Here is a 57,223-nt window from a genome sequence, read left to right as displayed (position 1 = left end):
GCGACGATCGTCCTCGACACGTCCGACTTCAACGTGCACGGCCTCGCGACGGCCATCACGGAGCTCTTCTCGGAGAAGGGCCCGGTGACGGTCCGGCTGAACGTCATGAGCTTCGGCTTCAAGTACGGGCTCCCGGCCGACGCCAACTTCGTCGCCGACGTGCGCTTCCTCCCCAACCCGCACTGGGTGCCCCAGCTGCGCCCGCACACCGGCCTCGACCCGGACGTGCGGGACTACGTGCTCGTGGCCAACGGGGCGCAGGAGTTCGTCGAGCGGTACGTGAACGCCCTCGAGCCCGTGCTGGCGGGCTACCGCCGCGAGAACAAGCACTATGCCACGATCGCCATCGGCTGCACCGGCGGCAAGCACCGCTCGGTGGCGGTCGCCGAGGAGATCTCCAAGCGCCTCGCGCAGCAGCCCCGGGTCACAGTCACCACGGCGCACCGGGACCTCGGCCGCGAGTGAGCACGCTCTTCACGGGGCCGCTGCCCCTCATCCGCCCCGGCGCGGGCACCGACGGCGGCAAGCCCAAGGGCCCCTCCGTCGTCGCCCTCGGGGGCGGCCACGGCCTCGCCGCCTCGCTGTCCGCCCTGCGCCTGCTCACCACGGAGCTCACCGCCGTCGTCACCGTCGCGGACGACGGCGGGTCCTCCGGCCGCCTCCGGGCCGACTTCGGCGTCCTCCCCCCGGGCGACCTCCGGATGGCGCTGGCCGCCCTGTGCGACGACACCGACTGGGGGAGGACCTGGCGGGACGTCATGCAGCACCGGTTCCGTTCCCCGGCGGGCACGAGCGGCCTCGACAACCACGCCATGGGCAATCTGCTCATCGTCACCCTGTGGGAGCTGCTGGGGGACGTCGTCGACGGCCTGCGCTGGGCCGGGGCCCTGCTCGGTGCCCGGGGCCAGGTGCTGCCGATGTCCCGGGTGCCCCTGACCATCGAGGGCGACGTCGTCGTCACCGGCGGGGGCGCCCATGGCGGCCCGGCGCGGGTGGAGACCATCCGCGGGCAGGCGGCCTGCGCGGTGGCCGGGCGCCTCGAGGACGTGCGGCTCGAGCCGGACGACGCCCCGGCCTGCCCCGAGACCCTCAGCGCGATCGAGCTCGCCGACTGGGTCGTGCTCGGCCCGGGCTCCTGGTACACCTCGGTCCTGCCGCACCTGCTCCTGCCGCAGCTGCGCCAGGCCCTCGTCGACACCCCGGCCCGCCGCTGCCTGACCATGAACCTCGCGGTCGACACCAAGGAGACCTCGGGCATGAGCGCGGCCGACCACCTCCGCGCCCTCCAGCGGGTCGCCCCCGGGTTCCGGGTCGACGCCGTGATCGCGGACCATGCCTCCGTGTCGGACCGCGCCGAGTTCGAGCGGGTCGCCGCCGAGCTCGGAGCGCAGGTCCTCTTCGATAGAGTGAGGTCTTCCGGCCGACGGCCGGTGCACGACGCGCTCCGGCTGGCCGGTGCGTACCATGAGGTCTTCACCGCGGGCGGGACCCCCGCGGCGGGACGTTGAGCGTGGGTCCGGTGCGGGCGCCGCGGGAGCAGGAAGGACAGCCATGGCATTGACCCAGAGCGTCAAGGACGAGCTGTCGCGGCTGACGGTCAAGAAGTCCTCCGAGCGCAAGGCGGAGGTCTCGGCCATGCTGCGCTTCGCCGGCGGCCTCCACATCATCTCGGGGCGGATCGTCATCGAGGCCGAGGTGGACCTCGCCGCCACGGCGCGCCGGCTCCGGGCCGCCATCGCCGAGGTCTACGGGCACCCCAGCGAGATCATCGTCGTCTCCGGAGGCGGGCTCCGGCGCGGGAGCCGGTATGTGGTGCGGGTGGTGCGCGACGGCGAGGCCCTCGCCCGCCAGACCGGGCTCCTCGACAACCGCGGCCGCCCGGTCCGCGGCCTGCCGTCCACGGTCGTCAACGGCTCCGCCGCGGACGCGGAGGCAGTCTGGCGCGGGGCCTTCCTCGCCCACGGATCGCTCACCGAGCCCGGCCGCTCGAGCTCCCTCGAGGTCACCTGCCCGGGCCCCGAAGCCGCGCTCGCCCTCGTGGGTGCCGCCCGCAGGCTGGGGATCGCGGCGAAGGCGCGCGAGGTGCGCGGGGTGGACCGCGTCGTCGTGCGCGACGGCGACGCGATCGCCGCGCTGCTGACGCGCATGGGCGCCCACGACGCGCTCATGGCCTGGGAGGAGCGGCGCATGCGCAAGGAGGTGCGGGCGACGGCGAACCGGCTGGCCAACTTCGACGACGCCAACCTGCGCCGGTCGGCCCAGGCCGCCGTGGCGGCCGGCGCCCGCGTGGAGCGGGCCCTGGAGATCCTCGGTACCGACGTCCCGGAGCATCTCCGCTACGCCGGCGAGCTGCGTGTGGCCCACAAGCAGGCGAGCCTCGACGAGCTGGGCCGGCTCGCGGACCCGCCCATGACGAAGGACGCCATCGCGGGCCGGATCCGCCGCCTCCTGGCCATGGCGGACAAGAAGGCCGCCGAGGAGGGCGTCCCCGGGACCGAGGCCAATGTGACGCCGGAGATGCTCGACGGTTGACCGTCCCCGGTCGCGGGTACCGCAATGATCGGTATCCCATCCGGCGCATCTGCTTAGGATGGAGCCGTCACCAGCCCGCGTGCCGCGACCAGCGCGCGCGGGGAGCCAACCGATGGAGGATGTTGTGACCTACGTACTGCCCGAGCTCCCGTACGACTACGCCGCCCTCGAGCCGCACATCTCGGCCCGGATCATGGAGCTCCACCACGACAAGCACCACGCGGCCTACGTCGCCGGTGCCAACACGGCCCTCGAGAAGATGGCCGAGGCGCGGTCGAACGGCGACGGCGCGGCCGCTGCCAAGCTCTCGAAGGACCTCCAGTTCAACCTCGGCGGCCACCTCAACCACTCGATCTTCTGGAACAACCTCTCCCCGGACGGCGGCGACAAGCCCGAGGGCGAGCTGGCCTCCGCGGTCGACGAGTTCTTCGGCTCGTTCGACGCCTTCCGCAGCCACTTCACGGCGGCCGCCACGACCATCCAGGGCTCGGGCTGGGCCATCCTCGCCTACGAGCCCATCGGCGGGAACCTGGTCATCGAGCAGATGTACGACCAGCAGAACGGCGTTCCGGTCGCGACGACCCCGCTCCTCCAGCTCGACATGTGGGAGCACGCGTTCTACCTCGACTACCAGAACGTCAAGGCGGACTACGTCAAGGCCTTCTGGAACATCGTCAACTGGGCCGACGTGGCCCGCCGCTTCGAGGCCGCCCGCGCCGGCGCCAAGGGCCTCATCACCTTCTCCTGACTGGAGACCTGCGTCACATTTTGTGACTTTCAGTGCGAAAGGGTCCGTCTGTTCCCGGACGGGCCCTTTCGCCGTAGGATGGGGAGCGGAAAGGCCCGCGCGGCCTTTCAGCCATGACAATGGAGACTCGGGCTGTCGGCCTTTCCCTGTGCAAATCTCTGCCCAACGACGTGCGGTGACCGTCTAACAGTTCGAGCAGTCTTCGCGGATGCTCGACTGAGCATCAAGGAGATCGACCAGAGTGACCACTCGAATTGGCATCAACGGCTTCGGCCGCATCGGGCGCAACTTCTTCCGCGCAGCTCTCTCCCAGGGCGCAGACCTCGAGATCGTGGCCGTCAACGACCTGACGAGCCCCGAGACCCTCGCCCACCTGCTCAAGTACGACTCGATCACCGGCCGCCTCTCCGAGTCCGTGGAGGTCCGCGAGGGGATCATCGTCGTCGGCGGCAAGGAGATCAAGGTGCTGGCCGAGCGCGACCCGGCCAACCTGCCGTGGGGCGAGCTCGGCGTGGACATCGTCATCGAGTCCACCGGCTTCTTCACGAAGGCCGAGGGCGCCAAGAAGCACCTCGCCGCGGGCGCGAAGAAGGTCATCATCTCGGCCCCCGCCACGGACGAGGACGTCACGATCGTCATGGGCGTCAACGACGCGATCTACGATCCGGCCAACCACAACATCATCTCCAACGCGTCCTGCACCACGAACTGCCTCGGCCCGCTGGCCAAGGCCATCAACGACGCGTTCGGGATCGAGCGGGGCCTCATGACCACGGTCCACGCCTACACCGCGGACCAGAACCTCCAGGACGGCCCGCACCGCGACCTCCGCCGTGCCCGCGCCGCCGCGATCAACATGGTCCCCACCTCGACCGGCGCGGCGAAGGCCATCGGCCTGGTCCTGCCCGAGCTCAAGGGCAAGCTCGACGGCTACGCCATCCGCGTGCCCGTCCCCACCGGCTCCGCCACCGACCTGACCGTCACGGTCTCCCGCGAGGTCACCAAGGACGAGGTCAACGCAGCGGTCAAGGCCGCGTCCGAGTCCGGCCCGCTCGCGGGCTTCCTCACCTATACGGAGGACCCGATCGTGTCCTCCGACATCGTCGGGGACCCGGCGTCGTCGATCTTCGACTCCGGCCTCACCAAGGTGATCGGCAACCAGGTCAAGGTCGTCTCGTGGTACGACAACGAGTGGGGCTACTCGAACCGCCTCGTGGACCTGACCGAGCTCGTCGCGTCCAAGCTCTGACCCGCGCCGTAACGCACGGAGAACTCGGATAGCCTGAGTCCATGACTGCACGCACTCTCGACGACCTGCTCGCCGATGGTGTCCGTGGGCGGCACGTTCTGGTCCGTTCGGATCTGAACGTGCCGCTCGACGGTTCCACCGTCACCGACGACGGACGCGTCCGCGCCTCCCTGCCCGTGATCCAGAAGCTTGCCGAAGCCGGGGCCCGCGTCCTGGTGATGGCCCATCTGGGCCGGCCCAAGGGCGCCCCGGACCCCAAGTACACGATCAAGCCCGCCGCCGACCGCCTGGCGGAGCTCGCCGCGGCCGCCGGCGTCACCGTGCTGCGCGCCGAGGACACGGTGGGGGACAGCGCCAAGGCGCTCGCCGGCTCGCTCGAGGACGGACAGGTGCTCGTCCTCGAGAACGTCCGCTTCGATCCCCGTGAGACGAGCAAGGACGACGCCGAGCGCGCCGCCTTCGCCCGCGAGCTCGCCTCCCTCACCGGAGACAACGGTGCCTACGTGGACGACGCCTTCGGCGCCGTGCACCGCAAGCACGCCTCTGTGTACGACATCGCGGGCGTCCTGCCCGCCTACCTCGGCGAGCTCGTCCGGACCGAGGTCGAGGTGCTCCGCCGCCTCACCGACGGCGCCGAGCGGCCCTACGTCGTGGTCCTGGGCGGCTCCAAGGTCTCCGACAAGCTCGCCGTCATCGCCAACCTCATCGGCAAGGCGGACAAGCTCCTGGTCGGCGGCGGCATGCTCTTCACCTTCCTCGCGGCCCAGGGGCACAAGGTCGGTGCGAGCCTGCTCGAGCAGGACCAGATCGCCACGGTGCAGGACTACCTCTCGCGCGCCGCGGCCGCCGGCACCGAGTTCGTGCTTCCGACGGACGTGGTGGTGGCCTCGAAGTTCGGAGCCGACGCCGACCACGAGGTCGCCGCGGCCGACGCGATCGAGGACACGTCCTTCGGCGCCGCCGGCATCGGCCTCGACATCGGGCCCGACACCGCCGCGGCGTTCGCCCAGGAGATCGCCGCGGCGAAGACCGTGTTCTGGAACGGCCCGATGGGCGTGTTCGAGTTCCCGGCCTTCGCGGCGGGCACCAAGGCCGTCGCCCAGGGCCTCGTCGACGCAACGGCGGCCGGCGCCCTGACCGTCGTCGGCGGCGGCGACTCCGCGGCGGCCGTCCGCACGCTCGGCTTCGACGATGCCCAGTTCGGGCACATCTCGACCGGCGGCGGCGCGAGCCTCGAGTACCTCGAGGGCAAGGAGCTCCCCGGCCTGACCGCCCTCGGAGCCTGAGCCCCCGGCCCCGCCGCCGCCCGGCGGCGGGGCCTCCCTGTGCCCACCCCACCACCTCGTCAGGAGCCACCCGTGACCACCTCCGCGAACGGCACGTTCGAGCGCACCCCCCTCATCGCCGGCAACTGGAAGATGAACATGGACCACGTCCAGGCCATCACCCTCCTCCAGAAGCTCGCCTGGACCCTGGACGACGCGAAGCACGACTACGCGCGGGTCGAGGTCGCGGTGTTCCCGCCGTTCACCGACCTCCGCGGCGTCCAGACCCTCGTGGCCGGCGACGACCTCGCCATCGCCTACGGCGGCCAGGACCTCTCCCAGTTCGACTCGGGCGCCTACACCGGCGACATCAGCGGCGCCTTCCTGGCCAAGCTCGGATGCCGCTACGTCCTCGTGGGCCACTCCGAGCGGCGCACCGTGCATGGCGAGTCGGACGAGGTCCTGGGCGCGAAGGTCAAGGCGGCGTACAGGCACGGGCTCGTCCCGATCCTGTGCGTCGGCGAGGGGCTCGAGGTGCGCCAGGCGGGCACACACGTCGAGCACACCCTGGCCCAGCTCCGGGCCGACGTCGAGGGCCTCACGGCCGAGCAGGCCGCCCAGCTGGTCGTCGCCTACGAGCCGGTGTGGGCCATCGGCACCGGCGAGGTCGCCGGCCCCGGCGACGCGCAGGAGATGTGCGCGGCCCTGCGCGCCGAGCTCGCCGTGCTGTTCGGCGACGAGGCGGCGCGCGCCACGCGCCTCCTGTACGGGGGATCGGTCAAGGCGGCCAACGCCGCGGCCATCCTCGCCGAGCAGGACGTCGACGGCGTGCTCGTGGGCGGTGCGAGCCTGGACGTCGCCGAATTTGCTAGCATTGTCAGGTTCGAGAGCCACGCGGGCGCCTAGCAGCGTCGGCATCGCCGCGACCACGTACGAGAGCTGACGGAAGGCCACGAGGCAAACCTGTGGAAGTACTCCAGATCATCCTGCAGATCATCCTGGGCATCACGAGCCTCCTGCTCACCATGCTGATCCTCATGCACAAGGGCCGCGGCGGCGGCCTGTCGGACATGTTCGGTGGCGGCATGTCCTCCGGCCTGGCGTCCTCCGGCGTCGCCGAGAGGAACCTCAACCGCTTCACGATCATCCTGGGGATCACCTGGGGCGTGGTGATCATCGCCCTCGGGCTCATCATGCGCTTCTCCAGCACCGGGGCGTCCTGACTCGGGCAGCGCGCCTTCCCAGCACGACGAGGCCGGGACCAGCATCCGCTGGTCCCGGCCTCGTCGTATCAGGTCACCGGGCCGCCCGGCCGCGCGCAGCTACGCCGACGCCGGCTCCTTGCGGACCAGTTCCTGGGGCACCTTCGCGGCGGCCGCGGCGTCGATGAGCCAGAGCGTGCGCGTCCGGCCCCTCGCTCCCGCGGCCGGCACGTGCACGGCGCCCGCCCCGGCCAGGGCAAGGCCCACGGCGCCGGCCTTGTCCTCGCCGGCCACGAGCATCCACACCTCGTCCGCGGACTTGATCGCCGGCAGCGTCAGCGAGATGCGGGACGGCGGCGGCTTGGGCGCGTTCTCGACGCCGACCACCGTGCGCTCGGTCTCCCGGATCCCCGCCATCTCGGGGAAGAGGGAGGCCACGTGTGCGTCGGGCCCCACCCCGAGGAGCAGCACGTCGAAGCGGGGCACCCCGCGGACGCCGCCCGGCAGCTCGGACTCGTGCTCGGCGGACGCGGCCTCGGCCAGCCTGCGGGCGTAGTCCGCCGCGGCGTCGTCGGCCGTCGCGAAGTCTCCCGCCGCGCCGGGGCGGTGCACGCGCGCGGGGTCCAGCGCCAGCCGCCCCAGGAGCGCCTCGTCGGCCTGGACGGTGTTGCGGTCCGGGGAGTCGGCCTCGACGAAGCGCTCGTCGCCCCACCACACGTTGACCTTCGACCAGTCGACGGCGCGGCATGCCGGCGAATCGGCGACGGCGCGCAGGGTGCCGATGCCCATCGTCCCGCCGGTGAGCACGATCGTCGCCTCGCCGTACCGGTCCTGGGTGTCCACGAGCTTCGTGATCAGCCGGGCCGCGATGGCGGCCAGCAGCACGGAGGAGTCGGGATGGATGCTCACACGGGGATCAGCGCTCACTCGGCTGCACACTCCTCAGGTTCGTGCGCGGCAGGCCGGAGGTGAGGACTTCGCCGAAGACCTCGTCCGGGTCGAGCCTGCGCAGCTCTTCGGTGAGGCAGTCTTGCAGACTGCGCCGTGGCAGGGCAATGCGCTGCGTGGGCTGGTCGGGCTGGGTGAGCTCCGCGACCGTGAACCCCGGGCGGTGCAGCTGGATGTCCCCGGTGGAGCGCCGGAGGCGGACCCGCCGGATGCCGGTGCCCGCCGGATCGGCCACGATCGTCACGGGGCTGTCGAGGGTGAGCCCGAGCCACGCGGCGAGCAGCACGGTGCTGGGCGAGTCCGAGGCACCCTCGACCGTGACGGCGGTGACCGGCTCGGGGTCGACCTGGTCCAGCGCGGCGGCCAGCTGGATGCGCCAGTTCGTCAGGCGCGTCCAGGCGAGGTCCGTGTCCCCGGGACGGTACGTCTGGCGCAGGTGGAAGAGCGCCGCGGTGGGGTCGGGCTCGTTGCCCGAGTCCGTGATGCGGCGGTGGGCGATGCAGCCGATCGAGGTGGCGCTCGCGTTGTCCGGGGCGCCGTGCGGCCACCAGGCGACGATCGGCGCGTCCGGCAGGAGCAGCGCCGCGACGAGCGACTCGCTCTCCTCTGCGAGCCGGCCGTAGCCGCGCAGCACGATCACCTCCGAGGCGCCGGCGTCCCCGCCGACCCGGATCTGCCCGTCGATGCGGTCCGCCGCGTCCTGGCCCGAGTCGACGAGCACGATGATGCGGCAGGGGTGCTCCCGGCTGGCCTGGTTGGCGGCCTCGATCGCCTCCTCCTCGAACCCGTGCTTGGTGATGACCACGAGCGTGAGGACGCGCCCGAGGGCGACGACGCCGCCCCGGTGGCGCAGGTTGGTGATCTCCTTGGAGATCCTCGAGGTCGTGGTGTTCGGCAGGTCGATGATCATGGTCGCCTCCAGGTGCGTCCGTCGCGGGCGAGGAGCTCGTCGGCGCTGCGGGGGCCCCAGCTGCCCGGCTCGTACGGTTCGGGCTGCTCGCCCGTGCTGGCCCAGTGCTCCTCGTACGGGTCGAGGATCTTCCAGGACAGCTCCACCTCCTGGTGCCGGGGGAACAGCGGGGGCTCGCCGAGGAGGACATCGAGGATCAGGCGCTCGTAGGCCTCGGGGGAGGACTCGGTGAAGGAGTGCCCGTAGCCGAAGTCCATGCTCACGTCGCGGACCTCCATCTGCGTGCCCGGGACCTTGGAGCCGAACCGGATCGTCGCGCCCTCGTCGGGCTGGACCCGGATCACCACGGCGTTCTGCCCGAACTCGGCCTCCTCCTGGTCCTGGAACAGCAGGTTGGGGGCGCGCTTGAACACGACGGCGATCTCGGTCACGCGGCGGCCGAGCCGCTTGCCCGCGCGCAGGTAGAACGGGACGCCCGCCCAGCGGCGGGTGTGGATGTCCACGCGGATCGCGGCGTAGGTCTCCGTGGTTGAGTCGGCGGGGATGCCGTCCTCCTCGAGGTAGCCCTTGACGAGCTCGCCGCCCTGCCACCCGCCCAGGTACTGGCCCCGGGCCGAATGGGTCGAGAGGTCCTCGGGCAGCCGCACCGCGGCGAGGACCTTCTCCTTCTCGGCGCGCAGGTCGTCCGCGTTGAAGGAGATCGGCTCCTCCATGGCGGTCAGCGCAAGGAGCTGGAGGAGGTGGTTCTGGATGACGTCGCGGGCCGCGCCGACGCCGTCGTAGTAGCCCGCGCGGCCGCCGGTGCCGATGTCCTCGGCCATGGTGATCTGCACGTGGTCCACGTAGTTGGCGTTCCAGATGGGCTCGAACAGCATGTTCGCGAACCGCAGCGCGAGGATGTTCTGGACCGTCTCCTTGCCGAGGTAGTGGTCGATGCGGAAGACGGCATCCGGCGGGAAGACGGACTCCACGATGTCGTTCAGGGCGCGGGCCGAGGCCAGGTCATGCCCGAACGGCTTCTCGATGACGACCCTGCGCCACTTCCCCTCCTCGGGCTGGGCGAGGCCGTGGTCGGAGAGCTGCCGGCACACCTGCTCGAACGCCTTGGGGGGAATCGAGAGGTAGAACGCATGATTGCCCCGGGTGCCCCGCTTCGCGTCGAGCTCCTCGAGGGTGGTCTTGAGGTTCTCGAACGCCTCGTCGTCGTCGAACGAGCCCTGGACGAAACGGACGCCCTCATTCAGCTGTGCCCAGACGGTCTCGTCGAACGGAGTGCGGGCGTACTGCTTGACGGACGCCTTGACCTCCTCCGCGAAGTCCTCGTGCTCCCACTCGCGGCGGGCGAAGCCCACGAGGGCGAAGCTCGGGGGCAGGAGGCCGCGGTTGGCGAGGTCGTACACCGCGGGCATGAGCTTCTTGCGCGCGAGGTCGCCGGTCACCCCGAAGAGCACGAGGGACGAGGGCCCTGCGATGCGGTTCAGGCGCCGGTCGCGCGGGTCGCGCAGCGGATTCGAGCGCCGCTTCGTCCCGGTCGCGCCGTTGTCGTTCTCTGGCATGATGCCTTTCTAGTCCATCGGAGGCGGTCCGCGCAGCGGACACGAGCGGCCGACCCGGTGCGTCCGGGCCGGCCGCTCGTGGGCGTCAGCGCGCGAGCGCCGAGATGAGACCGGTCAGCTGCGCGACGCCTGCCGCGCGGTCGGTGAGGTGGAGCTGCAGCACGGGCCGCCCGTGGTCGCGCAGCACCTGCGCGTCGCCGGCGGCCTGCGCGGCGATGAGCCGCCCGAAGGTGAAGGGGCGCTCGGGGATCTCGACGTCGTGCTCGGCGTCGGCGGTGATCTGGAGGAAGACGCCGACGGCGGGCCCACCCTTGTGGAACTGCCCCGTCGAGTGCAGGAAGCGCGGGCCCCAGCCGAACGTCGTCGGGCGTCCGGCGGCCGCGGCGAGCTCATCGCGGACCGACTCGAGCTTCGGGTAGGCGAGCCGGTCGAGGTAGGCCTGCACGCTCAGGTAGCCCGCGGGGCCGAGCTGGGACAGCAGCACTTTGAGCGCCTCCTCGACGGTCGAGGCACCCTCGAGCCAGTCGCCGCCGCGCACCTCGATCGCGCCCTCGGTGAAGAGCGCGGGCGTGGGCTCCGGCTGGGCGTCCAGGAGTCCCCGTGCCGCGGCCTTGGCCGCCTCGACGTCGGGCTGGTCGAACGGGTTGATGCCGAGCAGGCGCCCGGCCACGGCGGTCGCGAACTCCCAGACGAGCATCTGCGTCGCGAGCGAGCCGCCGACCGCCGCCTCGTTGGCCCCGAGCGAGGGCTCCCCGTCGGCGGAGACCAGCCGGACGACGAGCACGTCCTCCGCTCCCGAGGTGACCTCGGGCGCGTCCGCGCCGGCGACCACTGGGAGGACGCCGCGGCCGATCTTGCCGGTCGACTCGGCGATGAGCTGCTCCGCCCAGTCCGCGAAGCCGGCGATGCCGGAGCCGTCCTCGACGATCACGATCTTGTCCCGCAGGGGAGCCGTGCCGCCGAGGGCCGCGCCGAGCTGCAGGCCGATGTTGTCCTCCGAGTCGTCCCGCAGGAGCTCCGCCGCTTCCTCGGCCTCGTCGAGGAGGGCCTGGAGGTCGACGCCTGCGAGCCCCGCCGGGACCAGGCCGAAGGCGGTCAGTGCCGAGTAGCGGCCGCCGACGGTCGGGTCGGCCTTGAACACGGCCCGGTACCCGGCCTCGCGGGAGGCGCTCTCGAGCGGCGAGCCGGGATCGGTCACGACCACGATGCGGGAGGCCGCGTCGATGCCGGCCGCCGTGAACGCCGCCTCGAAGGCCCGGCGCTGCGAGTCGGTCTCGACCGTGGAGCCGGACTTGGACGAGACGACGATGGCGGTGTTCTCGAGGCGCTCGGCGAGAGCCGCGGCGACCTGCTCGGGATCGGTCGAGTCGAGGACCACGAGGGGGACCCCCGCCGTGCCCGCGATCACCTCGGGCGCCAGGGAGGAGCCGCCCATGCCGCACAGGACGATCCGGTCCACGCCCTCGGAGCGAAACGCGTCGCGCAGCGCGGTGATCTCGGCGACGAGGGGCTGGGAGACCGTGGCGGCCTCCGTCCACCCCAGGCGCTTGCCCGACTCCTCTTCCGCATCCGGGCCCCACAGGGTGGCGTCCTTGGCGAAGATGCGGCTGGCCACGGCGTCGGCCGCCAGCCGGGGGACGTGCGCGTCGACGGCCGTCCGGGCAGCGCCCGTCGCCTCGAAGGTCAGCGCGCTCATGCGCGGGCTCCGTGCGCCGTCTCGGAGAGGGTGCGCTCGACGTCGGCGAGGAGGTCGTTCCAGGAGGCGACGAACTTGTCCAGGCCCTCGGACTCGAGGACGGCGACGACGTCGTTGTAGTCGATGCCGAGCTCGGCGAGGGCATCGAGGTGGGCGTTGGCCTCGGCGTAGGTGCCGGTCACGGTGTCCCCGGTGACCTCGGCGTGGTCGAAGGTCGCCTCGAGGGTCTTCTCGGGCATCGTGTTGACCACGCCCGGGGCGACGAGGCCCGTGACGTACAGGGTGTCGGGCAGGGCCGGGTCCTTGACCCCGGTCGAGGCCCACAGCGGGCGCTGCGGGAGGGCACCGGCGTCGGCGAGGAGCTTCCACCGCTCGGTGGTGAACTCCTCCTCGTAGATCTGGTACGCGAGGCGGGCGTTGGCGAGCCCGGCCTTGCCCTTGAGGGCGGTGGCCTGCTCGGTGCCGACCTTCTCGAGGCGCTTGTCGATCTCGGTGTCCACGCGGGAGACGAAGAACGAGGCGACCGAGTGGATCTGGGACAGGTCGTGCCCCGCAGCCTTGGCCTTCTCGAGGCCGGTCATGAACGCGTTGATGACGGCGCGGTAGCGGGTGAGGGAGAAGATCAGGGTCACGTTGACGCTGATGCCCTCGGCGAGCGTGGCGGAGATGGCCTCGAGGCCCTCGAGCGTCGCCGGGATCTTGATGTGCACGTTCGGCTCGGCGACCTTGGCGTGCAGACGCTTGGCCTCGGCGATCGTGGCGGCGGTGTCCCACGCCAGACGCGGGTCGACCTCGATGGAGACCCGGCCGTCGACGCCGCGGGTGGCCTCGGCGACGGGGGCGAAGAGCCGGCAGGCGTCCGAGACGTCGGCCGTGGTGATCTCGAAGACGGTCTTCTCGGCGTCGGCACCCTCCGCGACGAGCTCGCGCAGCTGGGCGTCGTAGCCGTGGCCCTTGGTGATCGCGGCCTGGAAGATCGTCGGGTTGGTGGTCACGCCCACCACGTTCTTCTCGGAGATGAGCGCTGCCAGCGAGCCGTCCTGGAGGCGGAGCCGGGAGAGGTCATCGAGCCAGATGGACACGCCCGCGTCGGAGAGGGCCTGGGTAGGGGTAGTCATGTGAGGTGCTCCTCGGGGGATCAGGCCGCGGCGGCGATGGAGTCCTTGGCGGCGGCGGTGACCGCTTCGGCGGTGATGCCGAACTCGGTGAAGAGGGTCTTGTAGTCGGCGGAGGCACCGTAGTGCTCGAGGCTGACCGAGCGGCCGGCGTCGCCGACGAAGCGGTGCCAGGTCAGGGCCAGGCCGGCCTCGACCGAGACGCGCGCCCGGACGGCGGCGGGCAGCACGGACTCGCGGTACTGGGCGTCCTGGGCGTCGAACCACTCCACGCACGGCATCGAGACCACCCGGGCCGCAATGCCCTCGGCGGCCAGCGCCTCGCGGGCGGCGACGGCGAGCTGGACCTCGGAGCCGGTCGCGATGAGGATGACGTCCGGGGCGACGTCGGCACCGTCGCGCTGGGCCTCGGCGAGGACGTAGCCGCCCTTGGAGACGTTCGCGGCCGAGGCGAAGCCGCCCTGGCCCGATCCGTTCTCGCCGCGCTCCCACGTGGGGAGGTTCTGGCGGGTCAGCACGATCCCGGCCGGGCGGTCGGTGTGCTCGAGGATGGCCTTCCAGGCCTGGGCGGTCTCGTTCGCGTCGGCGGGGCGGACCACATCCAGGCCCGGGATGGCGCGCAGGGAGGCGAGCTGCTCGACCGGCTGGTGGGTGGGGCCGTCCTCGCCCAGGCCGATCGAGTCGTGCGTCCACACGTAGGTGGACGGGATCCCCATGAGCGCCGAGAGGCGGATCGCCGGGCGCTGGTAGTCCGAGAAGATCAGGAACGTCCCGGAGAACGCCCGGGTCCTGCCGCCGAGGGTGATGCCGTTGACGATCGCGGCGGCCGCGTGCTCGCGGATGCCGAAGTGGAGCACGCGCCCGTACGGGTTGCCCTCCCAGGCGTGGGTCGAGCGGGAGGCCGGGATGAACGAGGGCGAGCCCTCGATCGTGGTGTTGTTCGACTCGGCCAGGTCGGCGGACCCGCCCCACAGCTCGGGGAGGACGGGGCCGATCGCGTTGAGGACCTTGCCCGAGGCGGCGCGGGTGGAGACGTCCTTGCCGGCCGGGAACTCCGGCAGCGACTCGTCCCAGCCCTCGGGCAGGCGCCGCGCCTGGATCCGCTCGTGCAGCTTCGCGGCGTCGGGGTTGGCGGCCTTCCACGCGTCGAAGGACTCCTGCCAGGCGGCCTTGGCCTGCTCGCCGCGCTCGACGGCCCTGCGGGTGTGCTCGAGGACCTCGGGGTCGACGTCGAAGGACTTCTCCGGGTCGAAGCCGAGGATCTCCTTCAGGGCCGCGACCTCCTCGGCGCCCAGGGCCGAGCCGTGGACCTTGCCGGTGTTCTGCTTGGTCGGGGCAGGCCAGCCGATGACGGTGCGCAGCGAGATGATCGAGGGCCGGCCGGTCTCGGCCTTGGCCGCGACGAGGGCGTCGTAGAGGGCGGGGACGTCCTCCTTGTACTCGCCCGTCGCGGTCCAGTCGACGCGCTGGGTGTGCCATCCGTAGGCCTCGTACCGCTTGAGGACGTCCTCGGTGAAGGCGACGTCGGTGTCGTCCTCGATGGAGATGTGGTTCTCGTCGTAGATCACCACGAGGTTGCCCAGCTCCTGGTGGCCGGCCAGCGAGGACGCCTCGGAGGTCACGCCCTCCTGCATGTCGCCGTCGGAGGCGATGACCCACACCGTGTGGTCGAACGGGGACTCGCCGGTGGGCGCCTGCGGGTCGTAGAGGCCCCGCTCGCGGCGGCCGGAGTAGGCGAACCCGACCGAGGAGGCCAGGCCCTGCCCGAGCGGGCCAGTGGTGATCTCCACGCCCTTGGTGTGCCCGTACTCCGGGTGGCCGGGGGTCAGCGAGCCCCACGTGCGCAGCGACTCGAGGTCCTTCAGCTCGAGGCCGTAGCCGGCCAGGTACAGCTGGATGTACAGCGTCAGGGAGGAGTGCCCGGGGGAGAGGATGAACCGGTCGCGGCCGATCCACGTCGGATCCGCCGGATCGTGGCGCATGAGCTTCTGGAACAGCAGGTATGCGGCCGGTGCCAGGCTCATCGCCGTGCCGGGGTGGCCGTTGCCCACCTTCTGCACCGCGTCCGCCGCGAGCACGCGGATCGTGTCGACGGCCTTGCGGTCCAGGTCGGTCCACGTCAGTTCTTGCACATCCACAGCAGGCACGTACACGGCCCCTCTCCATTGCTGGCGGCAGGGAGCCTACGGGGCACGCGAATGGTGGGCCCTGCAATGCATCCTGCCAGCCGTTCACCATCGAAACGTTTGTCGGTGTCTGCCTACTGCCCTCATGCGCCTTTCCCTACACATATCCGGCCACCGGTCTGGCTGGCATATCGTCACGGGGCGCGTCCCAGCAGCAGGGCATCCAGCATTCATACTATCCACGGGTCGTGGCCGGGGGAGAGGTGTTTCAGGAAATTGCCACCGATATTCCACTGTGTGAACGCTCCGCGCCCACGCGGGGCCGCACGCCCGGGGGAGCACGGAGCCAGCCGGGGCGCGCACGGGCGGCGGGTATCATGGAGGCGGTCCCCGAGCACCCCTTGCGGGGGCCGACGATCCCGAGTAGAAGAGTCGCGCATCCGTGAGCACAGCAGACGCACCCGCCACCGCACCGTCCAGGCCAGCGAAGCTCGGCCTGCGCCGCAAGATCAAGGCGTACGTCGCCCTCACCAAACCCCGCGTCATCGAGCTGCTGCTCGTGAGCACGCTGCCGACCATGATCTACGCCGAACGCGGCTTCCCCTCGCTCGGGCTCATCATCGCCACCCTGGTGGGAGGGGCGTTCGCCGCGGGCAGCGCCGGCGCCTTCAACTGCTACATCGACCGGGACATCGACCGCCTCATGCGGCGGACTGAGAACCGCCCGCTCGTGACCGGAGAGGTGACGCCGCGGGAGGCGCTCGTCTTCTCCTGGGTCCTCGGCATCGCCTCGCTCGCGATCCTGTGGTTCGGCGCCAACCCGCTCTCGGCGGTCCTCGGCGCCGGCGCGATCTTCTTCTACGTGGTGGTCTACACGCTGGTCCTCAAGCGCAGGACCGCCCAGAACATCGTCTGGGGCGGGGCCGCGGGCTGCTTCCCCGTGCTCATCGCATGGTCCGCCGTCACCGACACCATCGAGTGGCCGGCCGTCATCCTCTTCCTCGTGATCTTCCTGTGGACCCCTCCGCACTACTGGCCGCTGTCCATGCGGTACGGCGAGGACTACCGCAACGCGCAGGTGCCCATGCTGGGCGCCGTCGCGGGTGCCAAGATCGTCGCCGTGCAGGTGGTCCTGTACGCCTGGGCCATGGTGATGGCCTCGCTGCTGCTCGTCCCGCTCGGCCACGCCGGCTGGGTCTACACCCTTACCGCCGTCGCCTCCGGTGCGTGGTTCCTGTACGAGTCGCACGCCCTCTACGCCCGCGCCCAGCGCGAGGAGATCCAGGACAAGAAGGCCATGAAGGTCTTCCACGGCTCCATCAGCTACCTCACGCTGCTCTTCCTCGCGCTCGCCGTCGACCCGTTCGTGGGAGGCCCGCTCCTCGGCTGAGCCAGCCGGCGCCTTCGGACACCGCCGAGCACGTTCAGAACACGGAAGAGGCCCGCAGCACGGATGCTGCGGGCCTCTTCCGTGTCGCCGCTGCGCCCGCCTACGCCTTGGGGCTGTACCGCGCGACGTCGGCGGCGTTGACCGCGGCCGCCATGAGGAGCGCCGAGACGAGCATGTGCGCTGCGACGAGGAGGGCAGGGATGCCCGTGTAGTACTGGGTGATCCCGAGCGCCGCCTGCAGGACCGTCAGGCCGAGGAGCGCGAGCGCCCCGTTGCGGAAGGTGCCGCGGATCCGCCGGGAGAGGGCGACGACGACGGCGAAGAGGGCGCCGAACAGGACGAGGTAGGCGGGAACGGCGTGGATGTGGGAGAAGAGGTCCCAGTCGAGCCCGTTGCGCGGCGCGTTGGCGTCACCGGCGTGCGGGCCGGCACCGGTGACGGTCACGCCCAGGACCACGGCCGCGGCGGCGGCCACGGTCGTGGCGAGCATGGCCGGCGCCACGGAGCCGGGCAGCGCGGGGTGCACCCGGTCCATGAAGCGGCCGGTGCGCCCGTAGGCCCGGTTCACGAGGAGCATCGACAGCACCACGAGGGCCATCGAGACGAGGAAGTGCAGCCCCACCACCCACGGATTCAGATGCGTGAGCACCGTGATCCCTCCGATGACCGCCTGCGCGGGGACGCTCGCGAGGAGCCCGAGGGCGAGCCAGAACAGGTCCCTGCGCTCCTTGCGCAGGTTCCACAGCATCACGAGCATGACGACGGCGACCGCGATGAGCGCGAAGGTCAGCAGGCGGTTGCCGAACTCGATGATCCCGTGCATCCCCATCTCCGGGGTGGTGGTGATCGACTGGGCGGTGCAGCGGGGCCACGTGGGGCAGCCGAGCCCGGAGGAGGTGAGCCGCACCGCGCCGCCGGTGAGGATGAGCACGATCTGACCGACGAGGGAGGCGATCGCCATGGCGCGGATGCGGCCGTCCACCTCCCGGGGCAGCCTGGCGGTGAGGCGGGTGAGTGCGGTGTCTGTCATGGTTTTCAGCTCCATCGGAACCAGCGGGTGGCGGCGGCGCCGGCGAGCACGGCCCACGCGAGGAGCACGGCGGCGGCAGGGACATTCAGGGAGCCTTCGAGGAAGGCCGAGCGCACGGCGTCGCCGAGCGCTCCGGAGGGGAGGAAGCCGACCACGGGGGCCAGCGCGGCGGGCACCCGCTGGACGGGCAGGACGATCCCGCCCAGGACGCCGAGGAGGATCCAGACGAGGTTCGTGACCGCGAGGGTTGCCTCCGGCCGGGCCGTGCCCGCGATGAGCAGGCCGAGCGCGGTGAAGGCGGCCGCGCCGAGGGCCAGGAGCGGCAGCCCGAGGAGGAGTCCGAGGGCTCCCGGCCGCCAGCCGAGGGCGAGCGCGACGCCGCCGATGACGACGACCTGGACGGCGAGGACCACGAGGACTGCGAGGACCTTGCCGGCAATGAGGCCGCCGCGGCCCAGCGGCGTGGTCGAGAGGAAACGGAGCACGCCGTAGCGGCGGTCGAATCCGGTCGCGATGCCCTGGCCGGTGAACCCGACGCTCATGGTGCACAGGGCAAGCACGCCGGGCGCGGCGACCGCGATCCGGCTCGGCCCCAGCCCGTCGAGCACCGGGGTGACCGTGAGGCCCACGAGCGCGAGCAGCGGGAGGACGATCATGAGCGTCAGCTGCTCGCCGTTGCGCAGCATCGCACCCGTCTCGTACCGGCCCTGCTGCCACACGCGGCGCGCGAGCCCCGCTGCGGCGCTCACGCGGCCCTCCCGTCGGGCCGGGCGCCCTCGTCCTCGGCGGCCGACTCGGCGGCGATCGAGAGGAAGACGTCCTGGAGGTTGGCGGTGCCGAGCTCGAGCGACTGCGGCATGATGTCCCGCGCGTGCAGCCACTGCGCGACGGCGAGGAGGTCCGCGGGGGTGAGCTCGCCGTCGACCGTATAGTGGCCGGCCGAGGCCTCGGCGACCGCGACGTCGGTACCCCGGCCCGTGCGGCCGGCGAACGCCTCCGCGAGGTCGAGCCCGGGCCGTGCCCTCAGCGTGAGCCGCGAGCGCGTGCCCTCGCGGCCGGCCAGGATCTCGCCGACGGTCCCGCTCGTGACCACCCGGCCGCGGTCGAGGATGTGGACCACGTCGGCGAGCCGCTCGGCGTCGTCCAGGAGATGCGTCGTGAGGATGACGCCGAGCCCGTCCCGGCGCAGCTCGTCGATGAGGTCCACCACGAGCTGGCGCGACTGCGGGTCGAGGCCGGCGCTGGGCTCGTCGAGGAAGACGACCTCCGGCCGTCCGATGAGCGCGGCGGCGAGGGCGACCCGCTGCTTCTGCCCGCCGGAGAGCCGCCGGACCGTGGTGGAGGCGAACTCGTGGATCCCGAGCCGCTCCGCGAGTTCGTCGACGGGGCGGGGGTCCGTGTACATGCCGGCGACGTGCGCGAGCAGGGCCAGGGGCCGCGCGGCGGGGGGCAGGCCCCCTTCCTGCAGCATGATGCCCACGCGGGCGCGCAGCTCCGCGCCGGCCCTCTCGGGGTCCTCGCCGAGGAGGCGGACGACGCCGGCGGTGCGCCGTTGGAGGCCCTGCGCGCACTCGAGGGTGGTGGTCTTCCCGGCGCCGTTGACGCCGAGGATCACGGTGATCTCACCGGCGTTCGCCGTGAGGTCGACCCCTGCCAGCACCCTCTTCATGCGTCCTTCGAGAGAGGGGAGCGGGCCGACGTCCTTCACCAGGCCTTCTATCTCGAGGCAGGGAGTACCGGTCTGTAGCACCCGGCCATTCTACGCAAGGTAGTAGTGCGTTCCCTGTGGACGGCGGCGGCCCCCGCCGTGAGCGCACTTTCCGCCGAGGGCGTGATAAGCATCTCCTTACTGGAGACCCGGGGCATATTAGGCAATGATTGTCTTGTGTATTCCGTGACCTCCCCGAAGCCCGATGCCCGGGCCGACGCTGAGGACCGCACGCGGGACCGCGTCCTGAGCGCGGTCCTCGAGCACGGGCCCGTCAGCGCCGCTGAGCTGGGCGAGATGCTCAACGTGACGCCCGCAGCGGTCCGCCGCCACCTCGACGCCCTCACCGGGGCCGGCGTCGTGGAGGTCAAGCGGGTGGTGACGTCCGGCGCCGGCGCGGGGCGGCCCGCCCGGCGGTACGTGCTGACCTCCAGGGGCCAGTCCACCATCGGCGACGACTACTTGGCGATCGCGCGCAAGGCGCTCGAGCGGCTGGGCGAGCTCGGTGGCCCCGGCGCCGTCGAGGACTTCGCGCATGAGCGCTTCGCCGCCATGGAGCGGCGCTACCAGCCGCTCGTGGACGCGGCGGGCGAGGACATCGCGGCGAGGGCCAGGGCCCTCGCCGAGGCGCTCACGGCGGACGGCTTCGTGGCCTCCTCTGCCTCGGTCCAGGGCAAGGCGCCGCTGCCGGTCCACTTGGGCAGCGTCCAGCTGTGCCAGGGGCACTGCCCCGTGCAGCAGCTCGCCGCGGAGTTCCCCGTCTTCTGCGACAGCGAGACGGCGGCGTTCTCACGCCTCCTCGGCGTGGACGTCCGCAGGCTCTCCACCCTCGCGCAGGGCGGGCACGTGTGCACGACCCACATACCTACCGGGCGGGGCCAGCTGAAGCTGCCCGGCGCGGAGACCGCAACCAACCAGCAAGAGAGGCCGTGATGACGGATCAATTAGCTGAGAACCGCGCCGCGACGGCCGGGGGCCAGGCCGGCGCCGGGTCAACGGTGATCGCGGAGATCCTGGAGAAGAACCCCGAGCTCCACGGGATCGGCACGTACGAGTACGGGTGGGCCGACAAGGACGACGCCGGCGCGAACGCGCGCCGCGGCCTCAACGAGGACGTGGTCCGGGACATCTCCGCCAAGAAGGGCGAGCCCGAGTGGATGCTCGAGACGCGCCTGAAGGGCCTGAAGTACTTCGACCGCAAGCCGATGCCGCTGTGGGGCGCCGACCTCTCCGGGATCGACTTCGACAACATCAAGTACTTCGTCCGCTCCACCGAGAAGCAGGCGCAGTCCTGGGAGGATCTCCCCGAGGACATCCGCAACACCTACGAGAAGCTCGGCATCCCCGAGGCCGAGCGGTCCCGCCTCGTGGCCGGCGTCGCGGCCCAGTACGAGTCCGAGGTCGTCTACCACCAGATCCGCGAGGACCTCGAGGCCCAGGGCGTGGTCTTCCTCGACACGGACACCGCCCTCAAGGAGCACCCCGAGTTCTTCCAGGAGTACTTCGGCACCGTGATCCCGGTGGGCGACAACAAGTTCGCCTCCCTCAACACGGCCGTGTGGTCCGGCGGCTCGTTCGTGTATGTCCCCAAGGGCGTCCACGTCGAGATCCCGCTGCAGGCCTACTTCCGCATCAACACGGAGAACATGGGCCAGTTCGAGCGGACGCTCATCATCGCGGACGAGGACTCCTACGTCCACTACATCGAGGGCTGCACCGCCCCGATCTACACCTCCGACTCGCTGCACTCGGCCGTCGTCGAGATCGTCGTGAAGAAGGGCGCCCGCGTGCGCTACACGACCATCCAGAACTGGTCGAACAACGTCTACAACCTCGTCACCAAGCGCGCCATCTGCCATGAGGGCGCGACGATGGAGTGGATCGACGGCAACATCGGCTCGAAGGTCACCATGAAGTACCCGGCGGTGTACCTCGTGGGCGAGCACGCGAAGGGCGAGACGCTCTCGATCGCGTTCGCGGGCGAGGGCCAGCACCAGGACACGGGCTCAAAGATGGTGCACATCGCGCCCAACACGAAGTCCTCGATCGTGTCCAAGTCCGTGGCCCGCGGCGGCGGCCGTGCGGCGTACCGCGGCCTCGTCCAGGTCCGCGAGGGGGCGAAGCACTCCGCCAACACGGTCCGCTGCGACGCCCTGCTCGTCGACACGGTCTCCCGCTCGGACACGTACCCGTACATCGACATCCGCGAGGACGACGTCGTGCTCGGCCACGAGGCGACCGTCTCGCGGGTGTCCGAGGAGCAGCTCTTCTACCTCATGTCCCGCGGCCTGCCCGAGGACGAGGCGATGGCGATGATCGTGCGCGGCTTCATCGAGCCGATCGCCCGCGAGCTCCCCATGGAGTACGCCCTCGAGCTGAACCGCCTGATCGAACTGCAGATGGAAGGGTCCGTCGGCTGATGACTGAGATGACCGAAGAGAAGACCGCAGAGAAGGCCCGCATCGGCACCCCGTCGATCCCCGGCCTCACGGAGGAGGGCGAGAGCCTGAGCCCGGTCGAGGCCGTCGCCTCCCCGCTGGGCGGCGCAGCGTCGAAGGCCCACTCGCACGGCGGGGGCTACGGCATCCCCGACAGCTCGCGTGCCGGGCGCCTGACGTCCTACCGGCTCGAGGACTTCCCCGCGCTGAAGGGCACCGAGGAGGAGTGGCGCTTCACGCCCCTCAAGCGGCTCGGCGGGCTGCACAGCGCGGCGCTCGACGGCGCCGCCCCGGCCGTCGCCGTCGAGGGACCCGATCAGGTCCGCGTCGAGACGGTGGGCCGCGACGACGCCCGCATCGGCTCGGCCGGCATCCCCGAGGACCGCGTCTCCGCCAACGCGTGGGCGCACTTCACCGAGGCCACGGTCGTCACGGTGCCCGCGGGCGCCGAGCTGGCCGAGCGGGTCCTCGTGACCCTGACCGGAGCGGGCTCCGCCCCCGCCGCCCAGCACCTCGTCGTGGTCGCCGAGCAGGGCTCCCGCGCCGTCGTCGTGCTCAACCACGTCGGCGAGGCTGTCGTGTCCGAGAACGTCGAGGTCGTCCTCGAGGACGGCGCCGACCTGACGCTCGTGACCCTGCAGGAGTGGGCCGACACCTCGGTCCACGCCTCGAGCCAGCAGGTCAAGGTGGGCCGCGACGCGCACCTGAAGCACATCGTCGTCAGCCTGGGCGGCTCGCTCGTCCGCATGACCCCGACGGCCCGGTTCGCGGCCCCCGGCGGCGAGGTCGAGCTCTACGGCCTCTACTTCGCCGACGCCGGCCAGCACCTCGAGCACCGCACCTACGTGGACCACGCCCAGCCCAACTGCGTCTCCAACGTCCTGTACAAGGGCGCCCTCCAGGGCAAGGACGCGCGCGCGGTGTGGGTCGGCGACGTGCTGATCCAGAAGCAGGCCGAGGGCACCGACAGCTACGAGAAGAACCAGAACCTGGTCCTCACCGACGGCTGCCGCGCGGACTCCGTGCCGAACCTCGAGATCGAGACCGGCCTCATCGAGGGCGCCGGCCACGCGAGCGCGACCGGCCGCTTCGACGACGAGCACCTGTTCTACCTCATGGCGCGCGGCATCCCCGAGGATGTGGCCCGCCGGCTCGTGGTGCGCGGCTTCCTGAACGAGATCATCCAGAAGATCGGCGTCCAGGGCATCGAGGACCACCTGACCGAAGCCGTCGAGCGCGAGCTCGAAGCCGGCGAGAACTGACAACGACCTTTAGGCCAGCCCGGCCCGCCGGGCAGTAGGAGAACACACATGTCCACACTGGAGATCAAGGACCTGCACGTCTCGATCGAGACCGAGCAGGGCGTCAAGGAGATCCTCAAGGGTGTCACCCTCACCGTCAAGACGGGGGAGACGCACGCCATCATGGGCCCGAACGGCTCCGGCAAGTCCACCCTCGCCTCGACGATCGCGGGCCACCCGCGCTACACCGTCACCTCGGGCTCGATCACGCTCGACGGCGAGGACGTCCTCGCGATGAGCGTGGACGAGCGCGCCCGCGCGGGCCTCTTCCTCGCGATGCAGTACCCGGTGGAGATCCCGGGCGTCACCATGACGAACTTCCTGCGCACCGCGAAGACCGCGATCGACGGCGAGACCCCGGCCATCCGCCACTGGACCAAGGACGTCAAGGCGGCCATGGAGCAGCTGCGCATCGACGCGGACTTCGCCCAGCGCAACGTCAACGAGGGCTTCTCCGGCGGCGAGAAGAAGCGCGTCGAGATCCTCCAGCTCGAGCTGTTCAAGCCGAAGTTCGCGATCCTCGACGAGACCGACTCCGGCCTCGACGTCGACGCCCTCAAGGTCGTCTCGGAGGGCGTCAACCGCGCCCACGCCGAGGGCAACATGGGCACCCTCCTCATCACCCACTACACGCGGATCCTGCGCTACATCAAGCCGCAGTTCGTGCACGTGTTCGTGGACGGCCGCATCGCGGAGCAGGGCGGCCCCGAGCTCGCCGACCGCCTCGAGGACGAGGGCTACGACCGCTTCCTCACGGGCGCCGGCTCCGCGACGGCCACGGCCTGACCCGGGCCGCCGCCACCACTTCGACACTGGGAAGGCAGTGATGACAGAGATCCAGCCCGCACCGACATCGCTCGAGGACGTCGAGGAGCGTCTCAAGGACGTGATCGACCCCGAGCTCGGCGTCAACGTCGTGGACCTGGGGCTCGTCTATGGGCTCGAGTACGGCGAGGACGGGGCGCTGCTGATCAGCATGACGCTCACGACCGCCGCATGCCCGCTCACGGACATCCTCGAAGAACAGGTCGGCAAGGTCCTCGACGGCGTTGTCGACGAGTGGCGCCTCAACTGGGTGTGGATGCCGCCATGGGGTCCCGAGCGGATCACCGAGGACGGCCGCGACCAGATGCGCGCCCTCGGCTTCAACATCTGAGCAGAGGGCCCCTTCAGGGCCCGCCCCCGCGAGAGCACGACGGCGGCCGGTCACCTTCCCCGCGGAAGGCGAGCGGCCGCCGTCGTGCGTCCAGCCGGCGGAAGGACGCTAGACGCGCCCCGTGAGGGTGTTGCACTGCTTGAGGTCCCCGCCGCTGAAGCCGCGCATGAACCACGTCTGGCGCTGCTGGCTCGTCCCGTGCGTGTAGCTCTCGGGATCCGCGCGGCCGGTCGCGGACTTCTGGATCCTGTCGTCCCCCACGGAGGCGGCGGCGGAGAGCGCGTCCTGGACGTCCTTCTGGGTGATCGGCTGCAGGTACGGCTTGCCCGTGGAGGGGTCGTCGATGGTGCTCGCATAGTGGGCCCACATGCCGGCGAGGCAGTCCGCCTGGAGCTCCACGCGCACGCTCCCGGACTCGGGTCCCTGGGGGTCTTTCTGGGCGTAGCCGAGGGTGCCGACGAGGTCCTGGACGTGGTGCCCGAACTCGTGGGCCACCACGTACTCCTGGGCCAGCGGCCCTCCCGAGGACCCGAACCGGGTCACGAGCTCGTCGAAGAAGCCCGGGTCGAAGTACGCGGTGACGTCCCCGGAGCAGTAGAACGGGCCGACCGCCGTCGTCGCCGGCCCGCACGCGGTCGAGGTCTGCCCGCTGAACACGACCGCCTTGGGCCGGGTATAGCGGACTCCCTGCGAGGGCAGGTAGCCCGCCCAGAAGGCGTTGACGCTGTTGACCGTCCCGACGATTCGGCAGTCGAGCCGCTGTGCGGCGTCGGCGCCCGTGCGGCACTGGCCCGTGCCGACGCTGGCCGGGCCGGTGGCCGTCCCGGACTGGCCGGAGCCGCCGGTGAGGTCGCCGAGGAGCCCCGGATTCACCCCCAGGAGGGTGAGCGCGAGCACGAGGAGGGCGCCCACGCCGCCGCCGATCAGCGGCCCGCGGCCCAGCCCTCCACCGCCGCCGCGCCGGTCCTCGACCTGGGACGGGTCCAGCTGGCTGCCATCGTTGAAGCTCATGGACCTACGCTAGCCGCCGCGTCACGATCCGGTCCGCACCCCCGGCGCGCCGATAGGATTTCCCCATGCCCTTCCTGGACCGGCTCGCGCGGTGGGCCGCTGAGAAGCCGCACGAGCCCGCAGTGGTGTGCGGGCCCGAGCGGCTCTCCTGGGCGCAGCTGCACGCCGCCGCCGCGGAGCTCGCGGCCTCGGGTGAACCCACCGGGGTGCTCCGCGCGCCCAACAGCGTGGACTTCGCCGTGCGCTGGGCGGCCGGGGTGGCCGGCGAGCGCGAGTGCGCGGTGCTCGACCCGGTCTGGCCTGACGAGCTGGCCCGCGACGTCGAGGCGCGCCTGGCGGACCGCTGGGGCGCGCCCGCCGGGCGGCGCCTGGAGCCCACGGAGCTCAGGGACGGCAGCGCCGCCTCGAGCTTCCTCGTGGGCCTCACCTCGGGCACCACGAGCGTGCCGAAGGGCTTCAGCCGCTCCCGCGGGTCGTGGGCACGCTCGTTCGAGGCCTCGGCCGCGGCGTTCGGGCTCACCTCCGGCGACCGCGTGCTCGCCCCCGGCCCGCTCTCGGCCAGCCTGAACCTCTACACGCTCTCCGAATGCCTGTGGGCCGGAGCGGCGTTCCACACCCTGCCGGGGTTCGACGTGGGGGACGCGCATGCGGAGATCACCCTGCGCGGCATCACGCGCCTCGTCCTCGTGCCCACCATGCTCCGGGTCCTCGCCGAGCGCGGCCTGGCCGGGGACGTCGACGCGAGCGGGCTGGCCGCCGTGGTGTGCTCGGGCCAGAAGCTGGACCGCCGCACCCTCGAGGCGGTGCGCCGCTGGGCCCCGCGCGCCGTCGTGTGGGAGTACTACGGCGCCTCCGAGCTGAGCTTCGTCGCCTCGAGCAGCCACGATCCGGGCAGCGCCGCGACGGAGGTGGGGACCGGCGTCGGCCGTGCCTTCGAGGGCGTCGAGGTGGCCATCCTCGACGACTCCGGAGCGCCCGTCCCCGAGGGCCGGACCGGGAACATCTGCGTGCGGAGCGCCCTCGTCTCCGACGGCTACGTGTGGGGCGACGACGGGAACGCGTTCACCCGGCTCGATGACTGGTGCACGGTGCGCGACCAGGGGTTCCTCGCCGACGGCGAGCTCCACGTCCTCGGACGGACCCAGGACATGGTCAACACCGGCGGCCACAACGTGTACCCCCACGAGGTCGAGGCGGCCCTGGCCATGATCCCCGGCGTCGCGGAGGTCGTCGTCGCGGGGATCCCGGACGACGTCCGCGGCCAGCGCATCGTGGCCGGGATCGTCCCCGCCCACGCGGGGCTGTGCCAGCTCCAGCTCCGGGCAGGACTCGAGGGCCACCTCGCCCCGGCGAAGCGCCCGCTCGAGTACGTCGAGCTGGCCGAGCTGCCCGTCACCGAGCGCGGCAAGCTCTCCCGGACCGAGTTCCAGCGATGGGTGCTCGAGGGGGACCCGCGTGCCCGCCGCCTCGCGTAGCCCGGAGGGGGCCCCGCTCATCGTCGAGGGGCTGCGGACGCCGCTCGCCCGGGCCGGGACCGAGCTCGCCGGCGTGCCGGTCCACGAGCTCCTGGGGGCGGTCCTGCGTGGGGTCGTGGACCGGTCCGCGGTCGAGCCCCGGGACCTCGCCGACGTCGTCGTCGGCAACGCCGCCGGCGGTGGCGGCAACCTCGCCCGCCTCGGCGCGCTCACTGCCGGGCTGCCCGAGCGGCTGCCGGGCATCACGGTGGACCGGCAGTGCGGCTCGGGCCTCGATGCGATCGTGCTCGCCTGCCGGCTCGTGCAGGCCGGCGCGGGCGCCGCGTACCTCGCCGGGGGAGCGGAGTCCGTCAGCACGGCCCCGGTGCGCGGGCGGCGCCGCCCCGACGGCTCCGTGGAGTTCTACCGGCGCGCCCAGCACGCCCCCCGTGACCCGGCCGCGGCCGAGCCGTCCGATCCCGACATGGGGTTCGCCGCCGAGACCGTGGCCCGCGAAGGCGGCATCGGCCGCGAGCGCCAGGACGACTTCGCACTGCGCAGCCACGCCCGTGCGCTCCGGGCGGCGGCGTCCGGCGCGTTCGACGGCGAGCTGGTCCCCGTCCGCGTTCCCGGCACCGAGGACTGGGTCACGGCGGACAACGGCCCGAGGCCCCGGCTCGACGCGCGGCTGCTCGCCCGGTTCCCCGCGGCGTTCGTGCCCGGGGGCACGGTGACGGCCGGCAACTCCTGCGGCGACGCGGACGGCGCTGCTGCCACGCTCGTGCTCGGCCCAGGCTGCGGTCCTGCGCCCCGTGAGGGCCGGGCCGCGCTGGCCTTCCTCGGTGCCGAGACCGTGGGGGTCGATCCGCGCCGCCTCGGCCTGGGGGCCGTGGTCGCCGCCGAGCAGCTCCTGGCCCGGCACGGGGTGCGGGCGGCGGAGCTCGGGGCGATCGAGTTCAACGAGGCCTTCGCGGGACAGGTCCTGGCATGCATCGACCGGCTCGGTCTCACCGGGGAGGACCTGGATCGGGCCCTGAACACCGACGGCGGCGCGCTCGCCCTCGGGCACGCCTACGGCGCCTCGGGCGCGGTCTCCGTGGTCCGGCTCCTGGCCCGGGCCCAGGGCCTGCCGGACGGGACCCTCTGCCTGGCGATGATCAGCTCCGCCGGGGGCATCGGAACCGCCGCGCTCTTCACGACCGTGCGCGGTCGCTGACAGGGCGGACTCCTCGGCGTCCGTCCCCGCGGCACTCAGTCGTCGCCGAGTCCCCGGGCAGCCAGGGCGTCTCCGGTGCGCCGTGCGTAGGCCACGGCGGCCAGCACCACCGGCACGGTCCGCGCGCGCACGCTGCGCTCGAGGCCGCGCGCGCGGGCGGCGTCGCCCACCTCCGCGAACGATCCGGCCAGGACGGGGATGCTGCGCACCATGATCGCGATCGCGAGGGCGAACCTCTCGGGGTCGGCGCCGAGCCGCCGGAACGGCCGTGCCAGGGAGGCGACGGCGTCGAGCAGGTCCTGGAGCGGGACGGTCGCGGTGAGCAGTCCGGCCGCCACGAAGCACAGGAGGAGATTGGCCACGATCCGCCCGGCCGCGGCGGGGCCCTGCTGCCACCACTGGAAGGCGAACAGGACTGCGGCGAGCGGAAGCACGAGCCGCCAGGAGGCCGCGAGCCGGCGGACGCCCAGGCCCGCCGACAGCCAGGCGAGGACCACGGCCGCCAGCGCGGCGCACGAGGCGCGCCAGTCCAGGAGCACGAAGCTCGCGGCGCCGGCCGCGACCACCCCGGCGAACTTGGCCGCCAGCGGGGCGCGGTGGAGCCAGGAGTCGCCGTGGACGTAGCCGGCAAGGAGCCCGGCGGCGGGGCGGCGCATCAGGCGCCTCCGCGCTGGGGTCCGGCCGGCGCGTGCAGGCACAGCTGCCGGTAGAGGCCGATGGCGGGTCCCGGTGCACCGTCGAAGGCGATCCGCCCGTCCTCGACCACGAGCACGCGGTCGGCGTCCGCCGCGAGCTCGAGGTCGTGGGTGGAGAGGATGACCTGCTCGCCGAGCGAGGCCAGCGTGCGCCGCAGCAGTTCGCGGTTGCGCAGGTCGAGCAGCGTCGAGGGCTCGTCGAGCACGAGCACCTCGGGCCCGACCGCGAGCACCGCGGCGAGTGCCATCAGCTGGCGCTCGCCGCCGGAGAGCTCGTGCACGCTCTGGTCGGCGAGCGCGCCGAGGCCGAAGCGGTCCAGGACCGCCTGGGCGGCCGCCGCGCGCTCGGACCGCCCGCGATGCCGGCGCCGCAGCGAGAGCTCGACATCCTCCCGCCCGGTGGGCATGACGAGCTGGGAGAGCGGGTCCGTGAAGACGAACCCGACGCGCTGGCGCACGGCACGGACGTCGTGGACCGTGTCGAGGCCGTGCACCGCCACGGCGCCGGTGCTGGGCGCGACGAGGCCGTTGAGCAGGCGCAGGAGCGTGGACTTGCCGGATCCGTTCGCGCCGATGACGGCGATGCGCGCCTCGGTGAGCGCGAGGTCGATGCCGTCGAGGAGCACCTTGTGGGCGGGGAACCCGGGCAGGGGGTCGTCCACGGGCACGACCACGCTGACGTCGGCCAGCGTGATGCCGCTGCGCTGTCGGTACTGGGTCGTCTGATGGCTCAAGCTTCCTCCTGCGCCGGGAATGGGGCCCTGTCAGAAGGCTACGGAGCGGGGCCCCGGCCCGTTTTGTCGACGGCCCACCATCGGCGCGGGCCCGGTGTTGGCGGGTCGCTACAAAGAGCCCTCCAGGCCGGGACGGATCATCGTGATGCCTGCGACCTGCGCCGAATCGAAGCGGGGCAGCAGGGCGGCGGCCTCGTCGAGCCCGACCACCCGCTCGATGAGGTCCTGGGGGCGCAGCGCACCCGAGGCGATGAGTCCGAGCATGCCGGGGTAGTCGGCGGCAGCCATGCCGTGGCTCCCGAAGAGGTCCAGCTCCCAGGCGATCACCCGCGCCATGGGGACTCGGGGGTGGCCTTCCACCGGGGGCAGGAGGCCGATCTGGACGTGCCGGCCGCGGCGGGCCAGGCTCAGGATGGCGTCGGCGCAGGTCTGCTCGCTGCCGACCGCGTCGACCGACACCTGGCTTCCCCCGCCCGTGACGGCGTGCACGCGGTCCGGGAGGTCGGAGCCGTCGGCCACGAGGACATGGTCGGCGCCGAGCGCTGCGGCCGCGGCGAGCGCTCCCGCGTTCCGGTCGACGGCGATGACCCTCGCACCGAGGGCCTTCGCGATCATGACCGCGCTCAGTCCCACGCCGCCCGCGCCGACCACGGTGACCCACTCGCCGGCCGCACAGCGGGCCCGGCGGGTGAGCGCCCGGAAGGCCGTGGCGAACCGGCACCCGAGGCTCGCCGCCGCCTCGAAGTCCACGCCCTCGGGGATCGCGACGAGATTGGTGTCGGCGGCGTGGATCGCGACCTGCTCGGCGAAGGACCCCCAGTGCGTGAAGCCCGGCTGCTCCTGGTCGGGGCAGACCTGCGCATTCCCCGACAGGCACCACGTGCACGTCCCGCAGCCCTCGACGAAGGGGGCGGTGACGCGGTCTCCGACGCGCCACTTCGTGACCCCGGCGCCCACCCGGGCGACGACCCCCGCGAACTCGTGTCCGGGAACGTGGGGGAGCGCGATGTCGTCGTGCCCCGCCCACGCATGCCAGTCGCTGCGGCACAGCCCGGTGGCGGCCACCGAGACGACGACGCCGCCCTCCGGCACCTCGGGCTCGCCGACCTCGCGCACAGTCAGCGGTCCGGCGATCTCCTCCATGACGATGGCGAGCATGGTCCTCCTAGGCTGGTCTGGCATCTGCAGAGGCGGGCGCTCCACGGAGGCCGCGTCCGTTCCAGCGGCATCGTCTCACGCCGCGGCCCGGCGTTTCCCCGGGCCGCCCGTGGGGTAGGGCGAGCGGATGGAAGACACCACCGGCGCGCTGCGGCGCATCGCCCGCGAAGCCTTCGGGATCGACACGTGGCGGGAGGGCCAGTTCGAGGCCGTCCGTGCCGCGGCCGAGGGCCGCGACGTCCTGGCCGTCATGCCCACGGGGCACGGGAAGTCGGCGATCTACCAGGTCCCGGGAGCGGCCCGGCCGGGCGTGACCGTGGTGGTCAGCCCCCTCGTCGCGCTGCAGGCGGAGCAGGCCCGGGCCCTCCGGGCCGCCCTCGGTGAGGGAACCGCCGTCGTGCTCAACTCGACCCTGCGGGCGCGCGCGGAACGGGAGGCCTGGGAGAGCCTCGCAGACGGCACGGCCCGGTTCGTCTTCCTCGCGCCGGAGCAGCTCGCACGCGAGGAGACGGTGGCGCGCCTGGCGGAGCTGGAGCCGAAGCTGTTCGTCGTGGACGAGGCCCACTGCATCTCGGCCTGGGGACACGACTTCCGCCCCGACTATCTGGTGCTGGGGGAGGTGCGGCGCCGCCTGGGCAGCCCGCCAGCGGTGGCCCTGACAGCCACCGCATCACCCCACACGCGCGCCGAGATCGCCGACAGGCTCGGGCTGGCCGACCCGCTCGTCCTCCTCCAGAGCTTCGATCGGCCCGAGATCGGGCTGCGGGTCCAGCGGCACGCGAGGGAGGACGACAAGAGGGCCGCCGTGCTCGACCAGGCCGCCTCGCTCGAGGGCCCCGGCCTCGTGTACGTCGCCACGCGGAGGGAGACCGAGGAGATCGCGGCGGCGCTCGCCGACAGGGGCATCGCTGCGGCCGCCTACCACTCTGGCCGTGCTGCGGCAGACCGCGCCGCAGTCCACGAACGGTTCCTCGACGGCGGCGCCGGGGAGCGGCTCGACGTCGTCGTCGCCACGACCGCGTTCGGCATGGGGATCGACAAGCCCGACGTCCGCTACGTGGTCCACGCCGACGTCCCCGACTCCCTGGACAGCTACTACCAGGAGGTCGGCAGGGCCGGCCGGGACGGCGGCCCTGCCCTCGCGGTCCTCCACTACCGGCCCGAGGACCTCGGGCTCCGACGGTTCTTCGTGGGCGGCCAGGCCCCCCGGGAGCAGGTTGCGGGCGTGTTCGAGGCCGTCCGCGCCCACGGCCCGGTCCGGGCGGGCGCCCTCGGGGAGCTCACCGGGCTGGCGCCGCGCGCGCAGTCGCGCATCCTGAACCTGCTCGTGCGCAGCGGCTGCGTCCAGGCGGCCCGGGCCGGCTACCGCGCGTCCGACGGCGTGGACTCGCCGAGAGCGGTCGAGCGGGCGCTCGCCGAGGAGGAGTCCCGCCAGCGCGTGGACGCCTCCCGCATCGAGATGGTGCGAGGCTATGCGGAGACCGACGGCTGCCGCCGCCAGTGGCTCCTCAACTACTTCGGCGAGGACGCCCCGCCCTGGTGCGGCAACTGCGACCGCTGCGAGGAGGACGGAAGCCTGCAGCAGGCCCGCGAGCGCGCGGCCGATGCCCCGGAGGGCTGGGCGATGCAGGACCCGGTCCGGCACCGGGACTGGGGCGAAGGCCTGGTGATGGGCGTCGAGCCGGACAGGATCACGGTGCTGTTCGACTCCGTCGGATACAAGGAGCTCGCGCTCTCGGCCATCGACGCAGACGAGGAGCTGCTGGTCCGCATCTCAGATGCCTGATTGGCCCGGGCTCTGGCGGGGCATGGAGGGGGCGGGGCTAGTATGGCTCCCGTGCGCTGCGTGGCGCAGGTCACACGGCGGCGGCATTGAGACCGGGAGGGGTTCCCCATGGCACGTCCGCTCGAGTGGCCCGTACTGCGCCAGTTCCTGGAACACGACGTGACAGGCCGCCATCATGCGGCCAAGTCACGGGTCACCGAGAACCTCAGGGCGCGGACCGAGACGGCAGACCGGGTTGTCGACTCGGTCTGCCCTTTCTGTGCCGTCGGGTGCGCCCAGAAGGTCTACGTCAAGGACGAGAAGGTCGTCCAGATCGAGGGCCACCCCGATTCGCCCATCAGCCGCGGCAGGCTCTGCCCCAAGGGCTCCGCCTCGCTCCAGCTGACTACGGGCGACGCCCGCGAGAAGTATGTGCTCTACCGCCGCCCGCACGGCCGGGACTGGGAACGGCTCGATCTCGACACCGCGATGGACATGGTCGCCCAGCGCGTCGTCGACACGCGGCGGGACACGTGGGAGTGGGAGGCCCGGGACCGGCGGACCCGGCGCACCCTCGGCATCGCGAGCCTCGGCGGCGCCACGCTGGACAACGAGGAGAACTACCTCATCAAGAAGCTGTTCACGGCCTTGGGCATCGTCCAGGTCGAGAACCAGGCCCGCGTCTGCCACAGCTCGACGGTGGCAGCCCTCGGGACGAGCTTCGGCCGCGGCGGCTCGACCACCTACCTGCAGGACCTCTCGAACGCCGACTGCATCATCATCCAGGGCTCCAACTTCGCCGAGGCGCACCCGGTCGGCTTCCAATGGGTCATGGAGGCCAAGGAGCGCGGGGCGAAGATCATCCACGTCGACCCCCGGTTCTCCCGCACGAGCGCCATGGCGGACACGTTCGTGCCCCTCCGGGCCGGCAGCGACATCGCCTTCCTCGGCGGACTGATCAACTGGGTGCTCGAGCACGATGCCTACTTCCACGACTACGTCGTGGCGTACACCAACGCGGCCACTCTCATCTCGGAGGACTTCCAGGACACCGAGGACCTCGACGGGCTCTTCTCGGGCTTCGACCCCGAGAACCGCGCCTACAACACCGACTCGTGGCAGTACCGGGGCGGCTACGCCGCTCCGTCGTCCGGCGAGCGGGATTCTGACTTCCAGGGCGGCAGCACCGTTGGCGGGTCGTCCCACGCCCAATCGCACGGTTCCGGCGGCGCGTCGGTCCAGGGCGAATGGCAGCGGGACGAGACGCTGCAGGACCCGCGGTGCGTGTTCCAGATCCTCAAGCGGCACTACGCCCGCTACACCCCCGAGATGGTGGAGCGGGTGTGCGGCGTCCCGCAGGAGCTGTTCCGCGAGGTCGCGGAGACGATCACGGCCAATTCCGGCCGGGAACGCACCACGGCCTTCGCCTACGCCGTGGGGTGGACCCAGCACACCACCGGCACGCAGTACATCCGCGCCGCCTCGGTGCTCCAGCTGCTCCTGGGGAACATCGGCCGCCCCGGGGGCGGGATCATGGCGCTGCGGGGCCACGCCAGCATCCAGGGCTCGAGCGACATCCCGACCCTCTACGACCTCCTCCCCGGCTACCTCCCCAGCCCGCACGCCGAGCACCACCTCGACCTCGACTCCTACAGCGAGGCGGACTCGCCCCAGGCCGGCTTCTGGGGCAACTCCCGCGCCTACATGGTCAGCCTGCTGAAGGCCTGGTGGGGAGATGCGGCCACCGCGGAGAACGACTACTGCTTCGACTACCTGCCTCGGATCACAGGAAGCCACAGCACCTACGACACGGTGGAGGCCCAGCTCGAGGGGACCTGCAAGGGCTACTTCCTCTTCGGTGAGAACCCTGCCGTGGGCTCGGCGAACACCCATCTGCAGCGCATGGGCATGGCGAACCTCGACTGGCTCGTGGTCCGGGACTTCTCCCAGATCGAGAGCGCGACGTGGTGGAAGGACGGCCCCGAGATCGCGACCGGCGAGCTGAAGACCGAGGACATCGCCACCGAGGTCTTCTTCTTCCCCGCCGCCGCGCACACCGAGAAGGCCGGCAGCTTCACCAACACCAACCGCCTCCTCCAGTGGCGGGACCAGGCCGTCGAGCCGGAGGCTGACCGTCGGAGCGACCTCTGGTTCGTCTGGCACCTCGGCAATAGGGTGCGGGCGCTCCTCGGCGGGTCGCATGACGAAGCCGACCGCCCGGTCCTGGAGCTGACCTGGGACTATCCGCACGGCGGCGCCCTCGACGAGCCCGACGCCGAGGGTGTGCTCGCCGAGATCAACGGGGCGGGCCCCGACGGCTCGCCGCTCTCGGCCTACACCGAGCTCAAGGACGACGGCTCGACGACGTGCGGATGCTGGATCTACTGCGGCGTCAGGGCCGACGGCGTCAACCAGGCGGCCCGGCGCAAGCCCCACCAGGAGCAGACCCTCGCGGGCCTCGAATGGGGCTGGGCGTGGCCCGCCAACCGCCGCGAGCTCTACAACCGGGCCTCCGCCGACCCTGAGGGGCGGCCGTGGAGCGAGCGGAAGAAGCTCATCTGGTGGGACGAGGACGCCGGCAAGTGGACCGGCGGCGACGTGCCCGACTTCGAGCCCACCAAGCCACCGAGCTACAGGCCGCCGGAGGGCGCCCGTGGGCCGGATGCCCTCTCCGGGACGGACCCGTTCATCATGCAGGCAGACGGCAGGGGCTGGCTGTACGCCCCGGCGGGGCTGTCGGACGGCCCGATCCCCACGCACTACGAGCCGCAGGAGTCACCGTTCGAGAATGAGCTCTACGGGCAGGGCCGGAACCCGCTGAGGAAGCTCCTTCCGCGCGAAGGCAACCGGTACCACCCCAGCGGCCGCGAGCCCGGAGCCGACGTCTACCCCTACGTGCTGACCACCTACCGGCTCACGGAGCACTTCACCGCCGGCGCCATGACCCGTTGGTTGCCCTACCTCGCCGAACTGCAGCCGGAGAGCTTCTGCGAGGTCTCGCCGGCGCTCGCTGCCGAGCGCGGGCTCATCCACAAGGGCTGGGCCACGCTGGTCTCGGCGCGGGGGGCCATCGAGGCCCGCGTCCTCGTCACCGACCGCATGAGGCCCCTCGTCGTCGGCGGGCGGACCGCCCACCAGATCGGCATGCCGTACCACTGGGGCCCGAACGGGCTCAGCAAGGGCGACTCGATGAACGAGCTCTCCTCGATCGCCATGGACCCCAACGTCCACATCCAGGAGGTCAAGGCCCTCACGGTGGACATCCGGCCCGGCCGCAGGCCGCGCGGGAAGGACCTGCTGGCCCTGGTCGAGGAGTATCAGCGACGCGCGGGGATCGATGAGCGCACCGGACTGGAGGGAATCAGGAAATGAGCGTCACATCGCTGGGGATGCCCACCGTCGGGGTCCCGCGCAAGGGCTTCTTCACCGACACGAGCCTGTGCATCGGCTGCAAGGCCTGCGAGGTGGCCTGCAAGGAGTGGAACCAGATCCCGGCCGACTCCACCCTCACGCTGACGGGCGAGTCGTTCGACAACACCTCGGCGCTCGGTGCCGACACGTGGCGCCACGTGGCCTTCATCGAGAAGCAGGTCCCGGCGACTGACCCGGGCGGCCACGATGGGGTCAAGTGGCTCATGTCCTCCGACGTGTGCAAGCACTGCACCCACGCGGCATGCCTCGACGTCTGCCCCACCGGGGCGCTCTTCCGCACCGAGCACGGCACCGTCGTCGTCCAGCAGGACGTGTGCAACGGCTGCGGGTACTGCGTGTCCGCATGCCCCTACGGGGTGATCGACCAGCGCAAGGACGACGGCCGGGTCTTCAAGTGCACCATGTGCTACGACCGTCTCGAGGCCGGGGAAGAGCCCGCCTGCGCCAAGGCGTGCCCGACCAAGTCCATCCAGTACGGCGAGCTCGACGAGCTGCGCGAGCGCGCGGACGCCCGCCTCGCCGAGCTGCACGAGCGCGGCGAGGAGAACGCCCAGCTCTACGGGCGCGACCCCGACAACGGCGTGGGCGGCGACGGCGCGTTCTTCCTCCTGCTCGATGAGCCCGAGGCCTACGGGCTCCCGCCGGACCCGATCGTGACCACGCGGGACCTGCCGGCCATGTGGAAGCGCGCCGCCGGCGCAGCCGCCGGCCTCCTCGCCGGTGCCGCCCTCGTGTTCTGGGGAGGCCGCGAGTGAGCCCGCGCCGCCGGCGCACCGAGGAGTTCACCTCGTACTACGGGCGCCCCATCCTCAAGGAACCGACCTGGGAGGCGCTGGACATCGCCGGCTACATCTTCGCTGGCGGCCTCGCGGGAGCGTCCTCCATCCTGGCCGCGGGCGCCCAGCACACGGACCGGCCCCGCCTCGAACGTGCCGCGAAGCTCACCGCCCTCACCGCGATCTCGGCCTCCGTCGTCGCCCTCGTGCACGACCTGGGGCGTCCGGAGCGCTTCGTCAACATGCTCCGGGTCGCCAAGCCCACCTCGCCCATGAGCGTCGGCTCCTGGATCCTCTCCGCCTACGGGCCGCTCGCGGGCGCGAGCGCGGCCGCCAGCGTCCTCGGCATCTTCCCGCGCGCTGGCAAGGCCGCCGGTCTCGGCGCGGCCCTGACCGGCTCGGCCGTGGCGACCTACACCGCGGTGCTCGTCTCCGACACGGCGGTCCCCACGTGGCATGACGCCCACGCCGTGATGCCGTTCGTGTTCGCAGGGTCCGCGGCGGCCTCGGCCGGGGGCCTCGCGGCGGCCCTCGCGCCCCTGGCCGAGGCGGGCCCGGCGCGGCGGATGGCGATCGGCGGCGCGGCCGTGGAGACCGCGGTGAGCCTCGCGATGGAACGCAGTGGGAAGCTCTCCGCCGAGACCTTCCACGAGGGCCGCGCGGGGACCCTGCTGCGGCTGTCGAAGGCCTTCACCGTGGGCGGAGCCGTCGGCCTGGCCCTCGGCGGCCGGTCGTCGCGCGCCGTGAGCGCGCTGAGCGGCCTCGCCGTGGCCGCAGGATCGGCGCTGCTCCGCTTCGGGATCTTCGAGGCCGGCCGTGCCTCCACCCTCGATCCGAAGTACGTGGTCGTGCCCCAGCGGGAGCGGCTCGCGGCGCGTCAGGAGGAGCCCGCCAGGGCCGATACCATGGGATGAGGCCCACGTCCGGGCCGCCTCCCCCTGAAAGGCCCCTGCCGAAGTGATCACTGTCTCCAACCTCGAACTGCGCGCCGGCGCACGCCTCCTCATGGACGAGGTGAGCTTCCGGATCGACAAGGGGGACAAGATCGGGCTCGTGGGACGCAACGGGGCGGGCAAGACGACGCTCACCCGCGTGCTCGCGGGGGAGGGCCTGCCCGCTGCAGGGACCGTGACCCGGGCCGGCGAGATCGGCTACCTCCCGCAGGACCCCCGGACCCCCGACATGGAGCAGCTCGCGCGCGACCGCATCCTCTCGGCGCGCGGGCTCGACGTCGTCGTGCGCAAGCTGCGCACCGCGCAGGCGGACATGGCGAGCGACGACGCGGAGGTCCAGCGCAAGGCCATGGCCCGCTACGACCGTCTCGAGGCCGAGTTCCTGGCGGGCGGAGGCTACGCGGCCGAGGCCGAGGCGGCCGCCATCTCGGCGAACCTCGCCCTCCCGGACAGGATCCTGAACCAGCCGCTCAGGACGCTCTCCGGCGGCCAGCGCCGGCGTGTCGAGCTGGCCCGCATCCTCTACTCGGGCGCGGACACGCTCCTCCTCGACGAGCCCACGAACCACCTGGACGCCGACTCGATCGGCTGGCTGCGGGACTTCCTCAAGGCGCACCAGGGCGGCCTCATCGTGATCTCCCACGACGTCGACCTGCTCGAGGCGACCGTGAACAAGGTGTTCCACCTCGACGCGAACCGTGCCGTGATCGACATCTACAACATGGGCTGGAAGCGCTACCTCGCCCAGCGCGAGACCGACGAGCGCGCGCGCCGGCGCGAGCGCGCCAACGCGGAGAAGAAGGCCCAGGTGCTCCTCGACCAGGCCAACAAGATGCGCGCAAAGGCCACCAAGGCCGTTGCCGCCCAGAACATGGCCAAGCGGGCCGAGCGGCTGCTGGCCGGGGTCGCTGACGAGCGGGTGGCCGACCGCGTGGCCGCGCTGCGCTTCCCGGAGCCCGCGCCGTGCGGCAAGACTCCGCTGACCGCGGAAGGGCTGTCCAAGTCCTACGGCTCGCTGGAGATCTTCACCGACGTCGACCTCGCCGTGGACCGCGGCTCCCGCGTCGTGATCCTCGGCCTCAACGGCGCGGGCAAGACCACGCTCCTGCGCATGCTGGCCGGCGTCGACACCCCGGACACCGGCGAGGTGGTCCCGGGCCACGGGCTCAAGGTCGGGTACTACGCCCAGGAGCACGAGACGCTCGACCATGACCGCACGGTCCTGGAGAACATGCGCAGCGCGGCGCCGGACCACCTCGGCGATGCCGAAGTCCGCGGGATCCTCGGCTCGTTCCTCTTCACCGGCGACGACGTGGACAAGCCCGCCGGGGTCCTCTCCGGCGGCGAGAAGACCCGCCTCGCCCTGGCCACGATCGTCGCCTCGAGCGCGAACGTGCTGCTCCTGGACGAGCCGACCAACAACCTCGACCCTGCGAGCCGACGCGAGATCCTCGGCGCCCTCAAGACCTACAAGGGGGCCGTGGTCATGGTCAGCCACGACGAGGGCGCGGTCGAGGCGCTCAACCCGGAGCGCGTGGTCCTCCTGCCCGACGGCGTCGAGGACCTGTGGAGCGCGGACTACCTGGACCTCATCACGCTGGCCTGACGGCGCCTACCGCACCTCGAGGGCCCGCGCGCCGGTGACCCGGGCGAGGTCGTCGTAGGAGATCGACAGCATCGACCGGTGGTCCCCGGCGCCCGCCCACAGGACCGGATACGCGGCAAGGTGCGTGTCGAGCAGTGTGCGCAGCGGCGCGGGGTGGCCCACGGGTGCCACGCCGCCCACGCGCTGGCCGGTGTGCGCGAGCACGAAGTCCGGCGAGGCGCGCCGGATCCTGGCCGAGCCGATCCGCTCGGCGACGAGCTTCGTGTCGACGCGCGCGGCGCCGCTCGCGAGGATGAGCAGCGGTGCGCCGTCCAGCTCGAACACGAGGCTGTTGGCGATCGCGCCGAGGTCACACCCGAGCACTCCGGCCGCCGCCGCGGCCGTGGGGACCTCGTCGTCGAACGTCCGCACGGTGTCCGCCAGCCCCGCGGCGACGAGGGCGGCACGGACGCGCCCCACGGCGTCCGGGTCGCCGGCCGCGTGGTACGGCATCAGTGGAAGCCCTGCGCGTCCAGGATCGCGTCCTCTTCGTCCTCGGCCGTGGGCCTGCGCTTCCGGCGCGGCGCGAAGCGTGCGGCCCGCGCGACGGCCTCGGCGACCTCGGACGGCGACGCATCGGGCGCCTCGGCGGCCTCTGCCGCCGCGTCGATGGCGTCGTTGCGGGCCTGCTGGCGCGCCGCATAGCCGAAGCCGATGAACATGAGCACTGCGAAGGCGAGCCACTGGAGCGCGTAGGAGAGGTGCATGCCCTCGTCCGGCGCCGGCTTGGGCAGCGAGGCCGGCGCGGGCTGCGCCGGGGCGGGATTCTCGCTCGCAAGCATGCCGTAGGCGCCCGTGAGGACGGGGTAGGGCAGCTGCTGGGCGTAGGCGGGCAGGTCGATCGAGGCGAGCTGGCCGTCCGGGGCGCCGCGGTCCAGGGCGGGCTCGCTCGGGCGCAGCCGCACGACGACGGTCGCCTCGCCTGAGGGGGGTGCCGGGATGGAGTCCGGCCGCCCGGCTTCCTTGTTGCCGATCGGCAGCCAGCCGCGGTCCACGATCACCGTCTGGCCGGAGTCGACCCTGAACGGGACGACGACCTCGTAGCCGGGCTGGCCCGAATTGGGCCGGTTGCGCACCACGCGGGTCTGGGCGGTGTCGTACGACCCGTGCAGCGCGACCTGCTTCCACTCGCTGTCGGAGGGCAGGGACGCGAACTCGGGGGCGGCCTGGGCGAACGGGACCGGCGGCGCGTCGTAGTTCCGGGTCACGAGGTCCACGTTCGCCTTGGCCTCGTCGAGACGGGCCATCTGCCAGCGGCTCAGCAGCACGCAGGCGATCGCGAAGACGACGGCGAGCCCGAGGTAGGTGAGCCACCGCCGGGAGATCAGGAATCGGTACATGAGGAGGGTGCTTCCGTCAGCGGCAGGGTCTCGCGCCAGAGCAGGCGCGTGCGCAGGTAGTCCTCGAGCCAGTCGCGGTGCTCGGCGCACGCCAGCCACGTCTTGCGGCGCTCCGGCGTGTGGATCTTGGGGTTGTTCCACTGCAGGCGCCACTGCGCGGGCGCCCGGCATCCCTTGCGGGAGCAGACCGGGGCCTGGGGGAGCTCGGAGTCGCCAGGCAGGAGGCTGAACAGGCTCATGCGGCGCCGGCCTCCGGGGGCTCCGAGCCGCTCCGGGGCGGCGGGGCGGGCGCGTCGCGCCCGTCATCGGCAGGCCCGTGGTCGGGCCGCCCAGCATCAGCGGGCCCAGCGTCGGCCGGCCCATCGTCGCCCGGCTCGTCGTCGACCATCTCCCCGACGATCGTCTCGCCGACCGGCGTCGGCCCGCCGACGCCGCCGCCCTCGGGCCGGCCGGCATCGATCTCGCCGTAGGCGATGTGGTCCATGAGCTCGGTGTCGTAGTCATCGCCCTTGGTCTGGGCGTTGGCGATCACCACCGCGACCCACGGAAGGAACACCGCGCCGGCGATCGCGATGAGCTTGAACCAGCCGTCAAGGAAGAACAGTGCCACGATGCAGACCACGCGGATCCCCATGGCCACCGCATACCGGACCATGCGCTGGTGCATGTCAACGCTGTGCCCGGGCGCGGCCGAGGTAATGCTGTGGACCTCAGGGGCGCCGTCGGCACCGTCCACGGCGTACTCGCCGTCGCTGTCGCTGGCCGCGCGGCCGTCTCGTTCTCTCGTCATCACACTCCCAAGCAGGCCCATTCTCCCACCACCGCGTGTACGGGCCAATTTGGCTAGGATGCACCCTGAACCGGCGCCGACCAGCGGCGTCCCCCCATCTTCCCTAGGAGCGCCAGTGAGCCCGGAAGCACCGTCCCCCCGCAGCGTCCTCGTCACCGGAGGCAATCGGGGCATCGGCCTCGCGATCGCCAAGGCGTTCCTCGCGAACGGCGACAAGGTCGCCGTGACCTACCGGACCGCCGCCGAGCTGCCGGAGGGCATCCTCGGCGTCCAGGCCGACGTGACCGACGAGGCCAGCATCGACGCCGCCTTCAAGGCCGTCGAGGAGGCCCACGGCCCGGTCGAGGTCCTCGTGGCCAATGCGGGCATCACCAAGGACACGCTCCTGCTGCGTATGAGCGAGGAGGACTTCACCTCCGTCCTCGACACGAACCTCACGGGCGCATTCCGCGTCGTCAAGCGGGCCTCGAAGGGCATGATCCGTCTGCGCCACGGCCGCGTCATCCTCATCTCCTCGGTCTCCGGCCTGTACGGGGCCCCCGGGCAGATCAACTACTCCGCCTCGAAGGCCGGCCTCGTGGGCCTCGCACGGTCGCTGACCCGCGAGCTCGGCTCGCGCGGCATCACCGCGAACGTCGTGGCGCCGGGCTTCATCAAGACGGACATGACGTCGGAGCTGCCGGAGGAGACCCAGAAGGACTATCTCTCGCGCGTGCCCGCCGGCCGGTTCGCGGACGCCGACGAGGTCGCCAAGGTGGTCCGCTGGATCGCGAGCGACGAGGCCGGGTACATCTCGGGGGCGGTCATCCCCGTCGACGGCGGCCTCGGCATGGGCCACTGAGCCGCACCTCGCTGCACGCGGCGCGCGGGCCACGGGCCGTTGTTGGAGGAATCCGACAACGGCCCGTGCGCTTCTGGGCTGGCATGATGGTGCGCAGTCACCGAAAACTTGGCGGGGTCACACAAAGTGGCCGACGCACAGACGAAGGGGAGCACGCATGGGAGTCCTGGACAGCAAGACCGCGATCGTCACGGGGTCGTCGCGGGGGATCGGCGCCGCCACGGCCAAGGTCCTCGCCGGCGAGGGCGCCGCCGTCGTCATCAACTACCGGCAGAAGGCGCCGCGCGCCAACAAGGTGGTGGCCGAGATCGAGGCCGCGGGCGGGCGCGCGATCGCGGTCGGCGGCGACCTCACCAACGAGGCGGACGTCGACGCCCTCGCCCAGGCGGCCGTGGACGCGTTCGGCTCCCTCGACATCCTGGTCCTCAACGCCTCCGGCGGCATGGAGTCCGGCCTCGGCGAGGACTATGCGCTCCGGCTCAACCGCGATGCCCAGGTCTCGATGCTGAAGGCCGCCGCCGAGCGCATGAAGCCCGGCTCGCGCGTCGTGTTCGTCACGAGCCACCAGGCCCACTTCATCGACAGCGTCCAGACGATGGACGCCTACGAGCCCGTGGCCCGGTCCAAGCGCGCCGGCGAGACGGCCCTGCGCGAGCTCGTCCCGTGGCTCGAGGAGAAGGGGATCACGTTCGTGGTCGTGTCCGGCGACATGATCGAGGGCACCATCACGGCCACGCTGCTCGAGCGTGCCGCCCCGGGGGCGATCGAGTCCCGCCGCGAGGCCGCCGGAAAGCTGTACTCCGTCGAGGAGTTCGGGGCCGAGGTCGCCAAGATGGCCACCGCGGACGTGTCGACGGGCCACACCGAGTACGTGGGCGGCGCGGGGCACTTCCAGGCCTGACCCCGCAAGCAGCTGCCAGAGACCCCGCAAGCAGCTGCCAGAGACCCCACAACCCCTCCCCGAGGTTGTGGGGTCTCCGGCGCTGTGTTGTGGGGTCTCTGGCGCGTCGCGGTGAGGGGTCAGACCCCCGCGAGGTGGCGCACCACGTCGAGGTAGGGAAGGTCGACGGCGGCGTCGGCCTCCGCGCGGACCTTCGGCTTGGCATTGAACGCCACCCCGAGGCCGGCCGCGGCGAGCATGTCCAGGTCGTTCGCCCCGTCGCCCACCGCGATGCAGTGCTCGAGCGGGATCCCGTGCCGGCCGGCCCACTCGCGCAGCATCCGCTCCTTGACCGCCCGGTCCACCACCTCGCCGAGCACCCGGCCCGTGAGCTTCCCGTCGGCCACCTCGAGCTCGTTCGCACGCCAGTGGTCCAGCCCCAGGCGCTCGGCGAGGGGGGTGAGGATCTGCTCGAAGCCGCCCGAGACCACGCACACGACGTGGCCGGCCGCGTGGAACGCCCGGATCAGCTCCTCGGCACCGAGCGAGAGCACGACGGCGTCCCGCACCTTGGCGATGACGTCCACCGGGAGGCCCGCGAGGGTCGCGACGCGCGCGTGCAGGCTCTGAGCGAAGTCGAGCTCGCCGCGCATGGCGGCCTCGGTGACCGCCGTGACCTCCTCGCGCTTGCCCGCGTAGTCGGCGAGGAGCTCGATGACCTCCTGCTGGATCAGCGTCGAGTCGACGTCCATGATGAGCAGCTTCCGCTCGGCCTCGCGCACCCCGGCCGGCACGAGCGCGGCGGCGAACCCCAGCCCCGCGAGCGCGGCGCGCGCAGCCGCCGCCTGGCCGGCGTCGGCCTTCACGTCCGCGGTGAGCACGGTGTAGCGGCCGTCCGCTTCCACGGGGCGCTCGAAGGGTCCGACGGCGGCCCCCGCACCTTCGAGGACCCGGGCGGCCGCGGCCGCGTCGTCGTCGGTCAGCGTGACGGCATGGAGGACTGCGGCGAAGTGTGCTGGCATAAGCCCTCATTCTACCGAGCGCCTCCGCGGCCGGCGCCGGGCCGGGTTGGTTCGCCCACGGCGAAGTATCTGGACTAGTGTCAGAGGCCATGAGCAATGTTCTCCAGCTGTCTGGGGTCAGCGTCGTCCGCGGGACGAAGAAGCTGCTGGACGGCATCGACTGGCAGGTGAACGAGGGGGAGCGCTGGGTCGTCCTGGGCCCCAACGGCGCAGGCAAGACCACACTCCTCTCGCTGGCCGCGGCCCGCCTGCACCCGAGCAGCGGCCGCGTCGACATCCTCGACGAGACGATGGGCAAGGTCGACGTCTTCGAGCTCCGCCCGCGTATCGGCCTGTCCTCTGCCGCCCTGGCCAACCAGATCCCCGAGGGCGAGAAGGTCCTCAACGTCGTGGTGACCGCGGCGTACGGCGTCACCGGCCGGTGGCTCGAGCGCTACGAGAAGGACGACGAGCGCCGCGCCTTCCGGCTCCTGAACGAGTGGGGCATGGGCCCGCTCCTCGGACGGGTCTTCGCTTCGCTCTCCGAGGGCGAGCGCAAGCGCGTGCAGATCGCCCGTGCTCTCATGACGGACCCCGAGCTGCTCCTGCTCGACGAGCCCGGGGCCGGCCTCGACCTCGGCGGCCGCGAGGAGCTCGTGTACAAGCTCTCGGACCTCGCGCAGGACGGCGCCGCACCCGTCGTCGTCCTCGTCACGCACCACCTCGAGGAGGTGCCGCCCGGCTTCACCCACGCGCTCCTGCTGCGCGAGGGCACGGTCGTGGCCGCCGGACCCATCGCCGAGACCCTCACCGAGGAGAACCTCAGCGCGACCTTCGGCCTGCCGCTCGACGTGCGCGCCAAGGATGGCCGCTACACCGCGACGGCCAAGGACGGCGCGGCCACGGAGGGCCTAGCCTCCGCCGGCGCAGCTGCCGCTCCGGGCGCGTGATGGGGTTCTGGGGCGACGTCCTCATCTTCCTCGCCGGGCTGTGGGCCGGCACGATCAACACGATCGTCGGCTCCGGCTCGCTCGTGACGTTCCCGGTCCTCGTGGCCCTCGGCTACAGCCCGGTCAACTCGATCATCTCGAATGCGATGGGCCTGGTGGCCGGGGGCTTCTCCGGCGCCTACGGGTACCGCCGCGAGGCCGTGAGCGCCAAGCGCACCCTCCTGAAGCTCCTGCCGGTCTCCCTCGTGGGCGGCCTGCTCGGCGCGTTCCTGCTCCTGCACCTGCCGGAGAGCGTGTTCGGGTTCGTAGCCCCGGTGCTGATCGTCGTCGCGATCCTCCTCGTCATCTTCCAGCCCCGCCTCTCGGCCTGGGCCAAGGCCCGCCAGGCCCTCGAGCACATCACCCCCGAGCAGGCGGACCTGCAGAAGGTCCCCTTCATCCTCTACCTGCTGGTGTTCCTCATCGGCGTGTACGGCGGGTACTTCACGGCGGCGCAGGGCGTGCTGCTCATGGGGGTGCTCGGGATCTTCTTCCACGGCACGCTCCAGCAGTCCAACGCGATCAAGGTCGTCCTGAGCCTCGTGGTGAACCTCGTCGCCGCCGTGGCCTACCTCCTCTTCGCGTTCGACCGCATCAACTGGATCGTGGTCCTGCTCATCGCGGTCGGCTCCACGCTCGGCGGTTTCCTCGGCGCGGGCATCGGCCGGCGCCTGAAGCCGGTGGTGCTGCGGACGGTGATCGTGATCCTCGGCGTCGTCGCGCTCGTGAACCTGCTCGCCAAGCTCGTCAATGGCTGAGACGCCGGCGGGGGAGGGGCGGCGGATCGTCCGCCTCGACTCGGCGGATGATCCGCGCATCGCGGACTACACGGACCTGACCGACGTGCGCCTGCGCCTCCTGCGCGAGCCGGCCGAGGGTCTCTACATCGCCGAGTCCTCGCGCGTGCTCCGGAGGGCCCTCGCCGCCGGGCACCGGCCGCGCTCGTTCTTCCTCGCCGAGAAGTGGCTCGACGGGCTCGCGGACGTGCTCGCGGCGCACCCGGACGTGCCGGCGTTCGTGGGGCCGCCGGAGCTGCTTGAGGAGATCACGGGCTTCCACCTGCACCGCGGCGCGATGGCCGCGATGCACAGGCCGGCCCCGGTGCCGGTCGCCCAGCTTCTGGCGGGGGCGCGCCGCGTCGCCGTGCTCGAGGACATCGTGGACCACACCAACGTCGGCGCGATCTTCCGCTCGGCCGCCGCGCTCGGCATCGATGCCGTCCTCGTCAGCCCCCGCTGCGGCGACCCGCTGTACCGCCGCAGCATCCGGGTCAGCATGGGGACTGTCTTCCAGGTGCCGTGGGGCCGGCTGGACTCCTGGCCCGGCGGCATCGAGGAGCTCAGGCGGCTCGGCTTCACCGTCGCGGCCCTCGAGCTCGCCGAGGACGCGGTCGACGTCGACGAGCTCGCCGCGCGCCGGATCGACCGGCTCGCGCTCGTGCTCGGGACCGAGGGCGCGGGCATCGCCCCCGAGACGCTCGGGGCCGCCGACCTTGCCGTGAAGATCCCCATGCGGCAGGGCGTGGACTCGCTCAACGTCGCGGCCGCGAGCGCCGTGGCCTTCTGGGAGCTGCGCCGACGCTGACTGGGAGCTGCGTCTCCGCTGAGCTGGTACCATTGACTGCTGGCCCTCCGACCGGGAGGGCGTTCACACCTGGCCTCTGGCAAAATCCAGGGGCGCAAGCAAAGGGCCTATTGTGAAGTCTGATATCCACCCGTCGTACGAGTACGTCGTCTTCAACGACCTCGCCTCCGGCAAGAAGTTCCTCACGCGCTCCACGGTCACCTCCGACAAGACCACCGAGTGGGAGGACGGCAACACCTACCCCGTCATCGACGTCGAGGTCTCCTCCGAGTCGCACCCGTTCTACACGGGCAAGCAGCGCATCATGGACTCGGCCGGCCGTGTCGAGCGCTTCAACGCTCGCTTCAAGAACTTCGGCAAGAAGGCCTGACCCGACTGGTCCACCAGTCGCAGGCCGCTGCCACGCTGAAGGCGCCGTCCCCCGGGACGGCGCCTTCGGCGTCTCCGGAACGGGTCTAGGCTGGATCCGTGGCGGACTATCACGGTGAATTCAAGGTCCCGGGCGGCAAGCTCGTGGTCGCGGACCTCGCGGCCGACGACGGCGTCATCACATGGGCGAGCATCAACGGCGACTTCTTCCTCGAGCCGGACGAGGCCCTCGCGGACATCAACGAGGCCCTCGTCGGCCTCTCCACGCACGCGCCGAACACGGCCATCAGCCAGGCTGTCGCGGAAGCCGTGGGCCCCTCCGCCGTGATGTTCGGGTTCGACGCCGACTCCGTCGCCGTCGCGGTCCGCCGCGCCCTCGGCCACGCGACCACGTGGGCGGACCACGACTGGGAGGTCATCCCCCCGAGCACGCTCACGATCACCGAGAACGTGGCGCTCGACGAGGTCCTGACCCGGGAGGTCGGAGAGGGCCGCCGGAATCCGACGCTGCGCCTGTGGGACTGGGACGAGCGCTCCGTGGTGATCGGGACCTTCCAGTCCTACCGCAACGAGGTGGACCCCGAGGGCGTCGAGAAGCACGGCGTGACCGTGGTGCGGCGCATCTCCGGCGGCGGCGCCATGTTCATGGAGGCCGGCAACTGCGTCACCTACTCCCTCTACCTGCCGACCTCGCTCGTGGACGGGCTCTCCTTCGCCGAGTCCTATCCGTTCCTGGACGCCTGGGTGATGGAGGCCCTCGCCAAGGTCGGCGTCTCGGCGTTCTACAAGCCGCTCAACGACATCGCCACGGAGGCGGGCAAGATCGGCGGCGCCGCGCAGAAGCGGCTCGGCAACGGCGCGATGCTCCACCACGTGACCATGAGCTACGACATCGACGCGGCCAAGATGACCGAGGTCCTGCGCATCGGGCGGGAGAAGATCTCCGACAAGGGCATCGCGAGCGCGCAGAAGAGGGTCGACCCGCTCAAGCGGCAGACGGGGATGGACCGCGCGGACCTCTTCGAGGCCATGATGGGCACCTTCGAGGCCCGCTACGGTGCCCGCCGCGTCGCCCTGTCCGAGGACTCGCTCGCCGACGCGCGCGCCCTCGCCGAGCACAAGTTCGCCACCCGCGCGTGGCTGCACCGGGTCCCGTAGCCGGCCCGCGCCCGGGGTGAGCGGGCGCACGACGGCGGGTGGCCGCCGTCGTGCGCGGGCCCGCCCTGCGGTCCGGCCCTGCGGCACGGCTTGCGGGCGGTCAGCCCTTCCGGGAGCGGGCCTGCGCCACGAGGGCCCGGTGCAGGTGGTCGCGGGCCTCGAGGACGAGGCGGCGCAGCGCCGCCGGCGCCTGCGCATGCTCGGCGAGCCACGCGTCCGTGCGGCCGAGCACCGGGTGCTCCAGCGGGTCCAGGCCCGGGGCGAGGGACGAGCCGGCCGGGTAGAGGCCGTCGACGAGGCGCGTCGCGATCTCCTGCGACCGCTCCTCCCAGACCCGCGTGAGCATCGAGAAGTAGCGGTCCAGGAACGGCAGTCGCAGCTCCTCCGGACCGAGCATGAAGCCGGCGACGGTGGCGCCGAGGAGGTCGTTGGAGAGCCCGTCGCCGTCCACGGCCGCGCGCCACGCATCCTCCTTGACCGCTGGATCGGGCCGTGCCGCCATGGCGAGGGCGTGCCCCACGCTGCCCTTGGCAGTGCGGTCCCGGGCGAGTTCCGCGTCCAGCTCCGCGTCGGTCGCACGGCCCTGGGCGGCGAGCGCCTGCCACAGGGACCAGCGCAGGTCCTGGTCCACGGCGAGGCCCGAGAGCGTCTCGGCGCCGTCCACGAGGGCCCGGAGCATCGCGTGCTGCCCGCCGCCGTGCCTGCTGCCCGCCGCGAGCGCCCGGGCCCACGCGAGCTGCTGGTCGGAGCCGGGCTCGGCGCCCCGCAGCGCGCGGGCGACGGCCGCGAGGTAGTCGTCCCGCAGGGCGCCGCGGCCCTCCGGGTGCGTGTACCGCTCGATGGCGGTGCGGGCGTTGTCGAGCACCGTCAGCTGGACGCCGACCGTGGTCTCGGCCGGCCCGAAGCGCTCGACGGCGCGCACGTAGTCCGCGGCGGGCGTCTCGCCGTCGCGCGTGGCGTGCCACAGCGCCGTCCAGGCGAGGGCCCGCGCGAGGGGGTCGGCGATGTCGCCGAGGGCGTCCCGGACGGTCGCCTCCGAGCGCGGGTCGAGGCGCACCTTGGCGTACGTCAGGTCCTCGTCGTTGACGAGGAGGAGATCGGGGACCGGGCGCCCCGCGAGCCCGGGCACCTCGGTCACGCCCCCGGGCGCGTCGGCCGACAGGTCCACCTCGACGCTCGCCGACCGCTCGATGGCCCCCGAGGCCGTGCGCGAGTAGAGGCCGACCTTGAGCCGGTGGGGCCGCCGCGCCTCTGCCCCCGTGACGGGGTCCGTGGCGCGCTGCCCGATGGCCACCCGGGCGAGCCGCTCGCCGTCGTGCTCCGAGGCGTACTCGACGAGCGGCTCGAGCACCGGCAGCCCGGCGGTCTGGAGCCACGCCGCGGCCCAGTCCTGCAGGGGGCGCCCCGAGGACCGCTCGAGCGCGCCGAGGAGGTCGGCGAGCGTCGTGTTGCCGTAGGAGTGCCGGGCGAAGTAGTCGCGGGCGGCGGCCAGGAACGCGTCCTCGCCCACATACGCCACGAGCTGCTTGAGCACCGAGGCGCCCTTGGCGTAGGTGATCCCGTCGAAGTTCTGCTCCGCGGCCTCGAGGTCGGTGATGTCGGCGACGATCGGATGGGTCGTGGGCAGCTGGTCCTGGAGGTAGGCCCAGGCCTTGCGCCGGTTGGCGAAGTTCACCCAGGACGTCCTGAAGCCGGTCGCCCGGTCCACGGCCAGGGTGCCCATGTACTCGGCGAACGACTCCTTGAGCCACAGGTCGTCCCACCAGCGCATGGTCACGAGGTCGCCGAACCACATGTGCGCCATCTCGTGCAGGAGCGTGTTGGCGCGCCCCTCGTACTGGGAGTCGGCGGCCCGGGAGGCGAACACGTACTGCTCCGTGAAGGTCACGAGCCCGGGGTTCTCCATGGCGCCGAGGTTGTACTCGGGCACGAACGCCTGCTCGTACTTGCCCCAGGGGTAGGCGGGGGAGAAGACCGAGTGGTAGAAGTCCAGGCCGCGCCTGGTGAGGTCGAAGATCCGGTCCGCGTCGAAGTGCTCGGCGAGGGACGCCCGGCAGTAGGCCGCGAGCGGCACGGTGAGGGTCCCGCCGTCGCGCGTGGTCCCGGTCCAGGCGCCCGACGCGCGGTGGTACGGGCCGGCGAGCACCGCCGCGAGGTAGGTGGGCATGGGCGGCGTGGGGGCGAACTCCCAGCGCGCGCCGGCGCCGTCGTCGAGCGGGACGGCCTCCGCCGTCGCCTCGCCGTTCGCGCTGACCACCCACGACGACGGCGCGAGCACCGTGAACGCGAAGCTCGCCTTCAGGTCGGGCTGCTCGAAGTCAGCGAAGTACCGGCGGGCATCCGCGGGCTCGCACTGGGTGTACAGGTAGGTCTCGCCGTCGGCCGGGTCCACGAAGCGGTGGAGGCCCTCGCCGCTGCGCGAGTACCGCGCGTGCCCAGCGACCTCGAGCCGGTTGTGCTCGGCCAGGCCCATGAGGCGGATCCGCGCTCCGTCGTAGGCGGAGGCCGGATCGAGGGTGCGGCCGTTGAGGACCAGGCGGTCCACGGACTCCCCGAGGAAGTCCGCGAAGGTCTCTGCGCCGGCCACGGCGCGGAACTCGATGACGCTCGTCGTCGGGAAGGCCGTGGCCGCGGGATCGGCCGCAGCGCGGAGGTCGAGGGTGACGTGGTACGACTCGACGGCGAGCAGCCCAGCGCGCCCGGCGGCCTCGTCGCGGCTCAGGTTGTGAGTTGGCACACGGCCCATTCAACCATGCGGCCCCACCACGCCTGGGCCCCGATATGCGCCCGAGCCGGATTGGTGAAAAGCTGTTCCCTATGTCGGATCTCTTCGAGGACTACTCCGTCGCCGCCGAACGTACCGGCGCGTACGACGAGATGTTCGCCCCCCGCCAGGCGGCGCGGCCCAGCTACGGCCATCTCGCGCAGGCGCTTGCGGGACTCGACCTGACCGACGTGACCTCCCGCGCCGATTCGATGGCGCGCACCTTCCTCGACAAGGGGGTCACGTTCGACTACGCGGGGGAGGAGCGGCCGTTCCCGCTCGACCTCGTCCCGCGCATCATCTCCGCCGGCGAGTGGGACGTCCTCGAGCGGGGCGTCGCCCAGCGCGTCCGCGCCCTCGAGGCGTTCCTCAACGACGTGTACTCGAAGATGGCGGTCGTCGCCGACGGCGTGGTCCCGCGCCGGCTGATCACCACGAGCAAGCACTTCCACCGCCAGGTGCACGGCTTCGAGCCCGCGGGCGGGGTCCGGGTGCACATCTCGGGCATCGACATCGTGCGCGACGCCGCCGGCACGTTCCGCGTCCTCGAGGACAACGTCCGCGTCCCCTCCGGCGTGAGCTACGTGCTCGAGAACCGCCGAGCCATGGCTAAGGGCCTGCCCGAGGTCTTCAGCCAGCAGCCCATCCGCCCCGTCGAGGAATACCCCCGCCGGCTGCTCTCGACCCTGCGCAAGACCGCCCCCGCCGGCGTGGAGGAGCCGACCGTGGTGGTCCTGACCCCCGGCGTGTACAACTCGGCGTACTTCGAGCACACCCTGCTCGCGGGCCTCATGGGCGTGGAGCTCGTCGAGGGCCGCGACCTGATCTGCCGCGGGAACCGCGTGTACATGCGGACCACGGCGGGCGAGCAGCGCGTGGACGTTATCTACAAGCGCATCGACGACGACTTCCTCGATCCGCTGCAGTTCCGCTCCGACTCGATGCTCGGCTGCCCCGGCCTGGTCAACGCGGCCCGGGCCGGCGGCGTCACGATCGCGAACGCGGTGGGCAACGGCGTCGCGGACGACAAGCTCGTCTACTCCTACGTCCCGGACCTGATCCGCTACTACCTCGGCGAGGAGCCGATCGTGGCCAACGTGGACACGTACCGGCTCGAGGAGGACGACGCGCGCGAGGAGGTCCTCGACCGCCTCGACGAGCTCGTCGTCAAGCCCGTCGACGGCTCGGGCGGCAAGGGACTCGTCATCGGCCCGAGCGCCACGCGCGAGGAGCTGGACACGCTCCGCAAGCGGGTCCTCGCCGATCCCCGCGGATGGATCGCCCAGCCTGTGCTGCAGCTCTCCACCGTCCCGACGCTCTCCGGAGACCGTTTCGGGCCGCGCCACGTCGACCTGCGCCCGTTCGCGCTCAACGACGGCGACGACGTGTGGGTCCTGCCCGGCGGCCTCACCCGGGTGGCGCTGAAGGAGGGCTCCCTCATCGTCAACTCGAGCCAGGGCGGCGGGTCCAAGGACACGTGGGTGCTCGCCCAGTCCCCGGACGTCCCCGTCGAGGCGGAGCCCCGGCACTCGATCAGCATCCGCGAGCGCACGAGCGTGTGGCCGGTCGAGAGCAACTGGCGCGACCGCCAGGCCGAGCAGCAGCAGCAGTGACCGCGCGCCGTCGGCCGGCCAGCCCCGCCAGCTCCATCCCCGCCCGCACCACGACCCCTCGAGGAGGACGACGTGCTCAGCCGCATCGCTGAATCCCTGTTCTGGATCGGCCGCTATGTCGAGCGGGCGGACGGGACCGCCCGCATCCTGGACGTGCACCTCGAAAGGCTCAACCACCTGCCCGCCGCCGACCAGCGTAGCGTCGCCCAGGAGCTCCTCGGCGTCATGGGCTCGCGGTCAGACGCGGACGAGTTCGGGCTGCCCGACCTGCTCCAGTCCCTCGCCTTCGACCGCACGAACGCCACGAGCATCGCGGGCTCGCTCGCGGCCGCGCGCGAGAACGCCCGGCGCGCCCGGGAGACCGTCTCCTCGAGCCTGTGGGAGTGCCTCAACACCACCTATTACGGCCTCAGCCAGCACCGCAAGGACGTGGTGGGCACCTACCGCTTCTGCAACTGGGTGCTCGAGCGCACGGCGATGGTCCGCGGCCTCGCCGACACCACGATGAGCCATGACGAGGGCTGGCTGTTCCTCGTGCTGGGCCGTTCGCTCGAGCGGGCGGACATGACCGCGCGCATGCTCTCGACTCGCGAGGTGCACACGGCGGGGATGTCCTGGGTCAACATGCTCCGCTGCGCCGGCGCCTACGAGTCGTTCCTGCGTACCCGCCGCACCGCCTTCGACGAGCGCCACGCCGCCGAATTCCTCCTCATGGACCGGCTGTTCCCGCGCTCCATCGTGTACGCGCTGCGCGACGCCGACGACGCGCTCGCGAAGCTCGACCCCTCGGACACCCGGGTCGGGTTCATCAACGACGCGCGCCGCATTGTCGGCCAGGCCCGCACGTTCCTCGAGTTCCACCGCACGGACGACCTGATGGTCGAGCTCCCCGAGCACATGGAGCGGGTCCAGAAGGCCGTGGCCCAGACGTCCGACGCGGTCTCGCGCAAGTACTTCAACAGGGCCGACGAGCAGGCCTGGGTGGGAGAGGTTTCATGACCAGGCTGAGGATCCTGCACCACACCGCGTACCGGTACAACCGCCGCGTCACCCTCTCGTACAACGAGGCGCGCATGACGCCGCTGACCGAGCCCCAGCAGGTGGTGCTCGAGTCGCAGGTCCGCGTCACCCCCACGCAGGCCGCGGTGAGCTCCTACAAGGACTACTGGGGCACCCGCGTGACGGCCTTCGACATGCAGCTCCCGCACGAGTTCCTCGAGGTCGTCTCCTCGACCACGGTCGAGGTGCACCGGGTCGAGCGCGTGCCTGCCGAGGGCGACGTCGTGGCCTGGGACCGGCTGCGCAGCCCCGAGCTCGAGGACCAGTTCAGCGACTGGCTGCCGCAGTCCCGGCTGTCTGGGCCGGGGAGCGAGGTGCTCGGCACGCTCCCGGAGATCGTCGACGGCCTCGACCCGCACCGCGCAGCCCACGCTGTGTTCGACTGGCTGCGGGGCGAGATGCGCTACAGGCCCGGCTCCACGGCCGTGACGACGGACGCCGAGCAGGCGTGGAACCAGCGGGAGGGGGTCTGCCAGGACCTCGCACACTTGGCGATCGGGTCGCTGCGCAGCCTCGGCATCCCCGCCCGCTACATCTCCGGCTACCTGCACCCGCGCTCGAGCGCGGACATCGGCGAGGTCGTCGCAGGCCAGTCCCACGCGTGGCTCGAGTGGTGGGACGGCGAGTGGCGGTCGTGGGACCCGACCAACCACAAGCCGGCCGGAGACTTCCATGTGACCGTGGCCCGCGGCCGCGACTACCGGGACGTGCCCCCGCTCAAGGGCATCCTCTCGGGCGGCGGCGGCTCCCACCTCGACGTCGGCGTGGAGATCACCCGCCTCGCCTGACCCGCCCGCGCCGCGTCTCACCCCCGGCGCCCCCGCCCCGGCCCCGCCCCACCCCTCCCCGGGTTGTGGGGTCTCTGGCGACCGTTTGCGGGGTCTCTGGCGCCGGGTTGCGGGGTCCCTGGCGACCGTTTGCGGGGTCTGCGGCGACCGCCTGTGGATAACTGGGGATGCTCCCCGAGGACTTGTGCCAGCATGGGGCCATGAGTGGACAGGCGCCCCGCGAGAACCTCATCCTGCGGCCGTTCTCCGCAAGTGAGGCGAGGGCCCGCGGTCTCAGCGCGGCGGACCTACGGATCGCGGACATCCGCCAGATCAGCCGCGGAATCTTCGTTCCCCACGCCGGTCCGCCCGTTCTGGACCGCCTGGTTCGCGCACATCTTGACCTCAACCCAGATGCCTGGGCGTCGCATCGCACGGCGGGTGCGTTGGACGGTCTGTGGATGCCGCCCTGGATGGACGACCACTCGTACGTTCACCTGAGCAAGCCATCCCACCTGCCGAGGGTCCGGCGCCCCGGGGTGGTGGGGCATCGAGTGCGGATCCTCGAGGGGGAGGTGGTGATCCATGAGGGGATCCGGATGACGAGTCGAGGCCGGACATGGCTGGACTTGGGCCATGAACTGAGCGTGGCCGCGTTGGTTGCGCTCGGTGACCAGCTGATCCGAAATCCTCGGCCGGAGTTCGAGGGCCGCAGTGCTCCCTACGAGACGAAGGCGTCCCTAGCCCGGCTTCTCAAGGCGCATCCCAAGGTCAAAGGGGTCGGGAAGTGCAAGGAAGCCCTGATCGACATGCGGGTCGGCTCCGACTCCGTGCCGGAGACCATGCTGAGGCTCAGTCTCGTGGCCCACGGTTTCCCCGAGCCGCAGCTCCAGATCAAGCTCGACCCGGACGACCCGAGATCGCCTACCGCTGACCTTGGCTACTGTCGGGACCGCATCGGCATCCACTACGAAGGCGCCCACCATCAGGAGCCTCAGCAGCGACTGAGCGATGCCCGCCGGGATACCGCCTTCCGGCACAGGGGCTGGGGCCTCATCTACGCGGGGGGGCCGAGGACTTGAACGATGACTTCGCCCGTGTCCGGCGCGAACTGAGGATCCTTCTGGCGGGAAGAGCGGCCTGAGTCACTGCCCTTGGCCGGCGGCCAGAGACCCCTCAAGCGGGTGCCAGAGACCCCTCAACGGGACGGGGGGGGAGGGAGGAGCCCAGGTCACCAGGGGCTGGGCCGGTAGTCCTTCAGGAACACCCCGTACAGATCGGTCCCCGCCTCGCCCATGACGATCGGGTCGTACACTCGGGCTGCTCCGTCCACGAGGTCCAACGGCGCGTGGAAGCCCTCGTCGGCGAGCCGGACCTTGGTGTAGTGCGGCCGCTCGTCGGTGATCCAGCCCGTGTCCACCGCCGTCATGAGGATCCGGTCGGTCTCGAACATCTCCCCGGCGCTCGTGCGCGTCATCATGTTCAGCGACGCCTTGGCCATGTTGGTGTGCGGGTGCCCGGGACCCTTGTACTTGCGCCCGAACTGCCCCTCCATCGCGGAGACGTTCACCACGTACTTTCGGCGCGCCGTCGAACGTCGCATTGCGGGCCGCAGCCTGGAGACGAGCAGGAACGGCGCCGTGACGTTGCACAGCTGCACCTCGAGCATCTCGAGCGGGTCCACCTGGTCCACGACCTGGGTCCACGAATTGATCGCCGCGAGATCGGGAACGAGGCCGCCGGCGTCGATCGCGGTCCCCGCGGCGATCCGGTCCAGCGACGCGGAGCCGGTCGAGAGCGCGAGGGCGGTCACGGCATCGCCCGCGAGCGCAGGGTGCTCGGCCACGGACCCCGCGATCGAGAGCGGGTGCTTGTCGTGCGCGTGCCCGAACGTGAGCAGCTCGGGGCCCCCATTGCCCGGGAGCAGCGCCGCCGGGAGCGGCTCGGACTCGGCGTCCACAAGGGGCTTGTACGCGTTCCCGGAGCGACGCACCGTCTGGGCGGCGTTGTTGATGATGATGTCGAGCGGCCCCTCGGCGTCGAGCGCGTCGGCGAGCGAGATGACCTGGGACGGGTCGCGCAGGTCGATGCCCACGATCGTGAGCCGGTCGAGCCACTCGGCGGAGTCCTCCATCGCGGCGAACCGGCGGGCGGCGTCCTTCGGGAAGCGGGTCGTGATGGTGGTGTGCGCGCCGTCGCGGAGGAGCCGCAGGGCGATGTACATGCCGATCTTCGCCCGGCCGCCGGTGAGCAGCGCCCTGCGCCCGGTCAGATCAGTGCGCGCGTCGCGCTTGGCGTGGCTCATGGCGGCGCACTCGGGGCAGAGCTGGTGGTAGAACGCATCCACCTGGGTGTAGTGCTGCTTGCAGATGTAGCACGGCCGCGAGCGGAGGAGGTGCCCTGCGATCTCGCCGGTCGCGGAGGACGCGAGCTTGTTGCCCTTCGTCTCGTCGTCGATCCGGTCCGGCGCGGCGGTCGCGGTCTGCGCGATGACGGCCCTGTCCGCCTCGGCGATAGCGTCGCGCTTCTGGGTGCGGGTGAAGCGGCGGTGCGCCTTGAACATCTTGCCCGTGGCGCGCCGCACGGCCACGTAGTCCGGGTGCTCCTCGTCGTACGTGTGGATCGTGCCGAGCACCTTGAGGGCGGCCTGGATCTCCTCAGGGGTCAGTTCGGCGGGCATATCAGGGGAGCTCATGGCTTCCCATTCTACCGGTGCGCGCACAGCGGCGCGGGGGCCCGGGGCCCGGCCCCCCCCCCCGGGGGGGGGGGGGGGGGGGGGGGGGGGCCCCCGGGGGGGGGGGGGGGGGGCGCGGGGGGGGGGGGGGCGGCGGGGGGGGGGGCGCCCGCCGCGGGCGGGGC

General features: G+C 71.9%; 52 protein-coding genes (1 of these 52 cut by a window edge). 32 read left to right on the top strand and 20 right to left on the bottom strand.

The window, feature by feature from the left end; all coding sequences use genetic code 11:
- From rapZ to secG, 8 genes are all read left to right on the top strand, one after another.
- Positions 1-465, top strand: the 3' portion of a protein-coding gene (gene rapZ / locus J2W20_RS09020) for an RNase adapter RapZ (RefSeq protein WP_307006194.1). The gene continues 459 nt to the left of window position 1, outside the view; 465 of the gene's 924 nt are visible here — the last part of the coding sequence; the start codon falls outside the window, past its left edge; the stop codon is at positions 463-465.
- Entirely contained in the window at positions 462-1,508 is a 1,047-nt protein-coding gene (locus J2W20_RS09015) for a gluconeogenesis factor YvcK family protein (RefSeq protein WP_307006193.1), read from the top strand. The genes rapZ and J2W20_RS09015 overlap by 4 nt, the downstream gene beginning before the upstream one ends.
- Before the next feature lie 43 nt (positions 1,509-1,551).
- Positions 1,552-2,532, top strand: a complete 981-nt coding sequence (gene whiA, locus J2W20_RS09010; protein WP_307006192.1) for a DNA-binding protein WhiA — start codon at positions 1,552-1,554, stop codon at positions 2,530-2,532.
- Between the two features lie 124 nt (positions 2,533-2,656).
- Positions 2,657-3,280, top strand: coding sequence for a superoxide dismutase (locus J2W20_RS09005; protein WP_373457990.1), 624 nt, complete (start codon positions 2,657-2,659; stop codon positions 3,278-3,280).
- 241 nt (positions 3,281-3,521) lie between these two features.
- Positions 3,522-4,529, top strand: coding sequence for a type I glyceraldehyde-3-phosphate dehydrogenase (gap, locus tag J2W20_RS09000; protein ID WP_307006189.1), 1,008 nt, complete (start codon positions 3,522-3,524; stop codon positions 4,527-4,529).
- Between the two features lie 41 nt (positions 4,530-4,570).
- Complete coding sequence (locus tag J2W20_RS08995; RefSeq protein ID WP_307006188.1) at positions 4,571-5,815, top strand: phosphoglycerate kinase; 1,245 nt, start codon at positions 4,571-4,573, stop codon at positions 5,813-5,815.
- Positions 5,816-5,887: 72 nt separating this feature from the next.
- The gene (gene tpiA, locus J2W20_RS08990; RefSeq protein ID WP_307006187.1) at positions 5,888-6,700 is read left to right on the top strand and encodes a triose-phosphate isomerase; all 813 of its coding nucleotides are present in this window, start codon (positions 5,888-5,890) and stop codon (positions 6,698-6,700) included.
- A gap of 59 nt (positions 6,701-6,759) precedes the next feature.
- Entirely contained in the window at positions 6,760-7,017 is a 258-nt protein-coding gene (gene secG, locus J2W20_RS08985) for a preprotein translocase subunit SecG (protein WP_307006185.1), read from the top strand.
- Between the two features lie 99 nt (positions 7,018-7,116).
- Here the strand turns inward: secG and pgl are convergent, their stop codons facing one another.
- The 6 genes from pgl to tkt form a co-directional block, all read right to left on the bottom strand.
- Positions 7,117-7,923, bottom strand: a complete 807-nt coding sequence (gene pgl / locus J2W20_RS08980) for a 6-phosphogluconolactonase (RefSeq protein WP_307006184.1) — start codon at positions 7,921-7,923, stop codon at positions 7,117-7,119.
- The gene (locus J2W20_RS08975; protein WP_307006182.1) at positions 7,913-8,854 is read right to left on the bottom strand and encodes a glucose-6-phosphate dehydrogenase assembly protein OpcA; all 942 of its coding nucleotides are present in this window, start codon (positions 8,852-8,854) and stop codon (positions 7,913-7,915) included. Before J2W20_RS08975 ends, pgl begins: the two co-directional genes overlap by 11 nt.
- Positions 8,851-10,410, bottom strand: coding sequence for a glucose-6-phosphate dehydrogenase (gene zwf, locus J2W20_RS08970; protein ID WP_307006181.1), 1,560 nt, complete (start codon positions 10,408-10,410; stop codon positions 8,851-8,853). Before zwf ends, J2W20_RS08975 begins: the two co-directional genes overlap by 4 nt.
- Before the next feature lie 85 nt (positions 10,411-10,495).
- Positions 10,496-12,106: a glucose-6-phosphate isomerase gene (locus tag J2W20_RS08965; RefSeq protein WP_307006180.1), complete on the bottom strand. Its 1,611-nt coding sequence runs from the start codon at positions 12,104-12,106 to the stop codon at positions 10,496-10,498.
- Positions 12,103-13,224: a transaldolase gene (gene tal / locus J2W20_RS08960; RefSeq protein ID WP_307006179.1), complete on the bottom strand. Its 1,122-nt coding sequence runs from the start codon at positions 13,222-13,224 to the stop codon at positions 12,103-12,105. Before tal ends, J2W20_RS08965 begins: the two co-directional genes overlap by 4 nt.
- 20 nt (positions 13,225-13,244) lie before the next feature.
- A complete protein-coding gene (gene tkt, locus J2W20_RS08955; protein ID WP_307006371.1) occupies positions 13,245-15,359 on the bottom strand; it encodes a transketolase in 2,115 nt (704 codons plus the stop codon).
- A gap of 430 nt (positions 15,360-15,789) precedes the next feature.
- Here tkt and J2W20_RS08950 point away from each other — a divergent pair, with 430 nt between their 5' ends.
- Positions 15,790-16,737, top strand: a complete 948-nt coding sequence (locus J2W20_RS08950) for a heme o synthase (protein WP_307006178.1) — start codon at positions 15,790-15,792, stop codon at positions 16,735-16,737.
- A gap of 100 nt (positions 16,738-16,837) precedes the next feature.
- Here the strand turns inward: J2W20_RS08950 and J2W20_RS08945 are convergent, their stop codons facing one another.
- Genes J2W20_RS08945 through J2W20_RS08935 form a run of 3 tightly spaced genes read right to left on the bottom strand, consistent with a single transcriptional unit; the run spans position 16,838 to position 19,436 of the window.
- Positions 16,838-17,767: a COX15/CtaA family protein gene (locus J2W20_RS08945; RefSeq protein ID WP_307006177.1), complete on the bottom strand. Its 930-nt coding sequence runs from the start codon at positions 17,765-17,767 to the stop codon at positions 16,838-16,840.
- Between the two features lie 5 nt (positions 17,768-17,772).
- Positions 17,773-18,516, bottom strand: coding sequence for an ABC transporter permease (locus tag J2W20_RS08940; RefSeq protein ID WP_307006176.1), 744 nt, complete (start codon positions 18,514-18,516; stop codon positions 17,773-17,775).
- Entirely contained in the window at positions 18,513-19,436 is a 924-nt protein-coding gene (locus tag J2W20_RS08935) for an ABC transporter ATP-binding protein (RefSeq protein ID WP_307006175.1), read from the bottom strand. The genes J2W20_RS08940 and J2W20_RS08935 overlap by 4 nt, the downstream gene beginning before the upstream one ends.
- Before the next feature lie 216 nt (positions 19,437-19,652).
- Here J2W20_RS08935 and J2W20_RS08930 point away from each other — a divergent pair, with 216 nt between their 5' ends.
- From J2W20_RS08930 to J2W20_RS08910, 5 genes are read left to right on the top strand one after another with little or no spacing between them, the layout of a single operon-like run.
- The gene (locus J2W20_RS08930) at positions 19,653-20,408 is read left to right on the top strand and encodes a helix-turn-helix transcriptional regulator (protein WP_307006174.1); all 756 of its coding nucleotides are present in this window, start codon (positions 19,653-19,655) and stop codon (positions 20,406-20,408) included.
- Positions 20,408-21,895: a Fe-S cluster assembly protein SufB gene (sufB, locus tag J2W20_RS08925; RefSeq protein ID WP_307006173.1), complete on the top strand. Its 1,488-nt coding sequence runs from the start codon at positions 20,408-20,410 to the stop codon at positions 21,893-21,895. The genes J2W20_RS08930 and sufB overlap by 1 nt, the downstream gene beginning before the upstream one ends.
- Positions 21,895-23,175: a Fe-S cluster assembly protein SufD gene (sufD, locus tag J2W20_RS08920; protein WP_307006172.1), complete on the top strand. Its 1,281-nt coding sequence runs from the start codon at positions 21,895-21,897 to the stop codon at positions 23,173-23,175. The genes sufB and sufD overlap by 1 nt, the downstream gene beginning before the upstream one ends.
- Before the next feature lie 48 nt (positions 23,176-23,223).
- The gene (gene sufC / locus J2W20_RS08915; RefSeq protein WP_307006171.1) at positions 23,224-24,000 is read left to right on the top strand and encodes a Fe-S cluster assembly ATPase SufC; all 777 of its coding nucleotides are present in this window, start codon (positions 23,224-23,226) and stop codon (positions 23,998-24,000) included.
- A 40-nt stretch (positions 24,001-24,040) separates the two neighbouring features.
- A complete protein-coding gene (locus tag J2W20_RS08910) occupies positions 24,041-24,370 on the top strand; it encodes a metal-sulfur cluster assembly factor (protein WP_307006170.1) in 330 nt (109 codons plus the stop codon).
- 108 nt (positions 24,371-24,478) lie between these two features.
- On the opposite strand, the gene ypfJ is transcribed toward J2W20_RS08910, so the two are convergent.
- Positions 24,479-25,381: a KPN_02809 family neutral zinc metallopeptidase gene (ypfJ, locus tag J2W20_RS08905; RefSeq protein WP_307006169.1), complete on the bottom strand. Its 903-nt coding sequence runs from the start codon at positions 25,379-25,381 to the stop codon at positions 24,479-24,481.
- Positions 25,382-25,446: 65 nt separating this feature from the next.
- Between ypfJ and J2W20_RS08900 the strand changes: the two genes are divergently transcribed.
- Complete coding sequence (locus J2W20_RS08900) at positions 25,447-26,856, top strand: class I adenylate-forming enzyme family protein (protein WP_307006168.1); 1,410 nt, start codon at positions 25,447-25,449, stop codon at positions 26,854-26,856.
- Positions 26,837-28,051, top strand: coding sequence for a thiolase family protein (locus J2W20_RS08895; RefSeq protein ID WP_307006167.1), 1,215 nt, complete (start codon positions 26,837-26,839; stop codon positions 28,049-28,051). The genes J2W20_RS08900 and J2W20_RS08895 overlap by 20 nt, the downstream gene beginning before the upstream one ends.
- A gap of 35 nt (positions 28,052-28,086) precedes the next feature.
- Here the strand turns inward: J2W20_RS08895 and J2W20_RS08890 are convergent, their stop codons facing one another.
- From J2W20_RS08890 to J2W20_RS08880, 3 genes are all read right to left on the bottom strand, one after another.
- The gene (locus J2W20_RS08890) at positions 28,087-28,707 is read right to left on the bottom strand and encodes an energy-coupling factor transporter transmembrane component T family protein (protein ID WP_307006166.1); all 621 of its coding nucleotides are present in this window, start codon (positions 28,705-28,707) and stop codon (positions 28,087-28,089) included.
- The gene (locus J2W20_RS08885) at positions 28,707-29,480 is read right to left on the bottom strand and encodes an energy-coupling factor ABC transporter ATP-binding protein (protein WP_373457989.1); all 774 of its coding nucleotides are present in this window, start codon (positions 29,478-29,480) and stop codon (positions 28,707-28,709) included. The genes J2W20_RS08890 and J2W20_RS08885 overlap by 1 nt, the downstream gene beginning before the upstream one ends.
- A gap of 108 nt (positions 29,481-29,588) precedes the next feature.
- Positions 29,589-30,638: a zinc-binding dehydrogenase gene (locus tag J2W20_RS08880; protein ID WP_307006165.1), complete on the bottom strand. Its 1,050-nt coding sequence runs from the start codon at positions 30,636-30,638 to the stop codon at positions 29,589-29,591.
- 127 nt (positions 30,639-30,765) lie between these two features.
- On the opposite strand from J2W20_RS08880, the gene J2W20_RS08875 reads away from it, so the two are divergent.
- From J2W20_RS08875 to J2W20_RS08855, 5 genes are all read left to right on the top strand, one after another.
- On the top strand, positions 30,766-32,424 hold the full coding sequence (locus J2W20_RS08875) for a RecQ family ATP-dependent DNA helicase (protein ID WP_307006164.1): 1,659 nt from the start codon (positions 30,766-30,768) through the stop codon (positions 32,422-32,424).
- A 108-nt stretch (positions 32,425-32,532) separates the two neighbouring features.
- The gene (gene fdh / locus J2W20_RS08870; protein ID WP_307006163.1) at positions 32,533-35,775 is read left to right on the top strand and encodes a formate dehydrogenase; all 3,243 of its coding nucleotides are present in this window, start codon (positions 32,533-32,535) and stop codon (positions 35,773-35,775) included.
- Entirely contained in the window at positions 35,772-36,590 is an 819-nt protein-coding gene (locus tag J2W20_RS08865) for a 4Fe-4S dicluster domain-containing protein (RefSeq protein ID WP_307006162.1), read from the top strand. The genes fdh and J2W20_RS08865 overlap by 4 nt, the downstream gene beginning before the upstream one ends.
- Positions 36,587-37,525: an NrfD/PsrC family molybdoenzyme membrane anchor subunit gene (gene nrfD, locus J2W20_RS08860; RefSeq protein WP_307006161.1), complete on the top strand. Its 939-nt coding sequence runs from the start codon at positions 36,587-36,589 to the stop codon at positions 37,523-37,525. Before J2W20_RS08865 ends, nrfD begins: the two co-directional genes overlap by 4 nt.
- 43 nt (positions 37,526-37,568) lie before the next feature.
- Entirely contained in the window at positions 37,569-39,170 is a 1,602-nt protein-coding gene (locus J2W20_RS08855; RefSeq protein WP_307006160.1) for an ABC-F family ATP-binding cassette domain-containing protein, read from the top strand.
- 6 nt (positions 39,171-39,176) lie between these two features.
- Here J2W20_RS08855 and J2W20_RS08850 read toward each other — a convergent pair whose 3' ends face one another.
- From J2W20_RS08850 to J2W20_RS08835, 4 genes are read right to left on the bottom strand one after another with little or no spacing between them, the layout of a single operon-like run.
- The gene (locus tag J2W20_RS08850) at positions 39,177-39,662 is read right to left on the bottom strand and encodes a YbaK/EbsC family protein (protein ID WP_307006159.1); all 486 of its coding nucleotides are present in this window, start codon (positions 39,660-39,662) and stop codon (positions 39,177-39,179) included.
- On the bottom strand, positions 39,662-40,549 hold the full coding sequence (locus tag J2W20_RS08845; RefSeq protein ID WP_307006158.1) for an SURF1 family cytochrome oxidase biogenesis protein: 888 nt from the start codon (positions 40,547-40,549) through the stop codon (positions 39,662-39,664). Before J2W20_RS08845 ends, J2W20_RS08850 begins: the two co-directional genes overlap by 1 nt.
- On the bottom strand, positions 40,534-40,788 hold the full coding sequence (locus J2W20_RS08840) for a hypothetical protein (protein ID WP_307006157.1): 255 nt from the start codon (positions 40,786-40,788) through the stop codon (positions 40,534-40,536). Before J2W20_RS08840 ends, J2W20_RS08845 begins: the two co-directional genes overlap by 16 nt.
- Positions 40,785-41,339 (bottom strand): DUF3099 domain-containing protein, encoded by a 555-nt coding sequence (locus J2W20_RS08835; RefSeq protein WP_307006154.1) that lies wholly within the window; start codon positions 41,337-41,339, stop codon positions 40,785-40,787. Before J2W20_RS08835 ends, J2W20_RS08840 begins: the two co-directional genes overlap by 4 nt.
- Before the next feature lie 115 nt (positions 41,340-41,454).
- On the opposite strand from J2W20_RS08835, the gene J2W20_RS08830 reads away from it, so the two are divergent.
- Both J2W20_RS08830 and J2W20_RS08825 read left to right on the top strand, forming a co-directional pair.
- Positions 41,455-42,180, top strand: coding sequence for a beta-ketoacyl-ACP reductase (locus J2W20_RS08830; RefSeq protein ID WP_307006153.1), 726 nt, complete (start codon positions 41,455-41,457; stop codon positions 42,178-42,180).
- A gap of 157 nt (positions 42,181-42,337) precedes the next feature.
- Positions 42,338-43,081: an SDR family oxidoreductase gene (locus tag J2W20_RS08825; protein ID WP_307006152.1), complete on the top strand. Its 744-nt coding sequence runs from the start codon at positions 42,338-42,340 to the stop codon at positions 43,079-43,081.
- Between the two features lie 119 nt (positions 43,082-43,200).
- Here J2W20_RS08825 and serB read toward each other — a convergent pair whose 3' ends face one another.
- Complete coding sequence (gene serB, locus J2W20_RS08820; RefSeq protein ID WP_307006150.1) at positions 43,201-44,082, bottom strand: phosphoserine phosphatase SerB; 882 nt, start codon at positions 44,080-44,082, stop codon at positions 43,201-43,203.
- Between the two features lie 89 nt (positions 44,083-44,171).
- Here serB and J2W20_RS08815 point away from each other — a divergent pair, with 89 nt between their 5' ends.
- From J2W20_RS08815 to J2W20_RS08795, 5 genes are all read left to right on the top strand, one after another.
- On the top strand, positions 44,172-45,011 hold the full coding sequence (locus J2W20_RS08815; RefSeq protein WP_307006149.1) for an ABC transporter ATP-binding protein: 840 nt from the start codon (positions 44,172-44,174) through the stop codon (positions 45,009-45,011).
- Positions 45,011-45,808, top strand: coding sequence for a sulfite exporter TauE/SafE family protein (locus tag J2W20_RS08810; protein WP_307006148.1), 798 nt, complete (start codon positions 45,011-45,013; stop codon positions 45,806-45,808). The genes J2W20_RS08815 and J2W20_RS08810 overlap by 1 nt, the downstream gene beginning before the upstream one ends.
- Positions 45,801-46,634: a TrmH family RNA methyltransferase gene (locus J2W20_RS08805; protein ID WP_307006147.1), complete on the top strand. Its 834-nt coding sequence runs from the start codon at positions 45,801-45,803 to the stop codon at positions 46,632-46,634. The genes J2W20_RS08810 and J2W20_RS08805 overlap by 8 nt, the downstream gene beginning before the upstream one ends.
- A gap of 112 nt (positions 46,635-46,746) precedes the next feature.
- Entirely contained in the window at positions 46,747-47,004 is a 258-nt protein-coding gene (locus J2W20_RS08800; protein ID WP_307006146.1) for a type B 50S ribosomal protein L31, read from the top strand.
- Between the two features lie 98 nt (positions 47,005-47,102).
- Entirely contained in the window at positions 47,103-48,161 is a 1,059-nt protein-coding gene (locus J2W20_RS08795) for a lipoate--protein ligase family protein (RefSeq protein ID WP_307006145.1), read from the top strand.
- A gap of 100 nt (positions 48,162-48,261) precedes the next feature.
- On the opposite strand, the gene pepN is transcribed toward J2W20_RS08795, so the two are convergent.
- Entirely contained in the window at positions 48,262-50,898 is a 2,637-nt protein-coding gene (gene pepN / locus J2W20_RS08790) for an aminopeptidase N (RefSeq protein WP_307006144.1), read from the bottom strand.
- 80 nt (positions 50,899-50,978) lie between these two features.
- Here pepN and J2W20_RS08785 point away from each other — a divergent pair, with 80 nt between their 5' ends.
- From J2W20_RS08785 to J2W20_RS08770, 4 genes are all read left to right on the top strand, one after another.
- The gene (locus tag J2W20_RS08785) at positions 50,979-52,538 is read left to right on the top strand and encodes a circularly permuted type 2 ATP-grasp protein (RefSeq protein ID WP_307006143.1); all 1,560 of its coding nucleotides are present in this window, start codon (positions 50,979-50,981) and stop codon (positions 52,536-52,538) included.
- A gap of 72 nt (positions 52,539-52,610) precedes the next feature.
- On the top strand, positions 52,611-53,537 hold the full coding sequence (locus J2W20_RS08780; RefSeq protein ID WP_307006141.1) for an alpha-E domain-containing protein: 927 nt from the start codon (positions 52,611-52,613) through the stop codon (positions 53,535-53,537).
- Positions 53,534-54,385: a transglutaminase family protein gene (locus J2W20_RS08775; protein WP_307006140.1), complete on the top strand. Its 852-nt coding sequence runs from the start codon at positions 53,534-53,536 to the stop codon at positions 54,383-54,385. The genes J2W20_RS08780 and J2W20_RS08775 overlap by 4 nt, the downstream gene beginning before the upstream one ends.
- Before the next feature lie 200 nt (positions 54,386-54,585).
- Positions 54,586-55,446 (top strand): hypothetical protein, encoded by an 861-nt coding sequence (locus J2W20_RS08770; RefSeq protein ID WP_307006139.1) that lies wholly within the window; start codon positions 54,586-54,588, stop codon positions 55,444-55,446.
- A gap of 149 nt (positions 55,447-55,595) precedes the next feature.
- Here the strand turns inward: J2W20_RS08770 and J2W20_RS08765 are convergent, their stop codons facing one another.
- Entirely contained in the window at positions 55,596-57,059 is a 1,464-nt protein-coding gene (locus J2W20_RS08765) for an SDR family NAD(P)-dependent oxidoreductase (protein ID WP_307006138.1), read from the bottom strand.
- Positions 57,060-57,223: the final 164 nt, after the last annotated feature.

It is taken from the genome of Sinomonas atrocyanea, from assembly GCF_030812675.1.
Lineage (GTDB): Bacteria > Actinomycetota > Actinomycetes > Actinomycetales > Micrococcaceae > Sinomonas > Sinomonas atrocyanea_B.
The sequence above is the reverse complement of the archived record's forward strand: the minus strand, read 5'-3'. Positions and strand labels throughout refer to the sequence as shown.

Coding starts and splice junctions, on each gene's coding strand:
- J2W20_RS08910 (WP_307006170.1), top strand. CDS start 24,041: ATGACAGAGATCCAGCCCGCACCGACATCGCTCGAGGACGTCGAGGAG.
- J2W20_RS08825 (WP_307006152.1), top strand. CDS start 42,338: ATGGGAGTCCTGGACAGCAAGACCGCGATCGTCACGGGGTCGTCGCGG.
- sufC (WP_307006171.1), top strand. CDS start 23,224: ATGTCCACACTGGAGATCAAGGACCTGCACGTCTCGATCGAGACCGAG.
- J2W20_RS08840 (WP_307006157.1), bottom strand. CDS start 40,788: ATGAGCCTGTTCAGCCTCCTGCCTGGCGACTCCGAGCTCCCCCAGGCC.
- J2W20_RS08835 (WP_307006154.1), bottom strand. CDS start 41,339: ATGACGAGAGAACGAGACGGCCGCGCGGCCAGCGACAGCGACGGCGAG.
- ypfJ (WP_307006169.1), bottom strand. CDS start 25,381: ATGAGCTTCAACGATGGCAGCCAGCTGGACCCGTCCCAGGTCGAGGAC.
- J2W20_RS08815 (WP_307006149.1), top strand. CDS start 44,172: ATGAGCAATGTTCTCCAGCTGTCTGGGGTCAGCGTCGTCCGCGGGACG.
- zwf (WP_307006181.1), bottom strand. CDS start 10,410: ATGCCAGAGAACGACAACGGCGCGACCGGGACGAAGCGGCGCTCGAAT.
- J2W20_RS08785 (WP_307006143.1), top strand. CDS start 50,979: ATGTCGGATCTCTTCGAGGACTACTCCGTCGCCGCCGAACGTACCGGC.
- J2W20_RS08945 (WP_307006177.1), bottom strand. CDS start 17,767: ATGACAGACACCGCACTCACCCGCCTCACCGCCAGGCTGCCCCGGGAG.
- J2W20_RS08890 (WP_307006166.1), bottom strand. CDS start 28,707: ATGCGCCGCCCCGCCGCCGGGCTCCTTGCCGGCTACGTCCACGGCGAC.
- serB (WP_307006150.1), bottom strand. CDS start 44,082: ATGCCAGCACACTTCGCCGCAGTCCTCCATGCCGTCACGCTGACCGAC.
- J2W20_RS08765 (WP_307006138.1), bottom strand. CDS start 57,059: ATGAGCTCCCCTGATATGCCCGCCGAACTGACCCCTGAGGAGATCCAG.
- J2W20_RS08900 (WP_307006168.1), top strand. CDS start 25,447: ATGCCCTTCCTGGACCGGCTCGCGCGGTGGGCCGCTGAGAAGCCGCAC.
- J2W20_RS08770 (WP_307006139.1), top strand. CDS start 54,586: ATGAGTGGACAGGCGCCCCGCGAGAACCTCATCCTGCGGCCGTTCTCC.
- sufD (WP_307006172.1), top strand. CDS start 21,895: ATGACTGAGATGACCGAAGAGAAGACCGCAGAGAAGGCCCGCATCGGC.
- J2W20_RS08995 (WP_307006188.1), top strand. CDS start 4,571: ATGACTGCACGCACTCTCGACGACCTGCTCGCCGATGGTGTCCGTGGG.
- J2W20_RS08875 (WP_307006164.1), top strand. CDS start 30,766: ATGGAAGACACCACCGGCGCGCTGCGGCGCATCGCCCGCGAAGCCTTC.
- J2W20_RS08865 (WP_307006162.1), top strand. CDS start 35,772: ATGAGCGTCACATCGCTGGGGATGCCCACCGTCGGGGTCCCGCGCAAG.
- J2W20_RS08965 (WP_307006180.1), bottom strand. CDS start 12,106: ATGAGCGCGCTGACCTTCGAGGCGACGGGCGCTGCCCGGACGGCCGTC.
- tal (WP_307006179.1), bottom strand. CDS start 13,224: ATGACTACCCCTACCCAGGCCCTCTCCGACGCGGGCGTGTCCATCTGG.
- J2W20_RS08775 (WP_307006140.1), top strand. CDS start 53,534: ATGACCAGGCTGAGGATCCTGCACCACACCGCGTACCGGTACAACCGC.
- whiA (WP_307006192.1), top strand. CDS start 1,552: ATGGCATTGACCCAGAGCGTCAAGGACGAGCTGTCGCGGCTGACGGTC.
- J2W20_RS08935 (WP_307006175.1), bottom strand. CDS start 19,436: ATGAAGAGGGTGCTGGCAGGGGTCGACCTCACGGCGAACGCCGGTGAG.
- J2W20_RS08805 (WP_307006147.1), top strand. CDS start 45,801: ATGGCTGAGACGCCGGCGGGGGAGGGGCGGCGGATCGTCCGCCTCGAC.
- sufB (WP_307006173.1), top strand. CDS start 20,408: ATGACGGATCAATTAGCTGAGAACCGCGCCGCGACGGCCGGGGGCCAG.
- fdh (WP_307006163.1), top strand. CDS start 32,533: ATGGCACGTCCGCTCGAGTGGCCCGTACTGCGCCAGTTCCTGGAACAC.
- J2W20_RS08975 (WP_307006182.1), bottom strand. CDS start 8,854: ATGATCATCGACCTGCCGAACACCACGACCTCGAGGATCTCCAAGGAG.
- J2W20_RS08880 (WP_307006165.1), bottom strand. CDS start 30,638: ATGCTCGCCATCGTCATGGAGGAGATCGCCGGACCGCTGACTGTGCGC.
- J2W20_RS08850 (WP_307006159.1), bottom strand. CDS start 39,662: ATGCCGTACCACGCGGCCGGCGACCCGGACGCCGTGGGGCGCGTCCGT.
- J2W20_RS08810 (WP_307006148.1), top strand. CDS start 45,011: ATGGGGTTCTGGGGCGACGTCCTCATCTTCCTCGCCGGGCTGTGGGCC.
- J2W20_RS08845 (WP_307006158.1), bottom strand. CDS start 40,549: ATGTACCGATTCCTGATCTCCCGGCGGTGGCTCACCTACCTCGGGCTC.